Raw genomic sequence first — 55,263 nt, forward strand, 5'->3', positions numbered from 1 at the left:
CGCGCCCCACGCCGCACCGTGACCGACCGACTTGTCGCCGTGCTCCTTCACCTGGACCTTGCCGTCCTTGTCGCGCGTGAGGACGACGGCGCCGATGATCTCGTAGCCGCCGGCATCCTGGCCGCTGCGCAGCGCTTGGTAATCGTCGGATGCCGCCGCCGTGTCGTCGTAGGATCCGACCACCAGTGCGAGGTTCTGGGTGCCCATCGATATCTCCTTCTCGTTGCCGCCGAGGCGCTCGACACGCGTTCGGGGTCCGCGTCGTCGCGGTGCAGCGATCCTATGCCGCCCTCCCCGCCCCTGACGAGACTCTGCGCGACGTCTTCCACGCCGGCCGCGCGACTCCGTCTCACACGGAGTCGAGGTCGATCGCATCGAACGCCGCTGATCGGGCGCCGGCAGCGCGAGAGGATGAGGCTGGTGTCGAAGGAGGAACCCGTGATCGCGATTCTGAACCGCGTCGTCGATCTCGTCGAGCAGAGCCTCGACGAGGACGTCGACATCGCGGCGCTCGCGCGCAGCCTCGGCACCACGGAGTATCACGTCCGGCGGATGTTCTCGTCCCTGGCGGGCATGCCCCTGTCGGAGTACGTCCGGCGGCGTCGCATGACCGTCGCGGCCGCCGACCTGGTCGGCGATGACGACATGCTCCAGATCGCGGTGCGCTACGGCTACGGCTCGACCGAGGCGTTCGGTCGGGCCTTCCGCGCCGTGCACGGCGTCGCTCCCGCGGACGTACGTCGAGCGGGCGGCCCCCTTCGCTCACAACCACAGCTCAGGTTCCGCCTGACCGTCGAAGGGAACTCGCCCATGGACACCCGCATCACCGATCGCCCGGCCTTCCGGCTCGTGGGCCACGCCGCCCGCGTTCCGCTCGTGCACCACGGCGTCAATCCGCACATCCACGCGCACATCGCGGCTCTGCCGGCCGAGGAGCATGTGCGACTCAAGCAGCTGGGCGATGCGGAGCCGGCCGGAATCCTGCAGGTGAGCGCCGACGTCGACCCCGACTATGCCGAGGGCAGCGAGCTCACCTATCTCCACGGCGTGGCGGTGGACGCCGAGACGCCGATTCCCGGCGATCTCGATGCGATCGAGGTCCCGGCCGGGCTGTGGGCGGTGTTCCGCACGTCGGGCGACCATCCCGCCGCCCTGCAGTCGGCATGGGCAGCCACCGCCACCGAGTGGTTCCCGTCGAATCCGTGGCGCCTCAGGCCGGGTCCGTCGATCGTCGCCATCCTCGACCGCTCCCCCGACTTCCGCACCGCGACCTGCGAGCTGTGGCTGCCCATCGAGCGGGCGTGATGCCGGCCACTCACGCGGCTCACGTTCTGGCAGACTTCCGGGATGCCGCACACCGACGCCCTCGCCCGCCTCTGGCCCGCCTCCGCCGTCCGGGTGCGCGCCGGCGACCTCGAGTTGCGCTGGATCGACGACGACATCCTCGTCGAGCTGGCGCAGCTGGCAGGACGCGGCATCCACGATCCGTCTGCCATGCCCTTCGAGCATCCGTGGTCACGCGGCACGGCGGACGAGGTGGCGCGCAGCGTGCTGACGTACCAGTGGGACCACCGCAGTCGGGTGTCACCTGACGCGTTCACGCTGGAGCTGGCGGTGGTGCACCGGGGCGTGCCCGTGGGGATCCAGGGCCTGACCGCGAAGGACTGGCCCGTGCTGCGGCGCGTCACCACCGGCTCGTGGGTGGGTCGTCAGCACCAGGGTCGCGGGATCGGAACCGGCATGCGCATGCTGGCGCTGCACCTCGCCTTCGCGGGGCTCGGCGCCGAAGAGGCGGATTCGGGCGCGTTCGTCGACAACGAGGCCTCCAACGCCGTGTCGCGCCGCGTCGGCTACGCGCACGACGGCGCCTTTCGCGTCGCGCGCGAAGGGGTCCCGGTGGCGCACAACCGCTTCGTCATGTCACGCGAGCGCTGGGAGTCGCTGCGCACCGCGCACGCCGAACGGCTGGGGGCGCCGGTCGAGCTGGCGGGCGTCGAGGCCTTCCGTGCTCAGCTCGAGTCGGCGACGGCCGAGAGCACAGAGCCGAACTCCCTGCAGACATGACTCCGGCCGCGGGCGCCGCAGCGCCCGCGGCCGGAGCGTCCGTCAGAGCCCGGCGGTGTCGTCCGGCGTGCGCGTGGTCCGCCGCGTGACCGACGAGTCGGTCGCGGGGTCCACCGCGGTGTGCGTCACGACGTCCGAACGACGGCGACGCATCATCAGCACGAGGCCGATGAGGAAGATGACGAGTCCGGCACCCATGAGGATGTAGCCGAGCATGTCGAGGTTGACCCAATCGACCTGCACGTTGATCGCGAATGCGATGATCGCTCCGATCGCGAAAAGCACGATTCCTGCGCCGATGCTCATGCGAAGCTCCTTTCGCGGGGCGCTTCCGCCCCTCCCCTCACGCGGGACGGGTTCGTCCCGCTCTACAGGCTGGCCCACCTCCCGCGGCGCGCGCAGGGTCTTGACAGACGAGGGATGCGTGGGCAAGGGCTCGCTCTTCGGCGCGGGTCGCGGCGGCCTTTCGGGGCGCGGCCGCGGGGGCTGAGGCATCCGTCGCCGTGACTATCGTGGAATGGTGCACAGCCTCTCCCGTCCTCGCGCGACGGGACCCGGGGCACGCGCCTGGGCGATCTGGACGGTCGGCGTCGCCGCCTACGTGCTCGCCATCACCAACCGGTCGTCGCTGAGCGCGGTCGGTGTGGACGCGGCCGCACGATTCGATGCGGATGCCGCGACCCTGTCGCTCTTCGCCGTGGTGCAGCTCGCGGTCTATGGCGGGATGCAGATCCCGATCGGCGTGCTGCTCGATCGCTACGGCGCGCGGCCGATCATGACGATCGGCATGCTGCTGATGGCGGTCGGGCAGCTGACCATGGCCCTCTCCCCCAGTGTCGGCGTCGCGATCCTCGCCCGCATGCTGCTGGGCGCGGGCGACGCCGCGGTCTTCCCCGGCGTGCTGCGGCTGATCGCGACGTGGTTCCCCGCCCAGCGCGGGCCGATCATGGTGCAGCTCACCGGCATCGTCGGTCAGGCGGGCCAGCTCGTCGCCCTCATCCCGCTCGCAGCGCTCCTCCACGCCACGTCATGGACCGTCACGTTCGGCAGCATCGCAGGGCTCGGCGTGCTGTTCGCGATCCTCGTGTTCCTGCTCATCCGCAACCACCCGCCCGACCGCGACGAAGACGTGTCGGTCGACACCGACACCGGGGCGATCCGCGTCGTGACTTCATCCGTCGACACCGGCGTCGGCATCCGCGCCGCCTGGGCGCACCCGGGAACCCGGCTGGCGTTCTGGTCGCACTTCACCACGCCGTTCGCCGGCACTGCGTTCGTGCTGCTGTGGGGCATGCCGTTCCTCACCGCCGGCGAAGGGCGAACGACGGCCGAGGCGGCCTCGATCATGTCGCTGTACGTCGTCGTCGGCATGGTGCTCGGTCCTATCGTCGGCGAGCTGTCGCGGCGGATCCCCCACCTGCGCTCGCGTGCGCTGGTGCTGCCGACGATCGCGGTGCAGGCGACGGCCTGGCTCGCCGTCATCGCGTATCCCGGTCCCGCGCCGCTGTGGCTGCTCCTCGCGTTGGCGGTCGCGCTGGCGACCGGAGGCCCGGCGTCGATGATCGCCTTCGACCACGCGCGCACCCACAACCCCTCGCACCGGCTCAGCACGGCTACGGGCGTGACCAATGCCGGCGGCTTCCTCGCCGCGCTCGTCGCGATCCTCCTCATCGGCCTCGCGCTCGACCTGCAGGGGGCCGGCACACCCGAGACCTACAGCCTCGACGCGTTCCGCCTCGCCTTCCTCATGCAGGTGCCGCTGTGGCTGCTGGGCAGCGCGTTCATCGTCATCGAGCGCAAGCGGACCCGGGTCCGCCTCGGCATGGATCCGCCGCGCGCGCCGCGACGACCGCGGCGCTGACGTCACCCGCCGCCCTGGCCGCAGGTCACCGGCGCCCCGAGGGCGTCGCGCCCGGCGTCGCGCGCGGGACGCGGCATCCGCTCGCTACTGTGGAGCTGTCCGGCTCGACGAGGTGCCGGCGCGAAAGGACGCCCGTGCCCGATCCGCTCGCCGTCTCCCCCGAGGTCCGTGATGCGCTCGCCGCGGGCGCGCCGGTGCTCGCGCTGGAGTCCACGATCTTCACGCACGGACTCCCCCGGCCCCGCAACCTCGACGTCGCGATGGAGGCCGAGGCGCGCGTGCGTGCGCTAGGCGTCGTCCCGGCGACCATCGGCATCGTCGAAGGGCGACCCACGGTCGGACTCACCGTCGACGAGATCGCGCGGCTCTCGACGGCGGACGGCGTGGTCAAAGCGAGCCTGCGCGACGTGCCGGTCGCGGCGGTGAAGGGACGCAACGCCGGCACCACCGTCGCCGCCACGGGGCATCTGGCGTCTCAGGCCGGCGTGCGGGTGTTCGCCACGGGCGGTCTCGGCGGCGTGCACCGCGGCGCCGCGCAGACCTTCGACGAGTCGGCGGATCTTCCCACCCTCGCGGGCCTGCCGCTCGTCGTCGTGAGCGCCGGGGTCAAGTCCATCCTCGACATCCCGCTCACCCTCGAGCGACTCGAGACGCTCAACCTGACCGTGGTGGGCTATCGCACGACGGACTACCCCGGCTTCTACGTCGCCGACTCCGGACACGACATCGAGTACCAGGTCGACTCGCCCGCAGAGATCGCAGCGATCGTCCGGACGCGCGACGGCCTCGGCATCGTCTCCACCCTCCTCATCGCCAACCCGCTCCCCTCCGAGCGGCAGCTCGATCCGGCGCTGCACGACGATGTGCTCGAGCGCGCGCTCGCCGCGGCCGACGCGCAGGGCGTCGCCGGCCACGACACGACGCCGTTCCTGCTGGACTTCCTGCAGCGCGAGACCGACGGCCGCAGTCTCGACGTCAACGTCGAGGTCTATCGGGGCAACGTCGAGCTCGGCGCACGCATCGCGATCGCGCTGGCCGGCACCGCGTGACGCTCGTCGTGATCGGCGATCTCGTCGCCGACCTCATCGTCCTGGGCGGGGCGGCTCTCGAGCGCGGCACCGACAATCCCGCGGAGGTGCGCCTCACGCGGGGTGGGAGCGCCGCGAACGTGGCGGTGGCGGCGGCGCCGCGGCATCCCGCCCGCTTCATCGGACGCGTCGGAGACGACACCCTGGCGCGCGCCCTCGTGCTCGAGCTCGAAGCGGCAGGTGTCGACGTGCGCGTGCAGCGCGACGGGCGCACCGGCTCGATCGTGGTGCTGGTGGACGCCGTGGGCGAGCGCACCATGATCACCGACCGCGGGGCCGCCGCCGAGCTCGACGAGATCGATCCGTCGTGGCTGGACGACGCCGGGTGGGTGCACGTGCCGCTGTACGGCCTCGCCGAGGCGCGCTCACGACGGGCGGTGACGGATGCCGCGACCCGCGCTGCGGGCGACGGCGCCCGGGTCAGCCTCGATCTCTCGAGCGTCGCGACGCTGCGGGCGATGGGCGCCGCGGGGCTGCGGTCCGCGCTCGCGGCGCTGCGTCCCGACGTGGTGTTCGCCAACGAGGACGAGGCGCGCGTCGCCGCGGAACTCGGGGTGCGGCCGGCGCCACGCGGGGTGTACGTGGTGAAGCGCGGCGCGGAACCGGTGCTCGTGACGACGGCGGATGCGACGAATGAGGTGCCGGTCGTGCGGGTGGACGACGTCCTCGACTCGACGGGCGCGGGCGACGCCTTCGCCGCCGGGTACATCGTCGCCGCCCTCGCCGGCTCCGACGCGCGCGAGAGCGCCCGGGCGGGCAGCGTGCTCGCGATGGGAGCGCTGCGCCGCCCGGGCGCGCTGTAGGCGTCGGGTGCGCCGCTCAGGCCCGCTGAAGGTCGGCGAGCACGCGCTCGATGTCGTCGATGAAGGAGTTGTAGCCCTCGATCGTCGCGGCCACCTGCTCGTCGGTGAAGTCGGAGCGGTCCTGGCGGATGGTGAGCACGGTGCCGCCGTCGGACTCCTCGAGGTCGAAGAGCACGGGCAGGCCCGCGTCGTCGCCCGGCTGGTCGGTGAGGGTCATCGCCAGGTGCGACGGCGGCTCGACGACGTGGTACTCCCCCGCCCAGTCGATGCGGTTGCCGTCCGGGAGCAGCATGACGGCGCGGAAGGCGCCCCCCGGCCGCACGTCCATGGTGAGGCTCTCCTGCGGGACTTCCACGGCGGCGGTGCCGAACCAGACGGCGAAGTGCTCGGGCTTCGTCAGCGCCTCGAATACCAGTTCGCGCGGCGCGCTCAGCTCGCGGGTGACGGTGAAGTACTCGGTCATGATGGTTCTCCTTCTCGGTGTGAGGCGACGGATTGCGCGTCGCCGTGCGGTCGGCCCAGCTGCTGCAGGGCATTGAGGTACTGGTCGAGGGCGCCCAGGCTGTCTTCCCAGAAGCGGGCGTACCCGCCGATCCAATCGGATGCCGCAGCCAGCGGTCGTGCGTCGAGGCGGGCCGGCCGGTACTGCGCGTTGCGGCCACGCGTCACCAGGCCCGCTCCCTCGAGCACGCGCAGGTGCTTGGACACCGCGGCGAACGTCATGTCGAACGGCTCGGCGAGCTCTCCGACGGTCGCCTCGCCCTCGCTGAGGCGGGCGAGCATGGCCCGGCGCGTCGGGTCGGAGAGGGCCGCGAACGTGCGGCTCAGTGCGTCGGTCATGGGCCACCTCCGGTATTCAACCCATTGGTACAGTACCGGATGGTTGAATGGGCGTCAACGATGTCGGTCGGTGCGTCTAGCGTGGCGTCATGCCTCGCGTCATCTTCTACACCGCCACCACGCTCAATGGATTCATCGCCGACGACCACGACTCGCTCGACTGGCTGTTCGCCGCGCCGGGCGGAGAAGGCGGCGACCAGGACTTCCAGCAGTTCCTCTCCGGGATCGGAGTGCTCGTGCAGGGATCGTCGACCTACCGCTGGGTGGTCGAGCACGAAGACCTCGTCGCCCATCCCGAGAAGTGGCCGGTCTACTACGGCGACCGTCCCACCTGGGTGTTCACGAGCAAGGAGCAGCCGGTCGTCCCCGGGGTCGACGTGCGCTTCGCGTCGGGCGACGTCCGCGAGGTCTGGCCGCAGATCCGCGAGGCCGCCGGAGAGCGGGACGTGTGGATCGTGGGCGGCGGCGATCTGGCGGGACAGTTCGCCGACGCCGGCCTGCTCGATGAGCTCCGCGTCTCGGTCGCGCCGGCGACGCTTCCGTCGGGGAAGCCGCTCCTCCCCCGCAGCCTCGGTGCCGACCGCCTGGAACTGACGGACGTCCGGCATGCCGGGGCCTTCGCCGAGCTCACCTACCGCGTCACGAGCGGCGCCGTCTGAGCAGCCGGCGGCCGCCGGACGTCAGGGCCCGGACGGGGCGAACGCCGTCCACTGCCCGAACTTCGCCGCCCGCCCGTCGCCCGACGACGTGCCGGTGAGGCGGCGCCGCACCCACGGTCCGACGTGCTCGCGGTAGTAGGCAGCGCCGCGGGTGCCCGCAGCGGGCAGCGGCGGCAGCGACCACCAGGTTGCGGGCGGTTCGAGCCCGAGGGCGTCGAGCACCCGCGCGGCGACGCGGTGGTGCCCGCGGGAGTTCATGTGCAGCCGGTCCTCCGACCAGTACGGCGGGCTCGCGAGCTCGGTGTCGAACCAGTTGTACGCCGGCACGATGTCGGGTCGCGACGCGAGGTGCGCCTGCACGGCGTGCGAGAGCAGGTCGCCGCGTCGCTGGATCACGCGTCGCAGCGGCAGTTGGGCCGTGGGGTTGGCGCCCGAGAGCACGATGAGCTGCACCCCCTCCTCGTCGCACCGGCGCAGCACCGTCTCGAACGCCATGACCACCCGCGCGACGCTCGTGCGGGGGCGCAGCATGTCGTTGCCGCCGCCGTTGAACGACAGGTGGGTGGGCTTCAGGGCCAGCGCGGGCTCGAGCTGCTCCTCGACGATCGGCCAGACGAGCTTGCCGCGGATCGCGAGGTTGGCGTACTCCACCGTCTCGCCGGAGGCGTCGGCCCAGCCCTGCGCGACGAGGTCGGCCCAGCCGCGCACGTGCCCATCGGGGAGCTCGTCGCCCACGCCCTCGGTGAAGGAGTCGCCGATCGCGACGTATCGAACGGATGCCACGGGCTCCAGCCTACGACCGCACGCGGCCCTGCGATCACCGGTCGTCCAGGGCGGCTCCCCGCCGGTCGACGAGACCCCACGCGGCCCCGGCGGCGATCGCGAAGAAGACGGCGAAGACGACGAACAGCACCGGCGCGCCGCCCGCGAGCAGCAGCGGCGGCACCGTGAGCGGCGCCACGATCGACGCGATGCGGCCGACGCCGGCCGCCCATCCCGACCCGGTCGCCCGCAGCGACGTGGGGTACATCTCGGGCGTGACGGCGTACAGCGCGCCCCACGCGCCGAGGTTGAAGAACGACAGCGCCATGCCTGCGGCGATGACGGCGCCGGGTGACCCGGCCGTGCCGAAGAAGATGGCGGAGGCGGCCGAGCCGACGAGGAACACCGACAGTGTGGTGCGCCTGCCCCACACCTCGATGAGCCACGCCGCCACGGCGTAGCCCGGCAGCTGGGCGAGGGTGATCAGCAGCGTGAACCCGAACGAGCGCACCAGGTCGTATCCCTGCGCGACGAGGATCGACGGGATCCAGATGAAGGCGCCGTAGTACGAGAAGTTGACGCAGAACCAGACCAGCCAGAGGCACGCGGTCCGCACCCGGAACTCGCGCGACCACAGCGCACCCAGGCGCTGCCCGAGCGACGCGGCCGCTGCCGGAGGGACGGTCGGCCGGCCCGGTGCGGTCACGGGGGCGACCCCCGCGGCGTCCTCGAAACGGCGCACGACGGCGTCGGCCTGCGTGAACCGTCCGCGGCGCTCGAGCCACCGGGCGGACTCTGGCAGCCCCCAGCGCACGACGAGCGCGTACACCGCCGGGATGGCCCCGAGCGCGAACGCCCAGCGCCACCCGTCGGCGGATGCCGGGATCACCAGGTAGCCGATGAGCGCCGCGAGCGTCCACCCCACCGCCCAGAACGCCTCGAGGATCACGATCAGGCGCCCCCGCATGCGGGCGGGAGCGAATTCGCTGACGTACGTGCTCGCGACCGGAAGCTCGGCCCCGAGACCCAGCCCGACGAAGAAGCGCAGCACCAGCAGGGCTGCCAGCCCGCCGACGAGCGCACTCGCCCCCGTCGCGAGGCCGTAGACCAGGAGCGTCAGGGCGAACACGTGCCGCCGTCCGAACCGGTCCGCGAGGAGACCGCCGACACTGGCCCCGATCGCCATCCCGACGAAGCCGATCGACGCGATCCACGCCGTCTCCCCGGGGGCGAGGCTCCACTGCGCCGCGAGCGCGGCGATGATGAACGAGATCAGGCCGACGTCCATCGCGTCCAGCGCCCAGCCGATCCCCGAGCCGGTCAGCACGCGCAGGTGCACCCGCGTGAACGGGAGCCGATCGAGGCGCTCCGAGAGCGTCGGAGCCGCGGCGGGAGCGGCGTCGGAGCCGAAGGCGGGGCGGGACGAGGCATCCGTCATAGCGTCATGGTACGGATGCCGGAGCCCGGCCGGGCGCTACGACAGCATGTCGCGCACGCGCGGGACGACCTCGGTGCCGAAAAGCTCGATGGAGCGCATCATCTTCTCGTGCGACAGCGTGCCCGTCGAGAACTTCATGTCGAAGCGGGACGCGCCGAGCGTGCGGACGGTGTCGGCGATCTTCCGCGCCACCGTCTCGGGCGACCCCACGTACAGCGCGCCCTCGGGGCCGACATCATGCTGGAAGCGCAGGCGGTTGTACGTCGGCCAGCCCCGCTCCCGGCCGATCGAGTTGTTCATGGCCTCGAACCCCTCGTACGCCTCGTCCCAGGCCTGCTGGTCGGTCTCGGCGACGTGTCCGGGCGAGTGGACGCCGACCGGCAGCGGCGGCTGGTCGAAGGTGTCGAGCGAGCGGCGGTAGAGGTCGGCGAAGGGACGGAAGCGTCCGGCAGGGCCGCCGATGATCGCCAGCATCAGTCCGTAGCCGTAGCGGGCGGCGCGCACGGCCGACTCCGGGGTGCCGCCGACTCCGACCCACGCGCGCAGGCCGTTCTCGGTCTTCGGGAAGACGTCCACTGCGTCCAGCGGCGCGCGCAGGTTGCCGCTCCACGTGACGGGCCGCTCCGTGAGCAGCTGCGAGAACAGCTCCAGCTTCTCGTCGAAGAGCGCCTCGTAGTCGCGCAGGTCGTAGCCGAACAGCGGGAACGATTCGATGAACGAGCCGCGGCCGAGGATCACCTCGGCGCGCCCGCGTGAGACCGCGTCCAGCGTCGCGAACCGCTCGAACACACGCACCGGGTCGTCGCTCGACAGCACCGTCACCGCCGTTCCCAGGCGGATCCGCTCGGTGCGGGCCGCGGCCGCGGCGAGCACGATCTCGGGACTCGAGACCGCGAACTCGCGCCGGTGGTGCTCCCCCACGCCGAAGAACGACAGGCCCACACGATCGGCGAGCACCGCCTGCTCGACGACGTTGCGGATGGTCTGGGCGTCGCTGAGCAGGGCGCCGGTGGCGTCACGTGTCACGTCCCCGAAAGTGTCGAGGCCGAGTTCGATGCCGGCGAGGTCGGTCGAGTCCATGGAATCCTCCGTCTATTCATGTGCATGAACCTCGGCGCCGATCATCGCATTCCCGCGACGACGCGACGCGGCGAGCGTAGCGTGGTCGCATGGCTCTCTTCGCCGATCGCCGCGACGCGGGGCGACGGCTCGCCGCGGCGCTGACACCGTGGCGGGGAACGGATGCCGTCGTCCTCGGCATCGCCCGCGGCGGCGTCGTGGTGGCGGCGGTGGTCGCGCACGAGCTCGGGCTGGCGCTCGACGCGGTGGTGGTGCGCAAGCTCGGTGCGGCGGGCCACGAGGAGTTCGCGGTCGGAGCCATCGCCGACGGCGTGCGGATCGTGACGCCGGGAGCCGTCCGCTGGGCCGGCATGACTCCCGACGACGTGGCGCGCGTGGAGACGGCCGAGCGCGAGGAGCTGATGCGGCGAACGGATGCCTACGGCTCTCGCTCGGCCGACCTCACGGGCCGGACGGCGATCGTGGTCGACGACGGGGTCGCGACGGGTGCGAGCGCCCTGGCCGCCTGCCAGGCGGTGCGCACACGGAACCCCGCGCAGGTCGTGCTGGCGGTTCCGGTGGCACCCGACCGATGGGAGGCGCCGGCCGACGCCGTGGACGAATACGTCTGCCCGCATCGCGAGCCGGACTTCTGGGCCGTCGGCCAGTACTACGACGACTTCTCGCAGACCACCGACACGGAGGTCAAGGCGCTGTTGCGGGGAGACCTCGCCGCCGGTCGTTGAGCGAGCAGATCCCCGCCGGTCGTTGAGCGAGCGCATCCAGGCGAAACGCACCGCCGCACGTCGCCCAACGACCGGAACGAGGCTCAGCGCGACAGTGCCATCCGGAGCGTGTCGAGGCCCACGCCGCCCACGTCGAGCGCCCGCTTGTGGAACTCCTTGATGGAGAAGGCATCGCCCTCGCGCTCGGCGACCTCGTCGCGCAGCTGCTCCCAGATGCGCTGGCCCACCTTGTACGAGGGTGCCTGCCCCGGCCATCCGAGGTAGCGGTTGACCTCGAAGCTGACGAACTCGGGGGGCATGTTGACGTTGCGCATCATGAACTCGAGCGCGAAATCGGCGTCCCACGCGCCCTGGCCGTCGGGACGCTCCTTCTCGAGGTGCACCCCGATGTCGAGCACAACGCGAGCGGCGCGCATGCGCTGGCCGTCCAGCATGCCGAGACGGTCGGCGGGATCCGACAGGTAGCCGAGCTGCTCCATCAGCCGCTCGGCGTAGAGCGCCCACCCCTCCGCGTGGCCCGACGTTCCGGCCAGGAGGCGACGGTAGGTGTTGAGCTGGGCGCGGTTGTAGACCGCCTGGGCGATCTGCAGATGGTGGCCGGGTACGCCCTCGTGATAGACCGTCGTGAGCTCGCGCCAGGTGTCGAACTCCTCGACGCCCTCGGGCACCGACCACCACATGCGGCCCGGACGCGAGAAGTCGTCGGTCGGGCCGGTGTAGTAGATGCCGCCTTCCTTCGTGGGCGCGATCATGCACTCGAGCTTGCGGATCGGCTCGGCGATGTCGAAGTGGGTCTTGCCGAGCTCGGCCACCGCGCGGTCGCTGGTCTCCTGCATCCACTTCTGGAGCGCATCGGTGCCGAACAGCTTGCGGCTCGCGTCCTGCTCGAGGAACGCGACCGCCTCCTCGACGCTCGCGCCGGCCTTGATCTCGTGCGCGATCGACTCCTGCTCGGCGACCATGCGCGCGAGCTCTTCGACGCCCCACTCGTAGGTCTCGTCGAGATCGATCGTCGCACCCAGGAACCGCTGCGAGTGCAGCGCGTACAGCTCGCGGCCGACGGCATCCTTCTCGGTCGCGACAGGAGCCAGCTCGTCGGCGAGGAAGGCCGCGAGCTCGTCGTAGGCGACGCGCGCCGCGTTGGCGTTGTCAGCCAGGTCGCGCGCCAGCGAGGCGGGGAGCTGACCCTCTTCGGGAGCCGCCTCGGCGGCGAACGTCGAGAAGAACCCGCCGTCGGCGGTGTAGCGCGCGATCTGCGTCACGACCTCGGTGACCTGGCGACGCGCCGGCACGACGCCCTGCGAGATGCCCTCGCGCAGGGTGGCGATGTAGCCGTCGACGGCACCCGAGACCGCGCCCAGGCGCGTGGCGATGACCGACCAGTCATCGGGGGTCGCCGTCGGCATGAGGTCGAAGGCCGAGCGGATGTTCTGCGCGTGCGACGCGATGACGTTCAGATCGCGCAGGTGCCACTTGGCGTCGTGCAGGTCGAGCGCGAGCTGGATCTCGCGCGAGAGGTCGTCCTTGGTCACGGCGTCGACGTCATCGTCGGCGGTCGCGGCCTCGAGCGCTGCCAGGGTCTTGCGGCCCTCTGCGACCAGCTGCTCCTGGCCGGCGGGGCTGTAATCGCCGAACCGGTCGTTGTACTCGGACCGTCCGATGTAGGTCGCGAGCGTGGGCTCGAGTTCGGCGAGGGTGTCGACCCACGCATCAGCGATCTTGTCGATCTGCGTGGGCGTCCGGGTTTCGTCTGTCATGCTTCCGAGCCTAGAGATGAGACCGGATGCCGACAAACGAGGTCCCGGGTTCCGGCTCCGGACCTGCGGTGAGCGAACTCAGTGACCGGCGATGTCCCAGTTGTCGCCGCGCCCGACCTGTACGTCCAGCGGCACCGACAGCTGCGCCGCATCTCCCATCCGCGTGCGCACGATGCGCTCGGCGGCGTCCCACTCCCCCGGTGCCACCTCGATCACGAGCTCGTCGTGGATCTGCAGCAGCACCCGCGACCCGAGCCCTTCGGCGGCGAAGTCGTCGTGGATGTGGAACAGCGCCACCTTCATGATGTCGGCGGCGCTGCCCTGGATGGGCGCGTTGAGCGCCGCGCGCTCGGCGTTCTCGCGCAGCACGCGGTTGGGGCTCGCCAGGTCGGGGAACGGGCGCCGACGGCCGAAGATCGTCTCGGTGTAGCCGTCGATCCGTGCCTGCTCGACGGAGGACCGCAGGTAGTCGCGCACGGCGCCGAACCGGGCGAAGTACTCCATCATGAGCTGCTTGGCCTCGGCCTGATCGATCCGCAGCTGCTTTGAGAGACCGAACGCCGACAGTCCGTAGACGAGTCCGTACGACATCGCCTTCACCTTGGTGCGCATCGCCGGGGTGACGTCTTCTGGCGCGACCCCGAAGACGCGCGAGCCGACGAACCGGTGCGTGTCCTCGCCCGAGTTGAACGCCTCGATGAGCCCCGGGTCTTCGGACAGGTGCGCCATGATGCGCATCTCGATCTGGGAGTAGTCGGCCGTCAGCAGGGTCTCGTAGCCCTCGCCGACGGTGAACGCCGAGCGGATGCGGCGGCTCTCCTCGGTGCGGATCGGGATGTTCTGGAGGTTGGGGTCGGTGCTGGACAGCCGGCCGGTCTGGCTGCCGGTCTGCACGTAGGTGGTGTGGATGCGGCCGTCGGCGCCGCTCGTGCGGTCGGCGCCGATCGCGCTGTCGAGGGACTCGATGATCTGACGCAGCTTCGTCGCCTCGCGGTGCTGCAGCAGCAGGTCGAGGAACGGGTGCGGATTGGTCTCCTGCAGGTCGGCCAGCACCGCGGCATCCGTCGAGTAGCCGGTCTTGGTCTTGCGCGTCTTCGGCAGCTGCAGCTCTTCGAAGAGCACCTCCTGCAGCTGCTTCGGCGAGCCGAGGTTGACCTCGCGCCCGATCGCGGCGTACGCCTCCTGTGCGAGGGCGTCGGCGCGCGCGCCGAGCTCGCCCGAGAACCGGGTCAGCGTGTCGTGCGAGACCGCGACGCCGGCGAGCTCCATGTCGGCCAGGGTGTGCAGCGTCGGCAGCTCGATGTCGGTCAGGACCGCGCCGACGCTCTCAGGCAGCTCGGCGCGGATGGCACGGACCACGCGCAGCAGGTACCACGAGAGCTGGCCGGTGGTGGCGCCCTCGGTCTCGGGCACGAGCTGCGAGGGGTCGGACTCGGGCAGCTTCTCATCGAGGTAGCGGTCCACCAGGTCGGCGAGCGTCTTGTCGGGAAAGCTCGGCCGGAGCAGCCAGCCGGCGAGGATCACGTCGAAGCCGAGGCCGCCGAGCGTCAGCCCGGCGCGGCGGAGGGCCTTGAGCTGGGGCTTCGCGTCGGCGAAGGCCTTGGGTGCGTCGGAGGCCAGCCAGGGGCCGAGGGCGGCGGCGAGCTCGGGCGTCCAGTTCGCCTCGGCCGCGGCATCCGTCGTCGCCACGCCGAGTCGTGCCGGAAGGCCGCCCTCGACCGTGATCGTGACGCCCGACTCTCCGTCGAGGTCGGCGACCCAGGCGGCGAACTCGGCGGGCGCGAGCTCTTTCGCGACCGGTGCGAGCTCGGCCGCCGCGGAGGTCACCGCGGCCATCTGCTGCTCGATGCCGGCGAGTTCGGCGACGCGCGGGATGAGGGTCTTGAACTCGAGCCGCGAGAAGATGTCGCGCACCGCCTGGGCGTCCATGGGCTGCACCTCGAGGTCGGCCGGGCGCAGCGGCAGCTCGACATCGGTGAGGAGGCGGTTGAGGCGACGGTTGCGCCGCACGTCGTCGAGGTGCTCGCGCAGGTTGCCGCCGACCACGCCCTTGATCGAGTCGGCGCCCTCGAGGAGCGCGTCGAGCGAGCCGAACTGCGTGAGCCACTTCACGGCGGTCTTCTCGCCGACCTTGGGCACGCCCGGCAGGTTGTCGCTGGTCTCGCCCACGAGGGCGGCGATGTCGGGGTACTGCTCGGGCGGGACGCCGTAGCGGTCGATGACGGCCTGCCGGTCGTAGCGCTTGAGCTGCGAGACCCCCTGCACGTTGGGGTACAGCAGGGTGATGTCGTCATTGACCAGCTGGATCGTGTCGCGATCGCCCGAGCATACGAGCACCTGGAAGCCCGCTTCGGCGCCCTGCGTGGCCAGTGTGGCGAGGATGTCGTCGGCCTCGATGTCTTCCTGCTGCAGCACGCGGATGCTCATCGCGGCCAGGCAGTCCTGGAGGAGCGGGATCTGCCCCTTGAATTCGGACGGCGTCTCGGACCGGTTCGCCTTGTACTCGGTGTACTCGCGGGTGCGGAAGGACTGCCGCGACGTGTCGAAGGCGACCGCGAGGTGCGTGGGCTTCTCTGCCTTGATCAGGTTGATCAGCATCGCGAGGAACCCGTAGATCCCGTTCGTGTGCTGCCCGTCCTTCGTCGAGAAGTTGTCGACCGGGAGGGCGTAGAACGCCCGATATGCCAGCGAATGGCCGTCGACGACCAGAAGGGTAGGCTTTGCGGAGTCCGTCACCCTGCAAGCCTAGTCAGGGCCGGGGACAGTCGATTTCCGTCGCCCGGCGCCGCCGTCCGCGGCCTCGATCCGAAGGTGAGCCATGCCCGAGCACTCCCCCGCCGCCGCCGACGGAATCGCCTGGGCGACGGGTCGCGGCATCGGCGCCCTCGCCGAGAAGATGGGGTTCGAGTGGCTCGAGTTCACGCCCGAGCGCGCGGTGGCCCGCATGCCCGTCGAGGGCAACACGCAGCCCGTGGGCCTCTTCCACGGCGGCGCCTACGTCGTGCTGGGCGAGTCGCTCGGATCCATGCACGCGAACTTCCACGCCGGCCCCGGGCGCCTCGCCGTCGGCGTCGACATCAACGCGACGCACACCCGCTCGGCGACGTCGGGTCACGTCACGGGCGTGTGCACGCCGCTCCATCTCGGCCGCAGCCTGACCGTCCACGAGATCGTGGTGAGCGATGACGAGGGGCGCCGCTGCTCGACGGTGCGGATCACGAACCACATCAAGACCGTGCAATGAGAGAAGCGGATGCCTCGGGTCGAGGCATCCGCTTCTCTGGAAGCTGTCGGGGCTCAGCCCTTCTTGGGCGCGAGCTGCTCGATGATGGCCTTGGCGACGTCCTGCATGGTGAGGCGGCGGTCCATCGACGCCTTCTGGATCCAGCGGAACGCCTCGGGCTCGGACAGGCCCATCTTCTCGTTGAGCAGGCCCTTGGCGCGGTCGACGAGCTTGCGGGTCTCGAAGCGCTCGACCATGTCGGCGACCTCGGCCTCGAGCGTGATGATCTGCTCGTAGCGGGCCAGCGCGATCTCGATCGCGGGCAGCAGGTCGTTCGGCGTGAACGGCTTGACGACGTAAGCCAGGGCACCGGCCTCGCTCGCGCGCTCGACGAGCTCCTTCTGGCTGAAGGCGGTGAGGAGGACGACCGGGGCGATGTGGTTCTTGCTGAGCTTCTCGGCGGCCGAGATGCCGTCGAGCTGCGGCATCTTGACGTCCATGATGACGAGGTCGGGGCGCAGCTCGGTGGCCAGGGCCACCGCCGTCTCGCCGTCTCCGGCCTCGCCGACGACGTCGAATCCGTTGTCGCGGAGGATCTCGACGATGTCGAGCCGGATGAGCGACTCGTCCTCGGCGACCACGACGCGGCGGGGGGTGGAAGCCGTCGATGCGGCGGTCTGCTCCTGCTCAGTCACCATTGAATCCTACGGTATGGTCAATCGCGGACGCGCGGCATGACCGCGCGTGCCGGTGTGGCGGAATGGCAGACGCGACCGACTCAAACTCGGTTGCCCGCAAGGGCGTGTGGGTTCGACTCCCACCACCGGCACTCCCCCGACATCTTGCAGAGCGGATGCCTCGAATCGAGGCATCCGCTCTTCGCATTCTCCACCGCGCTCGGATCGAGTTTGGTATTCGGTGTTGCTAAGTACCGGTACCTAGTGTTACTTTCTAGCGGTAGTCAACATCACTGAGTAGCGAAGAGCGAAGGAGGTGCGCCATGGGCAAGCAGGAGACCGAGATGCTCAAGGGCACGCTGGAGGGCATCGTGCTCGCGATCCTCTCCGGCCGGCCGGCGTACGGCTACGAGATCACCTCGTGGCTGCGCGACCAGGGCTTCTCCGACATCGCCGAAGGCACCGTGTACGCCCTGCTCGTCAGGGTCGAGCAGCGGGGACTCGTCGACGTCGAGAAGGTCCCGTCCGAGAAGGGGCCGCCGCGCAAGGTGTACTCCCTCAACGCGCAGGGCCGCGAGCAGCTGGCCGAGTTCTGGAGGACCTGGAGCTTCCTCGCAGAACGCATCGAGACGCTCCACCGCCAGCACGCGCACAACAACCCCACACCCCAGGAAGAGGACTGATCATGGCCGCCAAGTGGTACGAGGTCGTCACCGGCTCGATCGAGCAGAAGAAGCTGTACAAGCAGTACAGGGCCCGCGTCGAGGCTCTCCCCGAGCCGTATCGCGGAGCTGCGAAGGCGCTGGACCGGTACTTCATGACCGTCGGCGGGATGACCGACGGCGAGACGCTGGTCCAGATGCTCAGCGACTCCGCCGACCTGTGGGAGCGCGCGGCGGCCGACGGCACGCCCGTGCGCGACATCGTCGGCGAGGACGCGTCGGCGTTCGCGGAGGAGTTCACCGCCGCGTACTCCGGCAAGCAGTGGATCGACAAGGAGCGCGCACGTCTCAACAAGGCGATCGACGACGCGGAGAGGAACGAGGGATCATGACCGGCACCGCCACCGCGACCGCCGCCATCCAGGTGCGGGGGCTCGAGAAGTCCTACAAGGACCTGCAGGTGCTCCGGGGCGTCGACTTCGAGGTCGAACGGGGCAGCATCTTCGCCCTCCTCGGCTCGAACGGCGCGGGCAAGACGACGGTCGTCCGCATCCTCTCGACTCTGCTGAAGGCGGATGCCGGAGCCGCCGCCATCGCCGGGTTCGACGTCGCCGCGCAGCCGCAGAAGGTGCGCGAGACGATCAGCCTCACCGGGCAGTTCGCCGCGGTCGACGAGGTGCTGAGCGGGCGCGAGAACCTCGTGCTCATCGCGCAGCTGCGCCACCTCCCGGATCCCGGCCGGATCGCCGACGAGCTGCTCGCCCGGTTCTCGCTGACCGACGCCGGCACGCGCAGGGCGGCGACGTACTCCGGCGGCATGCGCCGCCGGCTCGACATCGCCATGAGCCTCATCGGCGACCCGCCGGTCATCTTCCTCGACGAGCCGACCACGGGCCTCGACCCGGCGGCCCGCATCGAGGTGTGGGACGCCGTGCGCGAACTCGCCCGGGGCGGCACCACGGTGCTGCTGACCACGCAGTACCTCGAGGAGGCGGAGCAGCTGGCCGACCGCATCGCGATCCTCCACAAGGGGCGCATCATCGTCGACGGCACACTCTCCGAGCTCAAGCGGCTGCTGCCGCCGGCGCAGGTCGAGTACATCGAGAAGCAGCCCAGCCTCGAGGACGTCTTCTTCGCCCTCACCGGCGAAGAAGACACCGCAGAACCCGGCGACGCCGCGGACGGCACCGCCACGACACGGAAGGAAGGACGATGACCGCCCACACCATCGGCGACACCGCCGTTCTCACGGGCCGGTCGCTGCGCCACATCCTGCGCAGCCCCGACACCATCATCACCACCGCGGTCACGCCGATCGCACTCATGCTGCTGTTCGTCTACGTCTTCGGCGGAGCGATCGACACCGGACTCAGCCAGGGGTCGTACATCGACTACATGCTGCCGGGCATCCTGCTGATCACGATCGCCTCCGGCATCGCCTACACGGCGTACCGGCTGTTCCTCGACATGCAGGGCGGCATCTTCGAGCGGTTCCAGTCGCTGCCGATCTCGCGGTCCGGGGTGCTGTGGGCGCACGTGCTCACGTCGCTCGTCTCGATCCTGGTGTCGCTGGCGATCGTCATCGGCGTCGCGCTGCTGATGGGATTCCGCACCGGGGCGAGCGTCGGCGCCTGGCTGGGCGTGATCGGCATGCTGGTGCTGTTCACGCTGGCGCTCACGTGGCTGGCCGTGATCCCGGGGCTCACCGCCAAGACGGTGGACGGCGCGAGCGCGTTCTCCTATCCGCTCATCTTCCTGCCGTTCATCAGCTCCGCGTTCGTCCCGACCGAGAGCATGCCGGCTCCCGTGCAGTGGTTCGCCGAGAACCAGCCGGTCACCTCCATCGTCGACTCGATGCGGGCGCTGTTCGCCGGCGAGCCGGTCGGCACCGACATCTGGGTCGCGATGGCGTGGCTGGTCGGGATCCTGGTGGTGGCCTACATCGGGTCGATGGCGATCTACCGGAAGAAGATCAGCTGACCGTGCCCCGCATGACAACAGAGAAGAGTGGATGCCTCGGGCCGAGGCATCCACTCTTCTGTGCTGTCGTGAGGGCTTACGCCCCGAAGTACTGGTTGCCCAGCGCCTTGCTCTTGAGGGCGTCGAACTCGCCCTGCGAGATCGTGCCGGCGTCGAGGAGCGCCTTGGCCTTGGCGATGTCTTCGGCGGGGCTCGTCGAGGCGGACGGACGGTAGTCGTCGGACTCGGGCACCACTCCCCCGCGCGCCGCCTGGGCGCGCTCGGCCATGCCCCTGCCGCGGGCGATGATGTAGATCAGCGCGGTGAGGAACGGCACGAACACCAGGGCGATGATCCACAGGGCCTTGAGCCACCCGTTGAGCTTCTCGTCGCGGAACAGGTCCGTGATGATCACGATCACCACGTACAGATACGCGATGAAGTAGAAGCTCCACAGCAGGAACCACCAGAAGTCACCGAAGAACATCGGCGTCACCTTTCTCGAAAGCCGGACGGCTGCGACCACAGTAGTGGCGGGATCGGGCGCGCGGGGGAACGTTTCGATCGTGTCCTCGACCCACGCGAGGTGGGCCGGCGCGCGACGGTGTCAAGCCCGTCGGACGGAACCGCCGGTGGTGCGAGGATTGCCGCTCCACCGAGGGGAGCCTGCATGCCCATGCCTGACGTCACCGCCGCAGCGCGAGAGATCTTCGGCTGGCCGGCGCTGCGGGAAGGGCAGACGGAGGCGATCGAGGCGCTCGTCGAGGGCCGCGATGCCATCGTCGTCCTTCCCACCGGCGCCGGGAAGTCGGCGGTGTATCAGCTCGCAGGCTTCCTGCGCGGTGGCCTGACGGTGGTGGTGTCGCCGCTCATCGCCCTGCAGAACGACCAGGTGGCCCAGCTCGCGGCGACGCCGAGCGCGCCTCGCGGCGCCGTGCTCAACTCGACGCTCGGTGAGCGCGCCACCGAAGAGCTCTGGGAGGACCTCCGTGCCGGAGCGATCCAGTTGCTGCTCCTGGCACCGGAGCAGCTGGCCAAGGACGAGGTCGTCGCCGGCCTCGCGCAGACCGGCGTGGGACTCTTCGCCGTCGACGAAGCGCATTGCGTGGCCAGCTGGGGTCATGACTTCCGTCCGGACTACCTCCGCCTGGCCGGCGTGCGCGCGCGGCTGGGGTCACCGCCGATCGTCGCGCTGACCGCCACGGGGGCCGAGCCCGTGCGCGCCGAGATCGCGGAGCGCCTGCAGCTGCGCGAGCCGGCGGTGGTCGTGCGCGGCGTCGACCGTCCCAACATCGACCTGACGGTGCGGCGGGCGTCCGCCGCCGAGGAGAAGCGCGCCGAGGTCCTCGAGCTCGTCGCGGGCGCCGCCGGATGCGGGCTGCTGTACACCGCGACGCGGCGGGAAGCCGAGGAGTATGCCGCCGAGCTGACAGGGCGCGGGCGGCGCGCCCGGGTGTACCATGCCGGTCTGTCCAAGGCGGACCGTGAGGAGACCCACCGCGCGTTCCTCGAGGACGGGATCGACGTCGTGGTGGCCACCAACGCGTTCGGGATGGGGATCGACAAGCCCGATGTGCGGTTCGTCGTCCACGCGTCCGTGCCGGACTCGCTCGACTCGTACTACCAGGAGATCGGCCGGGCGGGACGGGACGGCGAAGCAGCGTCTGCGACACTCTTCTACCGCCCGGAGGATCTCGGCATCCGCAAGTACTTCGTCGCGCGGTCCGTCGATGAGGGCCGGCTCGCCGCCGCGTACCGTCGCATCTCACGCTCCGACGGAGCGGTGCCGACGAAGGCGCTGGCAGCGGAACTCGCCGTCGCGCCTCGCACCGCCACCCACCTCGTCAATCTCCTCGCGGAGGGCGGTGTGGTCCGTGTCGGCCGGCGCGGGGCGGTGGTGGCGGCATCCGTCTCCGCCTCCGAGGCGGCGGCGCGTGCGGCCGAGGCGTCGGAGCGACGCGAGCGGATCGAGCAGTCGCGTCTGGAGGTGATGCGACGATACGCCGAGACGCGCGATTGCCGGCGACGCGCCGTGCTGCGGTACTTCGGCGAGGAGCTTCGCGAACCGTGCGGCAACTGCGACACCTGCCGCGCCGGCACGGCGGCTGAGGCCGCGCCGAGCGAGGAGGGACTTCCGTTCCCGACGGGGTCGGCGGTCGTCCACGTCGAGTGGGGACCCGGTGCCGTCTCGGCGGTGGAGGGCGACCGTCTCACCGTGTTCTTCGAAGAACAGGGATACAAGACGCTCGCCCTCGACACCGTCATCGAGAACGGTCTGCTCAGCCGCGCGGGCTGACCGGATCAGTCCCGCGTCTTGTAGATGGGCGCCTTGCCGTGCACGGCGTCACCCACCTTGTGGATGCGGATGTCGTTCGTAGAGCCGACGATTCCGGGAGGCGAACCCGAGATCACGACGACCTTGTCGCCGACCTTCGCCAGGTCGTTCGACAGCAGGTAGTCGTCGACCTGGATGAACATGAGGTCGGTGTGCGCGACGTGCTCGACCAGCGAGGACTGCACGCCCCACGTGAGCGCCATGCGACGGCGGATGCCGGGCTCGGGGGTGAAGCCGAGCATCGGGATGCGCGGGCGCAGCCGCGACATGCGGCGGGCGGTGTCGCCGGACTCGGTGAAGATGCAGAGGTACTTGGCCTCGACGAACTCGGCGACCTCCAGCGCGGCGAGCGTGATCGCGCCGCCCTGGGTGCGGGGCTTGGTCGTCAGCGGCTGGATGCGCTCCAGGCCGTGCTCCTCAGTCGAGTCGACGATGCGGGCCATCGTCTCGACGGTGACCACGGGGTACTCGCCGACGCTCGTCTCACCCGAGAGCATCACGGCGTCCGCGCCGTCGAGGACGGCATTGGCGACGTCGGAGGCCTCGGCGCGCGTGGGCACCGGGGAGTTCGTCATCGACTCGAGCATCTGCGTCGCGACGATCACGGGCTTCGCCATGCGCCGGCACAGCTCGACCGCGCGCTTCTGCACGATCGGCACGGCCTCCAGCGGCAGCTCGACGGCGAGGTCGCCACGAGCGACCATGATGCCGTCGAACGCGTCGATGATCTCCTCGAGATTGTCGACTGCCTGGGGCTTCTCGATCTTTGCGATGACCGGGACGTGGCGTCCCTCTTCGGCCATGATCACGTGGACGCGCTGGATGTCCTTCGCATCCCGCACGAACGAGAGCGCGATGATGTCGGCGCCGGCGCGCAGGCCCCAGCGCAGGTCGGCCTCGTCCTTCTCCGACAGGGCCGGGACGTTCACGGCGACGCCGGGGAGGTTGATGCCCTTGTTGTTCGAGACCGGGCCGCCGACGACGACCTCGGTCGTGACGACGGTGCCGTCGGTCTCCAGCACCTTGACGCGGACCTTGCCGTCGTCGATGAGGAGGAAGTCGCCGGGCTTGACGTCCTGCGGGAGACCCTTGAACGTGGTGCCGACGATCTCCTTGGTGCCGAGGATGTCGTCGGTGGTGATCTTGAAGATGTCGCCGGCGGCGAGCTCGTGGGGGCCGTTCTCGAACTTGCCCAGGCGGATCTTCGGACCCTGGAGGTCGACGAGGATGGCGACGGCGCGTCCCGCGTCGTCGGCCGCCTTGCGCACGTTGGCGAAGTTGTTGTCGTGGACCGAGTAGTCCCCGTGGCTCAGGTTGAATCGGGTGACGTCCACACCGGCATCGATGATCGCGCGGACCATCTCATACGTGGATGTGGCCGGACCCAGGGTGGCGACGATCTTCGCGCGTCTCATCCGTGGTTTTCTCCGGGTTGGGGTGAATTGGCGAGTGCCTCGGCCAGCCTACGCGGGCTGCAGGCCGATGGCGACATCGGTCGGACGGACCGGAGCGGGCAGCTCGGTCTCGCCCATGAGGAAGCGGTCGACGCTGGCGGCGACCGCTCGTCCCTCGGCGATCGCCCACACGATGAGCGACTGTCCGCGACCGGCGTCGCCGGCCACGAACACGCCCGGGGCGGTCGTCTGGTAGTCGTCCTCGCGGCGCACGTTGCCCCGCTCGGTGAAGCGCGCGCCGAGCTGATCCTCGAGGAGCGCCTGCTCGGGGCCGGTGAACCCCATGGCGATGAGAACGAGGTCCGCGGGGATCTCGCGCTCGGTGCCGCTCTTGGGGACCCGGCGGCCGTCGACGAACTCGGTCTCGGCGACGCGAAGTGCGCGCACTTCGCCGGCGCCGTTGGCGAGGAACTCGACCGTCGACGCGAGGTAGGAGCGCTCGCCGCCCTCCTCGTGCGCGGACTGCACCTCGAAGAGGGTCGGCGACATCGGCCAGGGCTGGCTCTCCGGGCGCTCGCCCGGAGGCTGCCGGCCGATGGCGAGGTTGGTCACGCTCAGCGCGCCGTGGCGGTGGGCCGTGCCGATGCAGTCGGCGCCGGTGTCACCGCCGCCGATCACGACGACGTGCTTTCCCTCAGCCGTGATCTGGTTGGGCACGGCATCGCCGGCCACGGCCTTGTTCGACTCGACGAGGTACTCCATGGCGAAGTGCACGCCCGCGAGGTCGCGGCCGGGGATCGCCAGGTCGCGCGGGATGGTCGAGCCGGTGGCGATCACGACCGCGTCGTAGCGTGCACGGAGGTCGGCCCACGAGATGTCCTTGCCGATCTCGACCCCGGCGCGGAAGCGCGTGCCCTCGTCCTGCATCTGGCGCAGACGCGTCTCGAGGTGCTTCTTCTCCATCTTGAAGTCGGGGATGCCGTAGCGCAGCAGCCCGCCGATGCGGTCGTCGCGCTCGAACACCGCGACGGTGTGCCCGGCACGCGTGAGCTGCTGGGCGGCCGCGAGGCCGGCGGGGCCGGAGCCGACGACGGCGACCGTCTTACCGGTGAGGCGTCCCGGCGGCTCGGGCTCGATCCAGCCGTGGGCGAACGCCTCCTCGGCGATCGACACCTCGACCTGCTTGATGGTGACGGCCGGCTGGTTGATGCCCAGCACGCACGAGCTCTCGCACGGCGCCGGGCACAGCCGCCCGGTGAACTCCGGGAAGTTGTTGGTCGCGTGCAGTCGCTCGCTCGCGGCACGGCCCTCGCCGCGCCACGTGAGGTCGTTCCACTCCGGGATCAGGTTGCCCAGCGGGCAGCCCTTGTGGCAGAACGGGACGCCGCAGTCCATGCAGCGACCGGCCTGCCGGCGGAGTACGGCCGAGTCGCCCGGCTCGTAGACCTCTTTCCAGTCCATGATGCGCACCGGCACGGGCCGCCGCGGCGGCAGCTCGCGCTCGGTGACCTTGAGAAAGCCCTTCGGGTCAGCCACCCGTCACCTCCAGGATGCGGTTCCAGACGACGTCGCCGTCGGGGTCCAGCCCCTCGGCGACCGCCGCCTGGCGGGTCTGCAGCACAGCGGCGTAGTCGCGCGGCAGCACCCGGACGAAGTTCGCCAGCTCCGCCTCGAAGTCATCGAGGAGGCTCTGGGCGAGAGTCGATTCGGTCTCGGCGACGTGCTGCTCGAGCAGGTCGCGGAGGATCTCGGCGTCGCCGGATCCGAGCTCGCCGAGCTCCAGCTCGCCGGCTGCGAGCGCCTCGCGGTTCACGAGCGCGCTGTCGAGGCGGTACACGTACGCGGTGCCGCCCGACATCCCGGCGCCGAGGTTGCGGCCCGTCGCACCCAGGATGACCGCGAGGCCACCCGTCATGTACTCCAGTGCGTGGTCGCCCACGCCTTCGACGACAGCGGTCGCCCCGGAGTTGCGGACGAAGAACCGCTCGCCCACGACGCCGCGGAGGAACATGGTGCCCTGCGTCGCGCCGTAGCCGATGACGTTGCCCGCGATGACGTTCTGGGACGCGTCGAAGGTGGCGCCGCGCGGCGGCCGCACCACGATCTGCCCCCCCGACAGGCCCTTGCCGACGTAGTCGTTCGAGTCGCCTTCGAGCCGGAGGGTGATGCCCGCCGGCATGAACGCGCCGAACGACTGCCCCGCCGAGCCGGTGAGGTTCACGACGATGCTGCCCGAGGGCAGCCCGTTCTCGCCGTGGGCGCGGGTGACGTGATGCCCGAGCAGGGTGCCCACCGCGCGCTCGGTGTTGCGGATGGGAAGGTCGATCGTGATCTGCCCGCCGTGGGCGACGACGTCCTGCGCGCGCTCTAGGAGCGCGATGTCGAAGTGCTCGTCGAGTTCGTGCAGCTGCGCGGTGGTGTTGCGGCGCGGTTCGTCCTCGGCGAAGAGCGGGCCCTCGAGCACCGGCGCGAGGTCGAGTCCGCTCGCCTTCCAGTGGCGCACGGCGCCGTCGACGTCGAGCAGGTCGCTGCGTCCGATCGCCTCGTCGAGCGTGCGGAAGCCGAGCTCGGCGAGGTACTCGCGCACCTCCTCGGCGATGAACTCCATGAAGTTCACGACGAACTCGGGCTTGCCGTTGAAGCGCTCGCGCAGCACCGGGTTCTGCGTCGCGACGCCGACCGGGCACGTGTCGAGGTGGCAGACGCGCATCATGATGCAGCCCGACACCACGAGCGGCGCGGTGGCGAAGCCGAACTCCTCGGCTCCCAGGAGGGCGCCGATGATGACATCGCGGCCGGTCTTCAGCTGTCCGTCGACCTGCACGACGACGCGGTCGCGCATGCCGTTCAGCATGAGCGTCTGCTGCGTCTCCGCGAGGCCGAGCTCCCACGGCGTGCCGGCGTGCTTGAGCGAGTTGAGCGGGCTCGCACCGGTGCCGCCGTCGTGTCCCGACACCAGGATGACGTCGGCCAGGGCCTTCGCGGTGCCCGCGGCCACCGCGCCGATGCCCGACTGGCTCACGAGCTTGACGTGCACCCGCGCACCCGGGTTGGCGCGCTTGAGGTCGAAGATCAGCTGCTTGAGGTCTTCGATCGAGTAGATGTCGTGGTGCGGCGGCGGCGAGATGAGGCCGACGCCGGCGGTCGCGTGGCGTGTGCGCGCCACCCACGGGTACACCTTGGTCGGCGGCAGCTGCCCGCCCTCGCCGGGCTTGGCGCCCTGCGCGAGCTTGATCTGGATGTCGTCCGACTCGGTGAGGTACAGGCTGGTCACGCCGAAGCGGCCGGAGGCCACCTGCTTGATCGAGCTGCGGCGCTCCGGGTCGAGGAGCCGGTCGACGTCCTCGCCGCCCTCGCCGGTGTTCGACTTGCCGCCGATCCGGTTCATCGCGATCGCGAGGGTCTCGTGCGCCTCGCGCGAGATCGAGCCGTAGCTCATCGCGCCGGTGGAGAACCGCTTGACGATCGACGACACCGGCTCGACCTCGTCGATCGGCACGGGGGTGCGGCCCTGCGTCTTCAGCGCGAACAGGCCCCGGAGCGTCTTCAGCTCCCCCGCCTGGTCGTCGACGAGCTTGGTGTACTCGCGGAAGATGTCGTAGCGGCGGGTGCGCGTCGAGTGCTGCAGCCGGAACACCGTGTCGGGGTTGAACAGGTGTGGCGATCCGTCGCGGCGCCACTGGTACTCGCCGCCCGTCCAGAGCCGCTCGTGCGCGCGGACCGCGGCGTCCTGCGGGTACGCGTAGGCGTGGCGCGCGGCGTTCTCGGCCGCGATGACGTCCAGTCCCACGCCGCCGAGCTTGGACTCCGTGCCGGTGAAGTAGGTGTCGACGAAGTCCTGCGACAGGCCCACGGCCTCGAAGACCTGCGCGCCCGCGTACGACGAGACGGTCGAGATGCCCATCTTCGACATGATCTTCAGCACGCCCTTGCCGAGCGCGTAGATGAGGTTCTTGACGGCCTTCTCGGGGGCGATGCCGGTGATGAAACCGGCCCGCACCAGGTACTCGACGGTCTCCATCGCCAGGTACGGGTTCACCGCGGAGGCGCCGTACCCGATGAGTGTCGCGATGTGATGCACCTCGCGCACGTCGCCGGCCTCGACGACGAGACCGCACTTCATGCGGGTCTCCTTGCGGATGAGGTGGTGGTGCACCGCCGCGAGCATCAGCAGCGACGGGATCGGGGCGAGGTCCTTGTTGGAATCGCGGTCGGACAGCACGATGAACTCCGCGCCGTCCTCGATGGCCTGGTCGACCTCGTGGCACATCTGCTCGAGGCGCTTCTTCATGCCCTTGTGGCCGGCCTCGACGCGGTAGAGGCCGCGGATGGTGACCGACGTGCGTCCGGGCAGCGCCGTGTCGATGTGCTGGATCTTGGCGAGCTCGTCGTTGTCGATGACCGGGAAGTCCAGCGTCACGACACGGGTGTGCTCGCGACCCCACTCCAGCAGGTTGCGCTCGGGCCCGAGCCCGAGCGAGAGCGACGTCACGACCTCTTCGCGAATCGAGTCCAGCGGCGGGTTCGTCACCTGCGCGAACTGCTGCGTGAAGTAGTCGAACAGGAGGCGCGGACGATCGCTCAGCACCGCGACAGGCGTGTCGGATCCCATGGCGCCGAGGGGCTCGGCACCGGTCTGCCCCATCGGGGTCAGCAGGATCTTGACCTCTTCCTCGGTGTACCCGAACGTGCGCTGACGGCGGGTGATGGAGGCGATCGGGTGCACGATGTGCTCGCGCTCGGGAAGATCGGCCAGGCGCACGCGGCCCGCGTCGAGCCACTCCTGCCAGGGCTCGAGGTCGGCAAGGCCGCTCTTGATCTCGTCGTCCTCGATGATGCGGCGCTCCGCCGTGTCGACGAGGAACATGCGGCCGGGACGCAGGCGCCCGCGGCGCTTGATGCGCTCGGGCTCGAAGTCCAGCACACCGGTCTCGCTGCCGATCACGATCAGGCCGTCGGTGGTCTCGGTCCAGCGACCGGGGCGCAGGCCGTTGCGGTCGAGCGTCGCGCCGACGAGCGTGCCGTCGGTGAAGATGAGCGCGGCCGGTCCGTCCCAGGGCTCCATCTGCATCGAGTGGAACTCGTAGAAGGCGCGGAGCTTCGGGTCGATGTCGGCCTGCTTCTCGTAGGCCTCCGGCACCATCATCATGATGGCGTGCGGCAGGCTGCGGCCGGTCAGCGTCAGCAGCTCGAGCACCTCGTCGAACGACGCGGAGTCGCTCGCGCCCTCTGTGCAGATCGGCAGCAGCGGGCGGATGTCGCCGAGGAGCTCGGACTCGAGCTGCGACTGCCGCGCCCGCATCCAGTTGCGGTTGCCGTTGACGGTGTTGATCTCGCCGTTGTGGGCGAGCATGCGCAGGGGCTGCGCGAGCGGCCACGACGGGAAGGTGTTCGTGGAGTAGCGCGAGTGGACGACGGCAAGCTCGGAGGCGAAGCGCTCGTCCTGCAGGTCGGGGTAGAACGGCTCGAGCTGGAGCGTCGTGACCATGCCCTTGTAACCCAGAGTGCGCGCGGACAGCGACACGAAGTAGGCGTCGAGCTCGGTGCGTGCGCGCTTGCGCAGCCGGAAGGTGCGGCGGTCGAGCGCGATGCCCGCGAGCGCAGGCTGGTCGCCCGTCGCCGGACGGGAGACGAACAGCTGCTCGAAGACGGGGCGCGCCTCGAAGGCGAGCTTGCCGAGGTTCTCGTCGGCGGTGGGCACTTCGCGCCAGCCCAGGACGTCGAGGTTCTCGGAGGCGGCGATCCGCTCGATGCCCGCCTTCTGCGCCGCGCGGGACTCGTCGTCGCGGGGCAGGAAGACCATGCCGGCGGCGTACTCTCCCACGGGCGGCAGGTCGAAGTCCACCACGGCGCGCAGGAACGCGTCGGGCATCTGCGTCAGGATGCCCGCACCGTCACCCGTGCCGGCGTCCGACCCGATGGCACCGCGGTGCTCGAGGTTGCGCAGCGCCGTCAGCGCCAGATCGATGATGTCGTGCCCGGCCTCGCCGCGCAGCGTGGCCACCATGGCCAGGCCGCAGGCATCTTTCTCGAAGGCAGGGTTGTACATCCCCTGCTTCTGCGGGAATCCGGCACGGCCGGACGAAGCGGGGGTGTTCGCCTGCGGGGAGGCGACGTGACGGGGGCTCGAAGCCATACCTACCGTCCTCACGTTGATAGTCAAGATGGGACGACGTCGGCCCTGGGCGCGCTCTTCGGGGAGTGAGCAGCGTTACTTGGTGGCAGGAGTGCTTGTGGCGCTGACCTCTTCGACCTCGGACGTCGGGGGTTCGCTGACGTCGACGAAGTCGTCGGTGTCCTGCGATTGTACAGCCTGTCCGGCCTTCCACTCGCGGCCGGACACATAGGGCGACGGCTCGAAGCCCGGGTGCCGGCGCTTCTGCACGAAGAAGATGACGAGACCGAGGACGACTCCGAAGATGGCCGCCCACACGTTGGTGCGGATGCCGAAGAAGATGTCGCTGGGATCGATCCGGATCGACTCCCACACGACGCGGCCCGCGCTGTACCACATCAGATACACCGCGAAGAGGCGTCCCCACTGCAGGCGGAAGCGGCGCCCGACCCACACGATCACCAGCACGCCGAGGACGTTCCAGATGACCTCGTACAGGAAGGTGGGGTGGAACAGCGTCCCCTCGGGCAGGCCGATGGGCCAGGCCGCGTTGGGGTAGTCGATCTCCAGACCCCACGGCACGTCGGTCGGCAGGCCGTACAGCTCCTGGTTGAACCAGTTGCCGAAGCGCCCGATCGCCTGCGCGAGCAGGAGTCCGGGCGCGAGCGCGTCGGCGAACGTCCAGAAACGGATGCCGGTCCAGCGGCAGCCGAGCCACGCACCGACCGCGCCGCCGATGAGGGCGCCGTAGATCGCGATGCCGCCCTCCCAGATGTACAGCGCACTGAGGGGGTTCGCGCCCTCGCCGAAGTAGAAGTTCCAGTGCGTGAGCACGTGGTAGATGCGAGCGGTGATGATCGCCAACGGGACGGCGAGCAGCGCGATGTCGATGACCACCCACGGCTCGGCGCCGCGCTTGGTGAGCCGGGCGTTGGTCCAGAGCACCGCGACGATGATGCCCGTGATGATGCACAGCGCGTAGATGTGGATGCGCAGGGGCCCGAGGTCGAAGTAGCTGATCGACGGGCTCGGGATGCTGGCGACGACGCTCGCGGCGGCGGTGATCATGGGAGAACCGTGTCCTTGCTGGATCCGTGCGGGAGGGTGCCGGCGGCGGCCGCCGACCTGAGAAGTCTAGTTCGCGCTGCGCGCCGTGCCGTGAGCGAGGCTGCGCGCGGTCTCGGCGAGACGGTCCAGGCCGCCCTCGCGCAGCGCGCGCACGAGGGCGGTGCCGACGATCGCGCCGTCGGCGTACTCGAGGACGCCCGCGACCTGCTCCGCGTTGGAGATGCCGATGCCGACGCAGGCGTGCTCGGCCCCGTGATCGCGCAGCCGGGCGACGAGCGTGCGGGCCGCGGCATCCAGCTGCGCCCGTTCACCGGTGATCCCCATCGTCGAGACGGTGTACACGAACCCGGTCGAGTGGCGCACGATCAGCGCGAGCCGCTCGTCGGTCGAGGTCGGCGCCGCGAGGAACACGCGGTCGAGGCCGGTGCGCTCGCTGGCCGCGATCCACTCGGGCGCCGCCTCGGGGGTGATGTCGGGGGTGATGAGACCCGCTCCGCCGGCGGCGGCGAGGTCGTCGGCGTAGCGGTCGACGCCGTACTGCATCACGGGGTTCCAGTACGTCATGACCAGCACCGGCACGTCGACGCGTTCGGTGATGGCGCGCACCGCCGTGAAGGTGTCGCGCAGGCGGAAGCCGCCCGCGAGAGCCTCCTGGGTCGCCTCCTGGATCACCGTGCCGTCCATGACCGGGTCGGAGTAGGGCGGGCCGAGCTCCAGCACGTCGGCGCCGTTCTCGGCGAGCGTCACCGCCGCCTCGATGCTCGTGCGCAGGTCGGGGTAGCCGATCGGCAGGTAGCCGACGAAGGCGCCGCGGCCCTCGGCTTGGGCGGCCTCGATCGCCGCAGCCACACGGGAGGTCACAGCTTCTCCCCCTCGCCCTTGGCAGCATCGTCGTGCGGCGCGGAGGCGGCGGCTGCGGCATCCGTCCCCTCGTCGTACAGGTGGAAGTAGCGCGCAGCGGTGTCCATGTCTTTGTCGCCGCGCCCGGACAGGCACACGGCGAGGATCGCGTCAGGGCCGAGCTCGCGTCCGATGCGCAGTGCGCCGGCGAGGGCGTGCGCGGATTCGATCGCCGGGATGATGCCCTCGGTCTCGGACAGGAGCCGCAGCGCCTGCATGGCCTCGTCGTCGGTGGCGGGGATGTACTCGGCGCGGCCGATCGAGGCGAGCCAGGCGTGCTCGGGGCCGACGCCCGGGTAATCGAGCCCCGCCGAGATCGAGTGCGATTCGATCGTCTGGCCGTCCTCGTCCTGCAGCACGAAGGTCTTGGCGCCGTGGAGCACACCCGGGCGGCCGCGCTCGATGGATGCCGCGTGGCGCGGGGTGTCGACGCCGTCGCCGGCCGCCTCGACGCCGTAGAGCCTGACGCCCTCGTCGTCGAGGAACGCGTCGAACATGCCGATGGCGTTCGACCCTCCGCCGACGCACGCGAGCACGGCGTCGGGCAGGCGGCCGGCCTCTTCGAGGAGCTGTGCGCGCGCCTCCTCCGAGATGACCTTCTGGAAGTCGCGGACCATGGCCGGGAACGGATGCGGGCCTGCGGCCGTCCCGAAGATGTAGTTCGTCGTCTCGACGCTCGCGACCCAGTCGCGGTAGGCGTCGTTGATGGCGTCCTTCAGAGTGCGCGACCCGGTCTTGACGGGGATCACCTCGGCGCCGAGCAGGCGCATGCGGGCGACGTTGAGCGCCTGGCGCTCGGTGTCGACCTCGCCCATGTAGATGGTGCACTCGAAGCCGAACAGCGCCGCCGCCGTCGCGGTGGCGACGCCGTGCTGGCCGGCCCCGGTCTCGGCGATCACACGCGTCTTGCCGAGCCGCTGGGTGAGCAGCGCCTGGCCGAGGACGTTGTTGATCTTGTGCGAGCCGGTGTGGTTGAGGTCCTCGCGCTTGAGGAAGACGCGTGCCCCGCCGGCGTGCTCGGCGAACCGCGCCACCTCCGTGATCGGAGAAGGACGCCCCGCGTACGAGTGCAGGAGGCGCACGAACTCCGCCTGGAACGCCGGGTCGGCCTTGGCTGCCTCGTACTCGGCGGTCAGCTCGTCGATGGCGGCGATGAGCGACTCGGGCATGAACCGCCCGCCGAACTCGCCGAACAGGGGCCCGGGGGCCTCGCGCAGACTCATGCTCCCGCCTCCAGGAACGCGTGCAGGGTGGCCACGGGATCGTTCGTGACGAGCGCCTCGCCGATGAGCACGACGTCCGCGCCGGCGCGGCGGTAGTGGGCGACGTCGTCGGGGGCGAGCACGGCCGACTCGGCGATCTTGACGGCGCCGGCGGGGATGCGCTCGGCCAGGCGGCCGAACAGGTCGCGGTCGAGCTCGAAGGTGGAGAGGTCGCGGGCGTTCACGCCGATCAGCTGCGCCCCCAGGTCGACGGCGCGATCGACCTCGTCGGCGGAGTGGGTCTCGACGAGTGCGGTCATGCCCAGCTGCCGCGTGAAGGCGTACAGCCGCTCGAGCTCGCGCTGCTCGAGCGCGGCGACGATCAGGAGGACGAGGTCTGCGCCGGACGCGCGCGCTTCGAGCACCTGGTACTCGGTGGCGATGAAGTCCTTGCGGAGCACCGGCAGCGCGACCGCGGCCTTGACGGCCTCGAGGTCGGCGAGACTGCCCTTGAACCGTCGTCCCTCGGTGAGGACCGAGATCGCGGAGGCGCCGCCCTCTTCGTAGCGGCGGGCTTGCAGGGCCGGGTCGGGGATCGCGGCGAGGTCGCCGCGCGACGGGCTCGCGCGCTTGACCTCCGCGATGATCTTCACGCGGTCGGCGGGAGCGAGCGCGGCGAGGGCGTCGAGCGCGGGACGCTGCGCCAGCGCGGCGGCTTCGACCGCCGCCAGCGGGCGCTCCGAGGCGCGTGCCTCGGCATCCTCAACCGCGCCGGCCGTCAGGTCGGCGAGCACTCTCAGTGCTCTTTCGCGACGTACTTCGAGCCGCCGACGCCGTAGCCGGCGCGCTTCATCACCCAGCCCACGATGAGGCCGACGACGAGGAGACCCGCCGAGGCCCACACGAGCACCGGCATGTCGAGGAAGTAGAACAGCGTGCCCAGTGCGACGGCCACGAGCATGATCACGACGGCCGTCCAGGCGGCGGGCGAGTGTCCGTGGCCGGGGTCGCCGATGTTGTTGCTCATGGATATCTCCTCGGAAAGCCTGGGAAGCACGGGATGCCGCCAGTCTAGCGGTCAGGCGGTGGGGTCCTGGCCACGCGACAGGTCGTCCCAGTCGTCGATGGCGCGCGATCCGGCGGCGTCGTGCGGGCGGGAGCCCGCGGGCGCGGACGCGCGGCCGGGCGCGTCGGTGCGGTAGCGACGGCCGGTGCGCGACCAGGCGTGCGAGGTCGCGAGGACGAAGATCCCGGCCAGCGCCAGGACGCCCCACACAGCCAGCGTGATCGCCGGCCACGCGGTGGCGTCGATCGAGGCGACGAGCTTCGCGACCGACGACTCGCCGGTGATCCCGGTGGACTCGGTGACCACCGCGGCCACCGCCGAGACGGGGTGCTCGAAGACGACGCGTGCCGTCAGCCACGCCAGCACGGCGGCGATCACGAGCGACAGGCCGCCGAAGACGTACCGCAGGACGATCCCGACGATCGACAGCGCGGCCCCGAGGGCGAGCACGGCGAGGCTCAGCGGCGCCAGCACCGGCACCGCCGAGGCGCCCGGCACCTCGAGCGCGTGGTGCGCGCCGTCCTGGAGGACGACCACGAGCCAGGTCTGCGTCGAGGAGATGACGCCCAGGGCGCCGCACACCACCGTGAGGGCCACGGCGATCAATCGCGCCCTGCGGATCACGCGACCGGCTCCGGACCGCGCACGGCGTCGAGGTCGTCCGCGTCGAAGCACGTGCGCGTGCCGGTGTGGCAGGCCGGGCCCACCTGCTCCACCTCGACCAGCACCGCGTCGCCGTCGCAGTCCAGGCGCGCGCTGCGCACGAGCTGGATGTGCCCGGAGGTGTCGCCCTTGCGCCAGTACTCCTGGCGGGAGCGCGACCAGAAGGTCACGCGGCCTTCGGTGAGCGTGCGACGGAGGGCCTCGGCATCCATCCAACCCAGCATCAGGACTTCGCGGGTGTCCCACTGCTGGATGATGGCGGCGACCAGGCCGTCGGCGGTGAAGGCGACCCGCTCGATGCGGGCGTCGATCGACTCGCTCACGCGGCCACCTCCCGCACCGCGATGCCCTCGTCGCTCATCGCCGCCTTGACGTCGCCGACGGTGAGCTGTCCCGAGTGGAAGACGGATGCCGCGAGCACCGCGTCTGCGCCCGCGGCGATCGCCGGACCGAAGTCGGCGGCGCTGCCCGCGCCGCCCGAGGCGATCACGGGGACGCTCGAGAGCTCGCGCATGAGCGCCACGAGCTCGAGGTCGAAGCCCTGCTTGGTGCCGTCGGCGTCGATGGAGTTGACCAGGAGCTCGCCCGCGCCGCGTTCGATGGCCTCGCGGGCCCACTCCAGCGCGTCCAGTGTCGTCTCGGTGCGCCCGCCGTGCGTCGTGACCACGAACCCCGACGGGATCCGGTCCGCCAGCTCCGCCGACGCGCGCTTGACGTCGAGCGAGAGCACGAGCACCTGCGCGCCGAACCGATCGGCGATCTCGTCGAGGAGGGCCGGGCGCGCGATGGCCGCCGAGTTGACGCCGATCTTGTCGGCGCCGACCGAGAGCAGCCGCGCCACATCGTCGGTGGAGCGCACTCCCCCGCCCACGGTCAGCGGGATGAAGACCTCTTCGGCGGTGCGCCGCACCACGTCGTAGGTGGTCGCTCGCTCGTCCACCGTGGCGGTGACGTCGAGGAAGGTGATCTCGTCGGCGCCCTGGCGGAAGTACTCCCGCGCGAGCTCGACAGGGTCGCCCATGTCACGCAGGTTCTGGAAGTTCACGCCCTTCACGACCCGGCCCGCGGCGACGTCGAGGCACGGGATGACCCGGCAGACCAGACTCATGACGCAGCCCCGCCTCTCACAGTCGTGCGTTGTGGATCGCGGTGACGAGGATGGCGCGGGCGCCGATCGCGTACAGCGCGTCCATCACCTGGTTGACGCCCTTGCGCGCCACCATGACCCGCACCGCCACCCACGCCGGGTCGCGCAGCGGCGAGATCGTGGGCGACTCGATCCCCGGGGCGATCTTCACGGCGTCGTCGACGAGCTCAGCGGGCAGGTCGTAGTCGACCATGACGTAGCGACGCGCGACCATGACGCCCCGCAGGCGCCGGAGGAGCGTCTCGGTGCCGTCGGCCTCGTTCGGAGCGGTGATGAGCACGGCCTCGGACTGCAGCAGCACCGGGCCGAAGATCTCGAGGCCCGCCTGCCGGAGGGTCGTGCCGGTCGAGACGACGTCGGCGACGGCATCCGCCACGCCCAGCCGTACGGCCGACTCGACCGCGCCGTCCAGCGGCACCAGGTCGACGGCCACCCCGTGCTCGTCGAGGAACGCGTCGACGAGGCCCGGGTAGGCGGTCGCGACGCGGTGGCCCTCCAGGTCGGCGACATCGGCGAAGCGCCCGGGAGGGCCCGCGAATCGGAACGTCGAGTCGCCGAATCCGAGCGACTCGATCTCGCGCGCGCCCGGCATGCGGGCGTCGAGCAGCAGGTCGCGCCCGGTGATGCCGACATCGAGCGCGCCGGACCCGACGTAGGTGGCGATGTCCTTGGGGCGGAGGTAGAAGAACTCGACCTCGTTCTGAGGATCGATGACGTGGAGGTCTTTCGGGTCGCGGCGCCCGACGTAGCCCGCCTCGTGGAGCATCTCGGAGGCGGTGTCGGCGAGCGAGCCCTTGTTCGGCACGGCGATTCGCAGCATGGCAGCGTGGCTTTCGGGGTCGAGGACGGATGCGGGCGCGAGCTCAGAGATGTCGGTAGACGTCTTCGAGGCTCAGCCCCTTCGCGAGCATCAGCACCTGCAGGTGGTAGAGCAGCTGCGAGATCTCCTCGGCTGCGGCATCCGTCGACTCGTACTCGGCCGCCATCCAGACCTCGGCGGCTTCTTCGACGATCTTCTTGCCGATCGCGTGGACGCCCGCATCCAGCTGTGCGACGGTGCCCGATCCCTCGGGGCGCTCTGCCGCTTTCGCGGCGAGCTCGGCGAACAGGGCATCGAACGTCTTCACCATGCCAGGGTATCGAACCCGCAGGATGCCGCGGCGCCGCGTGACGCGCCACTCGGTGCGCGTCAGTGCGCGAGGATGCTGAGCCCGATGACCAGCAGCCCCATTACCGTCGTGGCGATCAAGCCCGCGACGCGCCACGGCCACGAGCTGCCGTTGCGGGCGGCGTTGGCGTAGCCGATCAGCGCGAGGAGCAGGATGCCGCTCCCGAGCGCGAGGAAGTACGCGGTGTACTCCTCGACGAGGCCGAGACTGCCCAGGAGCAGGAGCGCGGCCGGGATGAGCATGGCCACGAGCATGCCCGACGCGTGGCGCGCCCCGTCCCGGATGGCCGCAGCCACCGGCTTCGGAGGTCGCGCCGCGCGGCTGGCGACCACGGCGGCGTAGATGTGCGCGATCCAGAAGATGACGACGGTGCCGAAGACGAACAGGAGCACCTCGAAATCGGTGTCGTCCTCCCACCCGACCGCGACGAGCGCGGTGACCAGGACGAGGCCGTACACCGCGTGCTCGCCGCTGTAGGCGTCGAGGATGCGGTGCAGGCGCCGGCGGTGCGCCGGCGGCGGGCCGGACGTCTCGTCGTCGGTGGTCATGCTCCTCCTCGCAGCGCGCCCGGGTGTGCGGACGCGGTGTCAGTGGGCGTGGTCGCGCGCGGACGCGCGCAGTCCCGCGATGGCGTTGGCCGGGTCGTCGGCGCCGAAGACGGCGGAGCCGGCGACGAAGGTGTCGGCGCCCGCCTCGGCCGCCTGGGCGATGGTGCTCTCGCCGATTCCGCCGTCGACCTGGAGCCAGACCGCCGATCCGCGCCGCCGGGCCTCGTCGGCGAGCCGGCGGAGCTTCGGCATGGTCTCGGGCATGAAGGACTGCCCGCCGAACCCGGGCTCGACGGTCATCACCAGGATCTGGTCGAAGTCGTCGAGGAGGTCGAACAGCCCGTCCACGGGCGTCGCCGGCTTGACCGCGACGCCCGCACGCGCACCGATCTCGCGCAGCCTCCGCGCGAGGGCGACCGGCTCGGTGGCCGCCTCGAGGTGGAACGTCACCGAGGCGGCGCCGAGCTCGGCGTACCCGGGCGCCCAGCGGTCGGGGTCGCTGATCATCAGGTGCACGTCCAGCGGCACGGGGCTCGTGGCCTGGATGCGCTCGACCATCTGCGGACCGAAGGTCAGGTTCGGCACGAAGTGGTTGTCCATCACGTCGACGTGGACGAAGTCGGCGGTCGCGATGCGCGCGAGCTCGGACTGCATGTTCACGAAGTCGGCGGCCAGGATGCTGGGGTTGATGCGGATGCCGCTGTCGAGGTGCACGGAACCATTATGTCGGCGGGTGTGGATGACGCCGGGCAGCGGTGAGCCGGTCCCCTAGGCTCGACGGGACCGCTCGAACGACCAGGAGCAGACCCCGTGAGCAGTGACGACTCCCCCTCGCCCTCCGAATCCCCGGCGCCGCCCCAGCCGCCGGTGACGCCGCCGCAGCCGGCGTCGGCGGAGCACCCACCCCCTCCTCCCGGGTACGGTCAGCAGCCGCCGGCACCGCCACAGCAGCCCGCGCCGCCGTACCCGGTTCAGCCGTACCCTGGCCAGCAGTATGCCGGGCAGTATGCCGCGCAGCCGCAGGCGGGGCAGCAGTATGCCGCTCAGCCGCAGGCGGGGCAGCAGTATGCCGGTCAGCCGCAGGCCGGGCAGCCGCAGGCTTACCCGGCAGCTCCGCCCTACGCCGGACAGCCCTACCCCGGTCAGGCGTACCCGGGCCAGGCCCACCCCGGGCAGCAGACGCTCGAGGGCATCCCCTACGCGGGTCAGCCGTACGGCGCGATCGACGGGCAGGAGCCTCCGGCGCGCAAGGGGCTGAGCGTGAGCGCCATCATCGGCATCATCGCCGGCGGGCTCGCCCTCCTCGTCGTCATCGCGATCGTGGTCGGGCTCGTGCTGATGCCTCGGGCCGGCACCCCGGGCGCCGGCGGGGGCCCCGCGCCCGCATCGGGCGATCCCGCCGCGGTGGTCACGGCCTATCTCGAGGCCCTCGCCGACTCCGACGCCGCGGCGGCGCTCGCGCTGCTCGATGACGCCCCGCAGGACGACACCCTGCTGACCGACGAGATGCTCGAGGCGTCGAACGAGCTCGCTCCTCTCGACGACATCGACGTCGAGGCCGTGGACGGAGCGAGCTACTCCGCGAACGTGCCGGCGACGTACTCGCTCGGCGACGTGACGGTCACGACCGACTTCACGGTCTACGAGGACGACGAAGGGGTGTGGAAGCTCAGCGCCGGCACGAACGAGCTCTCGCTCGGCAGCCAGTACGCGGGCCTCGCTCTCACCCTCAACGGCATCGCGGTCGAGGGCGACAACCCCACCGTCTTCCCCGGCACCTACGTGCTCGGCACGTCGACGCCCTACTTCGAGATCACGGGCGAGACCACGTTCACCGTCGAGGACGCCTTCAGCTACCCCGATCTCGAGGCGTCGGCGGGGCTGAACGAGGAGGGGCTGGGAGTCTTCCGCACCGCGATCAACGAGGCGGTCGCGGCATGCGTGGCCTCGAAGAGCCTGACGGCCGACTGCGGCCTCACACTGCCGCCGACCCTCGACGACGGCACGGTGCTCGTCGACGGGACGGTCACGCGCACACCCCGCGCAGAGACGCAGTCGGAGCTGGCCAACCTTCAGCCGGAGCAGTCGTACGGCGAGCCGCTGCAGGTGCGCAGTCAGTACATCGGCGGACTCGACACCACCGCGGAGTGCGAGCAGGGCGGATCGCGCGGCACCTGCACGCTCATCTTCGCCCCGACGCTCGGCTCGGCCCTCGTGGACTTCGCCCAGGACCCTGTGGTCGTGCGCTGGGACTGACCCGCGGATCCTGCCGGCCCGCGCTCGCGCGGGCCGGCAGGATCCCGGATCACACGCGTCGCAGGAGCGACACCGACATCGCGTCGGTGTTGTGACGGTGAGGCCACAGCTGTGCGCGACCGCTGCCGTCAGCCTGCGGTGCGAGGCCGGGGTCGGCATCCGACAGTCCCGTGATGACGTCCCGAGCCGAGAGCTCTTCGAGCGCGGCGCCCCACTCGCGGCGGACGTCGGCGACCACCCCCGATGTCTCGGCGAGGTGCGGCGAGCACGTCACGTATGCCACCACGCCGCCCGGCTTGAGGGCGCTCACGGCGGCTCCGAGCAGCTCCCGCTGCAGGCCGGTCAGCGCAGGGACGTCGCTCGGCGCCTTGCGCCACCGCGCCTCGGGGCGGCGGCGCAGTGCGCCGAGGCCGGTGCACGGCGCGTCGACGAGGATGCGGTCGTAGGTGTCGGGAGCGTTCTGGGCGCGCAGGCGACCGTCCTCCTCCGACACCGGCACGTCCAGCGGCACGCCGGCGATCGCCTGCCGCACCAGCCCGGCACGGGCGGGCGAGATCTCGTTCGCCTCGAGCGTGGCGCCGTGGGCGAGCGCCTCTGCCGCGAGCACGGCGGTCTTGCCGCCGGGGCCGGCACAGAGGTCGAGCCACCGTTCCCCCTCGGCGACCGGGAGGGCGCGGGTGAGCGCCAGCGCCGCGAGCTGGGATCCTTCGTCCTGCACCCGCACGCGTCCGTCCGAACCGCGCACCAGGGAATCCGGGTCGCCCCCGCCGAGTCGGAACCCGATCGGCGAGAACGGCGTGCGGCGGGCGTCCTCGGGCACTTCGGACAGTCCGGGGAGCGCCGCCATCGTCACGCGCGGCGACGCGTTGTCGGCGGTCAGCAGCGCCTCGAGCTCCTCGGCCCGGCCCTCGGCGGCCAGCGCGCGGCGGAAGGCTCGCACCACCCACACGGGGTGTGAGAACAGCAGGCCGAGCTGCTCATCGTCGGACCGCGCGCTCTCGGCGACATGCGTCATCCAGTCCCCGGGCGTGTCGCGCGACACGCGCCGCAGCACGGCGTTGGCGAAGCCCGCCGCTCCCCGGCTGCCGGCGGACCGCGCGAGCTCGACCGACTCGTTGACGGCGGCGTGCGACGCGACGCGGGTCGACAGCAGCTGGTGCACGCCCAGGCGGAGCGCGTCGAGGACGGCGGGGTCGATGTCGGCGGTGGGCCGGTCGGCGGCGATGGCGATGACCGCGTCGTAGGTCCCCTGCCGCCGGAGGGTGCCGTAGGTGAGCTCGGTCGCCAGGGCCGCATCGGCGGTCGAGAGACCGGCGCGCGCGATCGCCGTGGGCAGCAGCAGGTTGGCGTACGCGTCGGACTCGTGGACGGCGCGCAGCGTGTCGTAGGCGACGCGGCGCGCCGCGACGGCCCGGCTCACGACCCCGCCACCGGAGTCGTGTCGCGCAGACCGCGCCACCAGTCGGCCGCGCGCATGGCGCCCTTGCCGGCTGGCTGCACCGTGTCGAGCACGATGGGCGCGGAGCCGGTGCCGGCCATGATCAGGCGGCCGTGCAGCGCGAGGGCACCGGGTGCCAGGGGCGGCGCGTCGTCGGGCGCGGCGGCGACGGCCAGCACCTTCAGCCGGGCGCCGTCCACGGTCGTGTGCGCACCTGGCTCGGGGGTGACGCCGCGGATGCGGCCCAGCACCGCGTCCGCCGGCTCGTCCCAGCGGATGCGGCCGTCCTCGTCACCGAGCTTGGAGGCGTAGGTCGTCTCGCCCTGCTGCGGCACGGCGACCGCCGACCCTCCGGCGATCGCGTCGACCACGTCGGCGAGCAGCTCGGCTCCCTCCTCGGCCAGCGCCGCCAGGAGATCGCCGGCGGTGGCGTCGCGGGGCACGTCGATCGCGAGTTCGCCGAAGACATCGCCCGCGTCGAGCTCGGGCACGAGCTGGAACACGCTGGCGCCGGTGCGCGCGTCACCGGCGATCAGGGCGTGCTGCACCGGCGCCGCCCCGCGCCAGCGCGGCAGCAGCGAGAAGTGCAGGTTGATCCAGCCATGTCTCGGTGTCGAGAGCAGCGGTTCGCGCACCAGCCCGCCGTACGCCACGATCACCCCGAGATCCGGTTCGAGCGCCGCGATCCGGTAGGTGACGTCCGCGTCGAGCCGGTCGGCGCGGATCACCGGGAGGCCGAGATCGTCTGCGGCTGCCGCCACCGGAGACGGTGTGAGCACCCGCTTCCGCCCGAGCGGTGCATCGTTGCGCGTCACGACTGCCGCGAGGTCGTGAGCGGATGCCGCGAGCCGGCGCAGCGACGGCACGGCCGGCGCGGGAGTGCCGGCGAAGACGAGACGCATGACAATCCTGAACGTTGAGGGTCAGAGGTCGAGGTCGGGGACGTCGACCCGAACCTTCAGTGTATGGGCGGCGCCCGGCGTGCGCCCCTTCGCGGCGCGGCGGCCCTTGACCGCGTGGGCCACGACCGAGGCCCGGAGACTCTCGACGACGCGGGCGCCGAGCCCGTAGTCGAACCGCACCAGCGCCCGGACGGTCTCGTCCTGCGCGAGGGGGCCGAGCACCGCTTCCGCGTCGAGCTCGGGGACGGCCGTGCGCAGCGCGGCCAGGGCGGCGTCGACGGCGCGGCGCGGACCCTGCACGGCGGCGACCCGGACGGTCGGCGGCATGCGCAGCGGCGCCCGGTCGGCGAGCTCGGCACGCGCGTAAGCCGCCTGCGTCCAGGTGGCCAGCGCCCGCGCGACGTCGCCCGTCACGCCGACCAGGTGCACGGGTGCCCCGGGCGCGGCCAGCGCCGCCGCGTTCGACCACCACCGCAGGCACGACTCGGCGATGCGCAGGTCGTCGGCCATCAGCATCCGGTCGCCGTCGAGCAGGATGACCGCACGATAGCCGTCGAGGGCGAGCGGTTCGGCGCCGCGGGTCGCGACCACCAGCGCCGGTCGGGCGTCCACCTCCGACACCGGGTGATCGCCGTCGGCGACGATGACGCGGACGCCGGGGAACGCCCGACCGAGCTCATCGGCCGTGCGCTCGCTCCCCGACGAGGCCATCCGCAAGAAGGTCGACGAGCATTCGGAGCATGCCCAGGCGTGCGCGGTCCGGCCGCACCACGAGCAGGTGGGTGCAGCGCCCTGTCGGGCGGCGTGCAGCGGGCCGCCGCAGTGCGCGCAGCGCGCGGGGTGCCGGCATCTCGCGCACACCAGCACCGGCGCGTACCCGGGGCGCGCCACCTGCACGAGCACCGGCCCCTGGGCCAGCGCGTCGCGGGCGGCGGCGAAGGCGGACGAGGGCACGCGGGCGGCGTGCGACTCGCCCTCGCGTGTCGCGCTGAGGACCACGCGCGGGCTCACCCGGCGGGCAGCCGGCAGATCGCGGACCCAGCCGACCGCGACGAGCCGTTCCACATCGGTGGTGCGGGTGTGCCCCGCGAAGACGAGGGCGCCGCCGTCGAGCTCCTGGCGCAGCAGGGCGGCATCGCGGGCGTGCACGCCGGGGCTCAGCGGCTCGCCGAGCAGCGGATCACCGTCGTCCCACAGGGCGACGAGTCCGAGTTCGGAGACCGGCGCGTAGACCGTCGAGCGGTTGCCGATGACCACGCAGGGTGCGCTCGACAGCGTGCGCAGGAACGCCGCGTAGCGCGCGGGCCCGCTCTGCTTCGCGTCGTCGCGGACGAGGGCGTCCTCCGGGATCCGGGCGCTCAGCGCGGCCTCGAGCTGCGCGCGGTCGCGGTGATCGGGAACCGCGATGACGGCGCTCCGGCCGGCCGCGAGAGTCCGCGTGGCGGCGGCGGCGAGAAGGATCGCCCAGGCGCCGACGGCCGTGCCGTCGGCCAGGCGCGCGGGCTGAGGCGGAGCGTCGACGGCGACGCGCTCCCCCTCGTCGAGCGCGGTCGCGAGGCCGGGGTACGCGGAGAGGACCTCGTCCGCCCACGCCGCGTCGGCGGGCTCGACCTCGGGCGCAGGCGGGGAGCCTGCGGCGAGCCAGGCCTTCTCGGCGCGCACCATGCGCTTGGGGATCGCCAGCCGCAGGATGTCGCCCGCGGAGCCCGCGGCGCGGTCGGCGGCCCGCCGCGCCAGCGCGTACAGGCGCGGGGTCAGCACGGGGACGGGCGAGACGACCGTCTCGAGCTGCGAGAGCGGCCGATCCGAGGCATCCGGCTCCCCCAGCTCGACCAGCAGGCCGTCGACCACGCGGCCCGCGCTGCGCAGCGGCACGCGCACCCGCACGCCAGGGCGGGCCTCGGCCGCAAGCTCGGCGGGGATCTCGTAGTCGAACAGCCGGTCCAGCTGGGGCAGCGGCGAGTCGATCAGCACCCGCGCCACGCGACGGGGACGGGCTCGCCCGCCATCGTCCCCTCCGGAGTCGTCCTGCACCGCGGTCACGCGGCCGGCGTCAGAGGCCGGCGGCCGCGCGCAGCGCGTCGGCGCGGTCGGTGCGCTCCCACGTGAAGTCCGGCAGCTCGCGGCCGAAGTGCCCGTACGCCGCGGTCTGCGCGTAGATCGGGCGCAGCAGATCGAGCTGATCGATGATCGCCTTGGGGCGGAGGTCGAAGACGTCGAGGATCGCGCGCGTGATGACCTCGTCGGCCACCCGCCCGGTGCCGAACGTCTCGACGTACAGTCCCACCGGCTTCGCCTTGCCGATGGCGTACGCCACCTGCACTTCGAGACGCTCGGCGAGCCCGGCGGCCACGGCGTTCTTGGCGACCCAGCGCATCGCGTACGCGGCCGAGCGGTCGACCTTCGAGGGGTCCTTGCCGCTGAAGGCGCCGCCGCCGTGACGGGAGGCCCCGCCGTAGGTGTCGATGATGATCTTGCGTCCGGTCAGCCCCGCGTCGCCCTTCGGGCCACCGGTCACGAACGGGCCGGCCGGGTTGATGTAGAACTTGACGTCGGGCAGGTCGAGCCCGGTCGCCTCCAGCACCGGGTCGATGACCTCCGCGCGCACGGCGGCGCGCAGCGCCTTCTGCGAGATGTCGGGGTGGTGCTGCGTGGACAGCACCACCGACTCGACCGTCCTCGGGACGTGGCCGTCGTAGCCGAGCGTCACCTGCGTCTTGCCGTCGGGGCGGAGGAACGGCAGGGCACCCGACCGGCGCACCTCGGCGAGGCGCTCGGCCATGCGATGGGCCGTCCAGGCGGCCATCGGCATGAGCTGCGGCGTCTCGGTCGTCGCGTAGCCGAACATGATGCCCTGGTCGCCGGCGCCCTGGAGGTCGTGGGGGTCCTCGGAGCCGTCCTCGCGGCGCTCGAACGCCTTGTCGACGCCGGCGGCGATGTCGGACGACTGCGCGCCGATCGAGACGCTCACGCCGCACGAGTCGCCGTCGAAGCCGGTGTCGCTCGAGGTGTAGCCGATGCGGTTCACCACGTCGCGCACAATGGCGGGGATCTCGACGTACGCCGAGGTCGAGACCTCGCCGGCGACGTGGACGAGTCCCGTCGTGACGAGCGTCTCGACGGCGACCCGGCCGTCGGGGTCGGCGGTCAGGATCGCGTCGAGGATCGAGTCCGAGATCTGGTCGCAGATCTTGTCGGGGTGCCCCTCGGTGACGGATTCGGACGTGAACAGGCGAAGGTCGCTCATCGATGCTCCAGTTGTCAGGGCCGCGGACGCCGGGTTCGCGTCCGCGTCGAGGGGGCGGACACCAGTATGCCCCCGACGACGGACATCTCCGTCGTCGAGGGCATCGGGTCGTAACAGGTCACTCCGCGCGGCGCAGGCGCAGCTTGTCTTCGTGGATCTCGTGCATCGCGATCGTCAGCGGCTTGTCCTCGACGGTCGAGTCCACGAGCGGACCGACGTTGTCGAAGAGGTTGCCCTCGTGGAGGTCGGAGTAGTAGTCGTTGATCTGGCGCGCGCGCTTGGACGCGTAGATCACGAGCTGGTACTTCGAGTCGACCTTGTCGAGCAGGCTGTCGATGGGCGGGTCGATGATGCCCTGGTTCGTTCCGGCCATGGCGAAACCTCCTGGATCGGCTGTCGGAAAAGAGTCTGCGAGCCTCGGGGTGCCGAGGCATCCCACCATTCTACGTGACGAGCGGTCGTCAGCGCGCGAGGCGGGCGACCTCGTCCGCGGCGCGGGCGACGTCGTCGTTCACGACACGGAAGTCGAACTCGCCCTGGGACGAGAGCTCGGTCTTCGCCGTGCGCAGGCGGCGCGCCCGCTCGGCCGCGTCCTCGGTGCCGCGCCCGACCAGGCGCTGGACGAGCTCGTCCCAGCTGGGCGGCAGCAGGAAGACGAGGGTGGCCGTGGGATCGGCCTCGCGCACCTGCCGGGCCCCCTGCAGGTCGATCTCGAGCAGGACGGTGCGGCCCTCAGCCAGCGCCTTCTCGATGGGACCACGGGGCGTGCCGTAGCGGTGCGCGTTGTGGACGGTCGCGTGCTCGAGCAGCTCGCCGTCGGCGACCATGCGGTCGAACTCCGCGTCGTCGACGAAGAAGTAGTGCTCGCCGTCGACCTCGCCCGGACGCGGCGCCCGGGTCGTCGCCGAGACCGAGAGCAGGATCTCGGGGTGGTGCTCCTTGATGTGCGCGGCCACGGTGCCCTTGCCGACCGCCGTCGGCCCGGCGAGCACCACGAGGCGGCTGCGGCCGCCGCGGGGCTCGGCCTCGGGCCAGCGCGTGTCGAGGAACCGGCGGAGGTCGTCGCGCTGACGCGAGCCCAGGCCCCCCAGTCGTTTGACCGGCGAGATCTCGAGGTCGTGCAGGATGCGGTCGCGCTTGCCCTCGCCGATGGCCGGGATGGCGGTGAGGAACTCCGGCACCCGCATCGCCCCGGCGGGCGACGCCGGGTCTGCCAGGGCGCGGCGCAGCAGTTCCTGCGGCGTGATGACCCGCATCGCGACGTCCTTCTTGAGGGCGGCGCGCTCACGGCGGGCGGCGACCGCACGGCGGGACGCGGCCAGGCGGTCGACCTCGGGCGGCCGGCCTTGCGTGCGGGTCGGAGGGGGCGTCGTCCCATCGGGAACGGTGCGCGAATCGGGCATGTCAATCACCACGGTAGAGAAGGGCGCGCTCGGATATGCGCGCGGCGAGCCGGTCGGGTCCGGCAGCCAGGATGCTGCGGCTCTCCGACGCTACCACCGCATCGGCCAGGTCGCCGTAGCGAGACCGCAGGTCCCGCGGTTCCGCACCCTGGTGACCGAAGCCCGGACCGAGGATCGGTGTCACCGGAGCGAACGGCGCGAGTCCGGCATCCGTCCAGTCCACCGTCGCGCCGATGACGAAACCGAGGCTCGCCCACTCCCCCGCGGGCGTCGTGCGGGCGTTCCGGTCGGAGACCTCCGACACGATCTCCGCCGACACGGTGCCCGTGGATGCCCCGCGTGCGCGCTGCAGCGCCAGCGCCTCGGGATTGCTCGTCGCGGCGAGGACGAAGACGCCCTTGTCATGGCGCTCCGCGAGGTCGAACGCGCCCTCGAGCGCGCCGACGCCGAGGAACGGACTCACGGTGACGGCGTCGGCCTCGAGCGGCGACCCCGGCGTGAGCCAGGCCGCCGCGTACGCGTCCATGGTCGAGCCGATGTCGCCGCGCTTGGCGTCGGCGATCACCACCAGCCCGGCGGCCCGGGCGCTCGCGATGACCTCCTCGAGCGCCGCGAAGCCGGCCGAGCCGTAGCACTCGAAGAACGACACCTGCGGCTTGACGATGCCGACCTCGCCGGCGGCGGCCTCGACCACGCGCAGCCCGAACGACCGCACGCCGGCGGCCGAGGCATCCAGCCCCCACTCCGCCAGCAGCGACGCGTGCGGATCGATGCCGACGCACAGCTGCCCGTGCGTCGCCATCGCGGCGCGGACGCGCTCGCCGAATGAGGTCATCCGCGGCCCAGCCTCTCGGTGGCGTACTCCTGCAGGCTCTTGACGTCGAAGCCCTCGCGCAGCACCGGCAGCGCGCTCACCGCGGCGCCCAGCACGGCCATCGTGGTGAACAGCGCCTTGTCGCCGGCGACCGCCGCGGCGCGGATCTCGTAGCCGTCGGCGCGGGCCGCACCGCCCGAGGGCGTGTTCACGACGATGTCGATGTCGCCGGCGTTGATGAGGTCGACGATGTTGGTGCCGCCCGACTCCTGCGTCTCGGAGTACTTGTTCACGATGCGCACGTCGATGCCGTTGCGGGCGAGGATCTCGGCCGTGCCCTCGGTGGCGACGAGGTCGAAGCCGAGCTCCTGCAGGCGGTGGGCGGGAAGGATGACCGCGCGCTTGTCGCTGTCGGCGACCGAGATGAACACGGTCCCCTGCTGCGGCATGCCGCCGTACGCGGCCTCCTGCGACTTCGCGAATGCCGTCGGGAAGTCGCGGTCGATGCCCATGACCTCGCCGGTGGAACGCATCTCGGGGCCGAGCACCGAGTCGACGGTCTGCCCGTCGGCGGTGCGGAACCGCTTGAACGGCAGCACCGCCTCCTTGACGGCGACCGGCGCGTCCAGGGGCACGCGCGAGCCGTCCTCCTCCGGGAGGAGGCCCTCGGCCTTGAGCTCGGCGACCGTGGCGCCGGCCATGATGCGCGATGCGGCCTTGGCGAGCGGGATTCCGAGCGCCTTCGACACGAACGGGACCGTGCGGCTGGCGCGCGGGTTCGCCTCGATGACGTAGAGCACCCCGGCCGAGATGGCGAACTGCACGTTCAGGAGGCCGCGGACGCCGACGCCCTGCGCGATCGCGTGCGTCGCCTCGCGGACCCGGTCGATGTCGGTGCGGCCAAGGCTCACCGGCGGCAGCGTGCACGACGAGTCGCCGGAGTGGATGCCGGCCTCCTCGAGGTGCTCCATGACGCCGCCGATGTACAGCTCCTCGCCGTCGAACAGCGCGTCGACGTCGATCTCGATCGCGTCGTCGAGGAAGCGGTCGACGAGCAGCGGCAGGCCCGGGCCGATGATGGCCTGGTCGGCGATGCGCAGGAAGTAGTCGCGCAGCGCCTCGGTCGAGTACACGATCTCCATGCCGCGCCCGCCGAGCACGAAGCTCGGGCGCACCAGCACCGGGTAGCCGATCTCCTCCGCCACGGCGACCGCGCCTTCGACGTCGATGGCGGTGCCGTTGCGCGGGGCGACGAGTCCGGCGTCGTCGAGGAGGCGCGAGAACAGCTCGCGCTCCTCGGCGAGATCGATCGCCGCGGGCTTGGTGCCGAGGATCGTGTAGCCCGCCTCCTCGATGCCCTTCGCCAGACCCAGCGGGGTCTGCCCGCCGAGCTGGCAGATGACGCCGAGGATGGTGCCCGACTGCGACTCGGCATGCAGCACCTCGAGGACGTCCTCGAGGGTCAGCGGCTCGAAGTACAGGCGGTCGGACGTGTCGTAGTCGGTCGACACCGTCTCGGGATTGCAGTTGACCATGACGGTCTCGTAGCCGGCGTCGGCGAGGGCGAACGACGCGTGCACGCACGAGTAGTCGAACTCGACGCCCTGGCCGATGCGGTTGGGGCCCGAGCCGATGATGACGACCTTGGTGCGCTCGGACGGCGTGACCTCGGTCTCGAAGTCGTAGCTCGAGTAGTGGTACGGCGTCAGCGCCGGGAACTCCCCCGCGCACGTGTCGACGGTCTTGTAGACCGGGCGCACGCCGAGACCGTGACGGATGTCGCGGACCTCGGTCTCGCTGTCGCCGCGCAGCTGTGCGATCTGGGCGTCGCTGAAGCCGTGCTCCTTCGCGACGCGCAGGGTGGCGGCATCCAGCTCCGCGGCCGTGCGCACGTGCTCGGCGACCTCGTTGATGAGCGCGATCTGGTCGAGGAACCAGGGATCGATCTTGGTCGCCTCGAAGGCCTGCTCGATCGTCGCGCCCTTGCGCATCGCCTGCTGCAGCACGACGATGCGGCCGTCGGTCGGGGTCTGCGCGATCTCGAGCAGCTCGTCGACCGAGCGGTCCTCGTCGCCCCAGTGGAAGCTCGATCCGCGCTTCTCGAGCGAGCGCAGCGCCTTCTGCAGCGCGGTGGCGTAGTTGCGGCCGATCGCCATCGCCTCGCCCACCGACTTCATGGTGGTGGTCAGCGTCGTGTCGGCGGCGGGGAACTTCTCGAAGTTGAAGCGCGGCACCTTGACGACGATGTAGTCGAGCGTCGGCTCGAAGCTCGCGGGCGTCGCCTGCGTGATGTCGTTCGGCACCTCGTCGAGGCGGTAGCCGATCGCGAGCTTGGCGGCGAGCTTGGCGATCGGGAAGCCCGTGGCCTTCGAGGCGAGCGCCGAGGAGCGCGAGACGCGCGGGTTCATCTCGATGACGATGATGCGCCCGTTCTCGGGGTTGACCGCGAACTGGATGTTGCAGCCGCCGGTGTCGACGCCGACCGCCCGGATGATGTCGATGCCGATGTCGCGGAGCTTCTGGTACTCGCGGTCGGTCAGCGTGAGCGCCGGAGCCACCGTGATGGAGTCGCCGGTGTGGACGCCCACGGGGTCGACGTTCTCGATCGAGCAGACGACGACCGTGTTGTCGGCCGTGTCGCGCATGAGCTCGAGCTCGTACTCCTTCCACCCGAGGATCGACTCCTCGAGCAGCACCTCGTTGGTCGGCGAGTCGTGGAGGCCCGCGCCGCCGATGCGGCGCAGATCCTCCTCGTCGTACGCGAAGCCGGAGCCGAGGCCGCCCATGGTGAAGGACGGGCGCACGACCAGCGGGTAGCCGAGCTGCGCGGCGCCGGCGAGGAGATCGTCCATGGAGTGGCAGATGACGGATGCCGCGACATCCGCGCCCGCCTCGATCACGAGCTCCTTGAAGATCTGGCGGTCCTCGCCCTTGCGGATGGCGTCGACCTTGGCGCCGATGAGCTCGACGTCGTACTTCTCGAGGATCCCCTGGTCGTGGAGTGCCATCGCGGCGTTGAGGGCGGTCTGGCCGCCGAGCGTGGGCAGGATCGCGTCGGGCTTCTCCTTCGCGATGATCGTCTCGATCACCGCGGGCGTGATCGGCTCGATGTACGTCGCGTCGGCGAAGTCCGGGTCGGTCATGATCGTCGCCGGGTTCGAGTTCACGAGGATGACGCGCACGCCCTCCTCGCGGAGCACGCGGCAGGCCTGCGTGCCCGAGTAGTCGAACTCGCACGCCTGGCCGATGACGATGGGGCCGGATCCGATGACGAGGACGGAGTTGATGTCGTCGCGCTTGGGCATTACTTCGCGGCCTTCTTCTCGAGGTTCGCGACCACGAGGTCGCGGAAGCGGTCGAACAGGTAGTTGGCGTCGTGGGGGCCGGCGGCCGCCTCGGGGTGGTACTGCACCGAGAACGCCGGGATGTCGAGCGCGCGCAGTCCTTCGACCACCTGATCGTTGAGGCCGACGTGGCTCACCTCGACCTTGCCGTAGCCGTTCGGGCTGTCGAACGAGCCCTCCACGGGGGCGTCGACCGCGAAGCCGTGGTTGTGGGCGGTGATCTCCACGCGGCCGGTCGCCTTGTCGAGCACGGGCTGGTTGATGCCACGGTGGCCGAACGGCAGCTTGTACGTGCCGAGACCGAGGGCGCGCCCGAGCAGCTGGTTGCCGAAGCAGATGCCGAAGAAGGGCAGTCCGTCGTCGAGCACGCCGCGCAGCAGGTCGACGTGGTCGCCCGAGGCGGCGGGGTCGCCGGGGCCGTTCGAGTAGAACACGGCGACGGGCTCGATCGCGCGGATCTGGTCGATCGTGACGTTCTGCGGCAGCACGTGCACCTCGAAGCCGCGCGCGGCGAGGTTGTCGACGGTGGCCTGCTTCACGCCGAGGTCGAGCACGGCCAGGTTGCCGATGCGCTCGCCCCGGGCGGGCGTGACCTCGGCGGCGGCCACCGACACGGCGGCGGAGAGGTTCTGCCCCGCCATCTCGGGCGCCTCGCGCACCAGCCGCAGCTGCTCCTCGGGGTCGATGCCCGCGGCGTCACCGGAGAAGATGCCGCCGCGCATGCTGCCGGCGGAGCGGATGTGGCGGGTCACCGCGCGGGTGTCGATCCCGCTGATCCCCACGACGCCGTCGCTCTCGAGGGCGTCGTCGAGCGACTCGTCGGCGCGCCAGTTCGACACCACGCGGGAAGGGTCGCGCACGATGTAGCCCGACACCCAGATGCGGCGGGACTCGGGGTCTTCGCCGTTCATGCCGGTGTTGCCGATGTGCGGTGCCGTCTGCAGCACGATCTGGCCGGCGTAGGAGGGATCGGTCAGCGTCTCCTGATAGCCGGTCATGCCGGTCGAGAAGACGACTTCGCCGAGGGTCGTCCCCACGGCGCCGTAGGCGCGGCCGGAGTGACGGGTCCCGTCCTCGAGCACGAGGACGGCCGGGTCGGTCTGGAAGAGGGAGGTCATGCGGCGGTTCCCGTCTGGGTCGGCGGAAGGATGGCGGCCACGGCGTCGGCGAGGGCGCGGGCCGAGGCATCCTGGGGTCGGAAGTAGGAGTCGACGGTGGTGTTCGCGTCGGTGCGCCAGGTGAGGCGCGTGAGGCCGCCCGGCTCGACCACGCGGTCGATCGCGACGGTGGACTGGCTGACGTCGACGATCTGCTCGGGGGCGAGCAGGAAGGGCTCCTGCCCCGTCATCGCGACCGCCACGCCCTCGTCCGCGACGGTGACCGTCGCCTTCGAGCGGAACCCCATGCCGGGGGCGGCGATGCGCTCCAGGGGCGCATAGCGGCGGGTGGTGGCGACATAGAGCACGTCGTAGCTGCCGCGGACGTGGGCATCGGCGGGGAGCTCGCCCGGATGGACGAGCGCGACCGCGTCGCGTCGCATGCGACGCCACCAGGCCCAGACGAGCAGTCCGATGAGACCCACCGCCACGGCGACGATGATCGTGAGCGCGCCCTCGCGGGTCATGCGCGCACCCCCGGGGCGGCGAGCAGCGCGCCGTCGGCGACCGTCACCGTTCCCTGGTGCAGCGTCCAGCGCACGTCGCCCGGGAGCTCGCGACCGAGGTAGGGCGAGTTGACGCTGCGGCCGCGGAGGTCGTCGGTGGTGAAGGTGCGACGCGGGGACGGATCGTAGAACGCGAGGGATGCCGGGTGCCCCTCGGTGAGCGGCGTGCCGTGGCCGGCCAGCCGGCCGATGCGGGCGGGCTCCCGCGACATGACGCGGGCGACGTCGCCCCATGTGATGAGGCCGGTGTCGACCATCGACTGCTGCACGACCCGCAGTGCGCTCTCGAGCCCGACCATGCCGTTGGCGGCGGCCTGCCATTCGCAGGCCTTGGCCTCGGCCGGATGCGGCGCGTGGTCGGTGGCGACGATGTCGATGGTCCCGTCGGCGAGTCCTTCGCGCACCGCCAGGACATCCTCCTCCCGGCGGAGCGGCGGGTTCACCTTGAACCGCGCGTCGTAGTCGCGCACGAGCTCGTCGGTCAGCAGCAGGTGGTGCGGAGTGACCTCGGCGGTCACGTCGACGCCGCGCTTCTTCGCCCAGCGGATGATCTCCACCGAGCCGGCGGTGGACAGGTGGCACACGTGCAGGCGCGAGCCCACGTGCTCGGCCAGCAGGACGTCGCGGGCGATGATCGACTCCTCGGCGACGGCCGGCCACCCGGCGAGCCCGAGTTCGGCCGAGACGCGGCCCTCGTTCATCTGGGCGCCCTCGGTGAGGCGGGGATCCTGCGCGTGCTGGGCGATCACGCCGTCGAACGCCTTCACGTACTCCAGCGCTCGCCGCATGATGAGCGGGTCCCACACGCAGAAGCCGTCGTCGCTGAACACGCGCACCCGGGCCCGGGAATCGGCCATCGCGCCGAGTTCGGCGAGTCGCTCGCCCTTCTGCCCGACGGTCACGGCGCCGATCGGCTGGACCGTGACGTAGCCCGCAGCCTCGCCGAGCGCGAGCTCCTGCTCGACGACGCCGGCCGTGTCGGCGACGGGTGAGGTGTTGGGCATCGCGAAGACCGCGGTGTAGCCGCCCGCAGCCGCTGCGCGCGATCCCGTGAGGATCGTCTCGGATGCCTCGTACCCGGGTTCGCGCAGGTGCGTGTGCAGATCGACCAGCCCTGGCAGCAGCACCAGCCCGTCGACGTCCACGACGGTCGCACCCGCCCGGCTCAGCCCGGTGCCGACCTCCGCGATGACGCCGTCGGCGACGACGAGGTCTGCCGCCGTGCTGCCTTCGACCAGTGCCCCGCGGAAGAGAAGGGTCTCGCTCATCTGGTGGTCTCCTTCTCTGTGGCATCTCCGCCGGTGGTGGTGGCGGCATCCGTCGTGCTGTCGCGCTCCGCCCCTGCCAGCAGCAGGTAGAGCGCGGCCATGCGCACCGAGACGCCGTTGGCGACCTGCTCGAGCACCGTCGAGCGGGGCGAGTCAGCGGCTTCCGCGGAGATCTCCAGGCCCCGGTTCATGGGTCCGGGGTGCATGACAATGCTATCGGCTCCCAAGGCGCGCAGGCGGTTCGCGTCCAGCCCCCATCTCCGGGAATACTCCCGTTCAGTGGGGAAATACGCCGCGTTCATGCGTTCCAGCTGGATCCGGAGCATCATCAGGGCGTCGGGCTGCGCGGCGATCGCCTCGTCGAGGTCGTAGACCACCCGTGCCGGCCAGTTCGTCACGTCCTGCGGGACGAGGGTGGGTGGCGCGACGAGGGTGACGTCGGCGCCGAGCGTGTGCAGCAGCCACACGTTCGAGCGGGCGACCCGCGAGTGGAGGACGTCGCCCACGATCGTGACCTTCGCGCCGGTGAGATCGCGGCCGCGGCTGTCGTCGCCGAAGCGGCGCTTGCGGATGGTGAACGCGTCCAGCAGCGCCTGCGTCGGATGCTCGTGCGTGCCGTCGCCGGCGTTGACGACCCCGGCGCTGATCCAGCCGCTCGTGGCCAGCGTGCGCGGCGCGCCGGAGGCGCCGTGCCGGATGACGACGGCGTCCGCCCCCATCGCCTGCAGCGTCTGCGCGGTGTCCTGGAGAGACTCCCCCTTCGACACGCTCGAGCCCGTGGCCGAGAAGTTGATGACGTCGGCCGACAGGCGCTTCGCGGCCGCCTCGAACGAGATGCGGGTGCGGGTGGAGTCCTCGAAGAACAGGTTCACGACGGTCTTGCCCCGCAGCGTCGGGAGCTTCTTGACCTCACGGCGCTGGGTGTCGGCCATGTCCTCGGCGACGTCGAGGATGCGCAGCGCGTCCTCGCGCGCGAGGGTCTGGGTGTCGAGCAGGTGCCTCATGACTCGATCGTCACCTCTTCGGCGCCGTCGGTCTCGGCGAGGCGGACGTTCACGCGCTCGTCGCGGGAGCTGGGCAGGTTCTTGCCGACGAAGTCCGGGCGGATCGGCAGCTCGCGGTGCCCCCGGTCCACGAGGGTGGCCAGGCGCACCACGGCGGGTCGCCCGATGTCTTGCAGGGCGTCGAGAGCGGCGCGGATGCTGCGCCCCGAGAAGAGCACGTCGTCGACGAGGACGACGACCTTGCCGTCGATGCCGCCCGCCGGGATCTGCGTCGGCTGCGGGGCACGCGTCGGGTTGCGGTGGAGATCGTCGCGGTACATCGTGACGTCGAGTGAGCCGACGGGGACGTCGGCGCCGCCGAACTGCGCGACCAGAGCGCCGATGCGATGCGCGAGAGTGACGCCGCGCGTCGGGATCCCGAGGAGGACGAGGCCGTCGGATCCCTTGTTGGACTCGAGGATCTCGTGCGAGATCCGAGTCAGGGCCCGCGCCATGTCGGCTTGTGTCATGACGACGCGAGGCAGCACGGTACGCGTGCTCATCCGCCGCTCCCTTCTCCGCCTCACGGGACGGGGTTAAAGGTTGCTGTGATCGTCGGCCAGTCTACGGCACGGCGCAGGCCGGTCCCCAATCGGGACCGGCCTGCGCCGTGTGGAGCTGCGCGTGCGTCAGGAGCGCGGCGCAGGGCCGCGGAGCACGCGCGAGGCGACGACCAGCGC

Annotated in this window: 54 protein-coding genes and 1 tRNA gene (2 of these 55 only partly in view); 15 read left to right on the forward strand and 40 right to left on the reverse strand. The window is 71.2% G+C overall.

Going from position 1 to position 55,263, the window contains the following annotated elements:
- Window positions 1-207, reverse strand: partial view of a DUF1269 domain-containing protein gene (locus tag R8Z57_RS06650; protein WP_318352994.1) — the start only. The gene continues 321 nt to the left of window position 1, outside the view; only the first 207 of its 528 coding nucleotides appear in the window; its start codon is at window positions 205-207; the stop codon falls past the left edge of the window.
- A gap of 231 nt (window positions 208-438) precedes the next feature.
- Between R8Z57_RS06650 and R8Z57_RS06655 the strand changes: the two genes are divergently transcribed.
- Together R8Z57_RS06655 and R8Z57_RS06660 are read left to right on the forward strand one after the other, a co-directional pair.
- Entirely contained in the window at window positions 439-1,305 is an 867-nt protein-coding gene (locus R8Z57_RS06655) for an AraC family transcriptional regulator (protein ID WP_318352995.1), read from the forward strand.
- A gap of 42 nt (window positions 1,306-1,347) precedes the next feature.
- Window positions 1,348-2,064, forward strand: coding sequence for a GNAT family protein (locus tag R8Z57_RS06660; protein ID WP_318352996.1), 717 nt, complete (start codon window positions 1,348-1,350; stop codon window positions 2,062-2,064).
- Window positions 2,065-2,106: 42 nt separating this feature from the next.
- Here the strand turns inward: R8Z57_RS06660 and R8Z57_RS06665 are convergent, their stop codons facing one another.
- Window positions 2,107-2,370: a DUF6458 family protein gene (locus R8Z57_RS06665; protein WP_318352997.1), complete on the reverse strand. Its 264-nt coding sequence runs from the start codon at window positions 2,368-2,370 to the stop codon at window positions 2,107-2,109.
- A 211-nt stretch (window positions 2,371-2,581) separates the two neighbouring features.
- Between R8Z57_RS06665 and R8Z57_RS06670 the strand changes: the two genes are divergently transcribed.
- From R8Z57_RS06670 to R8Z57_RS06680, 3 genes are all read left to right on the forward strand, one after another.
- Complete coding sequence (locus tag R8Z57_RS06670) at window positions 2,582-3,925, forward strand: MFS transporter (RefSeq protein ID WP_318352998.1); 1,344 nt, start codon at window positions 2,582-2,584, stop codon at window positions 3,923-3,925.
- 134 nt (window positions 3,926-4,059) lie between these two features.
- On the forward strand, window positions 4,060-4,974 hold the full coding sequence (locus R8Z57_RS06675) for a pseudouridine-5'-phosphate glycosidase (protein ID WP_318352999.1): 915 nt from the start codon (window positions 4,060-4,062) through the stop codon (window positions 4,972-4,974).
- Window positions 4,971-5,816: a carbohydrate kinase family protein gene (locus R8Z57_RS06680; protein WP_318353000.1), complete on the forward strand. Its 846-nt coding sequence runs from the start codon at window positions 4,971-4,973 to the stop codon at window positions 5,814-5,816. Before R8Z57_RS06675 ends, R8Z57_RS06680 begins: the two co-directional genes overlap by 4 nt.
- Before the next feature lie 16 nt (window positions 5,817-5,832).
- Here the strand turns inward: R8Z57_RS06680 and R8Z57_RS06685 are convergent, their stop codons facing one another.
- A complete protein-coding gene (locus tag R8Z57_RS06685) occupies window positions 5,833-6,279 on the reverse strand; it encodes an SRPBCC domain-containing protein (protein WP_318353001.1) in 447 nt (148 codons plus the stop codon).
- Window positions 6,276-6,656, reverse strand: a complete 381-nt coding sequence (locus R8Z57_RS06690) for a metalloregulator ArsR/SmtB family transcription factor (RefSeq protein ID WP_318353002.1) — start codon at window positions 6,654-6,656, stop codon at window positions 6,276-6,278. The genes R8Z57_RS06685 and R8Z57_RS06690 overlap by 4 nt, the downstream gene beginning before the upstream one ends.
- 89 nt (window positions 6,657-6,745) lie before the next feature.
- Between R8Z57_RS06690 and R8Z57_RS06695 the strand changes: the two genes are divergently transcribed.
- The gene (locus R8Z57_RS06695; protein WP_318353003.1) at window positions 6,746-7,315 is read left to right on the forward strand and encodes a dihydrofolate reductase family protein; all 570 of its coding nucleotides are present in this window, start codon (window positions 6,746-6,748) and stop codon (window positions 7,313-7,315) included.
- 21 nt (window positions 7,316-7,336) lie between these two features.
- Here R8Z57_RS06695 and R8Z57_RS06700 read toward each other — a convergent pair whose 3' ends face one another.
- From R8Z57_RS06700 to R8Z57_RS06710, 3 genes are read right to left on the reverse strand one after another with little or no spacing between them, the layout of a single operon-like run.
- Window positions 7,337-8,098, reverse strand: coding sequence for an SGNH/GDSL hydrolase family protein (locus R8Z57_RS06700; protein WP_318353004.1), 762 nt, complete (start codon window positions 8,096-8,098; stop codon window positions 7,337-7,339).
- 34 nt (window positions 8,099-8,132) lie between these two features.
- Entirely contained in the window at window positions 8,133-9,515 is a 1,383-nt protein-coding gene (locus R8Z57_RS06705) for an MFS transporter (protein ID WP_318353005.1), read from the reverse strand.
- 36 nt (window positions 9,516-9,551) lie between these two features.
- Window positions 9,552-10,595, reverse strand: coding sequence for an LLM class flavin-dependent oxidoreductase (locus R8Z57_RS06710; protein WP_318353006.1), 1,044 nt, complete (start codon window positions 10,593-10,595; stop codon window positions 9,552-9,554).
- A gap of 89 nt (window positions 10,596-10,684) precedes the next feature.
- Between R8Z57_RS06710 and R8Z57_RS06715 the strand changes: the two genes are divergently transcribed.
- On the forward strand, window positions 10,685-11,320 hold the full coding sequence (locus R8Z57_RS06715; protein ID WP_318353007.1) for a phosphoribosyltransferase: 636 nt from the start codon (window positions 10,685-10,687) through the stop codon (window positions 11,318-11,320).
- 83 nt (window positions 11,321-11,403) lie between these two features.
- Here R8Z57_RS06715 and R8Z57_RS06720 read toward each other — a convergent pair whose 3' ends face one another.
- Window positions 11,404-13,077 (reverse strand): DUF885 domain-containing protein, encoded by a 1,674-nt coding sequence (locus R8Z57_RS06720; RefSeq protein WP_318353008.1) that lies wholly within the window; start codon window positions 13,075-13,077, stop codon window positions 11,404-11,406.
- Window positions 13,078-13,155: 78 nt separating this feature from the next.
- Entirely contained in the window at window positions 13,156-15,813 is a 2,658-nt protein-coding gene (gene polA, locus R8Z57_RS06725; protein ID WP_318353009.1) for a DNA polymerase I, read from the reverse strand.
- Between the two features lie 82 nt (window positions 15,814-15,895).
- On the opposite strand from polA, the gene R8Z57_RS06730 reads away from it, so the two are divergent.
- Complete coding sequence (locus R8Z57_RS06730) at window positions 15,896-16,321, forward strand: hotdog fold thioesterase (RefSeq protein ID WP_318353010.1); 426 nt, start codon at window positions 15,896-15,898, stop codon at window positions 16,319-16,321.
- 53 nt (window positions 16,322-16,374) lie between these two features.
- On the opposite strand, the gene R8Z57_RS06735 is transcribed toward R8Z57_RS06730, so the two are convergent.
- Window positions 16,375-16,998, reverse strand: coding sequence for an ANTAR domain-containing response regulator (locus tag R8Z57_RS06735; protein WP_109209425.1), 624 nt, complete (start codon window positions 16,996-16,998; stop codon window positions 16,375-16,377).
- A 48-nt stretch (window positions 16,999-17,046) separates the two neighbouring features.
- Between R8Z57_RS06735 and R8Z57_RS06740 the strand changes: the two genes are divergently transcribed.
- The 5 genes from R8Z57_RS06740 (at window position 17,047) to R8Z57_RS06760 (ending at window position 19,619) form a co-directional block, all read left to right on the forward strand.
- Window positions 17,047-17,129: transfer RNA gene (locus R8Z57_RS06740), tRNA-Leu, on the forward strand.
- A 171-nt stretch (window positions 17,130-17,300) separates the two neighbouring features.
- Window positions 17,301-17,660, forward strand: coding sequence for a PadR family transcriptional regulator (locus R8Z57_RS06745; protein ID WP_318353011.1), 360 nt, complete (start codon window positions 17,301-17,303; stop codon window positions 17,658-17,660).
- Between the two features lie 2 nt (window positions 17,661-17,662).
- Complete coding sequence (locus R8Z57_RS06750) at window positions 17,663-18,031, forward strand: DUF1048 domain-containing protein (protein ID WP_318353012.1); 369 nt, start codon at window positions 17,663-17,665, stop codon at window positions 18,029-18,031.
- Window positions 18,028-18,855 carry an ABC transporter ATP-binding protein gene (locus tag R8Z57_RS06755; protein WP_318353013.1) on the forward strand — a complete coding sequence of 276 codons (828 nt, stop codon included), beginning with the start codon at window positions 18,028-18,030 and terminating at the stop codon, window positions 18,853-18,855. Before R8Z57_RS06750 ends, R8Z57_RS06755 begins: the two co-directional genes overlap by 4 nt.
- On the forward strand, window positions 18,852-19,619 hold the full coding sequence (locus R8Z57_RS06760; RefSeq protein WP_318353014.1) for an ABC transporter permease: 768 nt from the start codon (window positions 18,852-18,854) through the stop codon (window positions 19,617-19,619). Before R8Z57_RS06755 ends, R8Z57_RS06760 begins: the two co-directional genes overlap by 4 nt.
- A 76-nt stretch (window positions 19,620-19,695) precedes the next feature.
- On the opposite strand, the gene R8Z57_RS06765 is transcribed toward R8Z57_RS06760, so the two are convergent.
- Window positions 19,696-20,085: an SHOCT domain-containing protein gene (locus tag R8Z57_RS06765; protein WP_318353015.1), complete on the reverse strand. Its 390-nt coding sequence runs from the start codon at window positions 20,083-20,085 to the stop codon at window positions 19,696-19,698.
- Window positions 20,086-20,268: 183 nt separating this feature from the next.
- Here R8Z57_RS06765 and R8Z57_RS06770 point away from each other — a divergent pair, with 183 nt between their 5' ends.
- Window positions 20,269-21,894, forward strand: coding sequence for an ATP-dependent DNA helicase RecQ (locus R8Z57_RS06770; RefSeq protein ID WP_318353016.1), 1,626 nt, complete (start codon window positions 20,269-20,271; stop codon window positions 21,892-21,894).
- Window positions 21,895-21,899: 5 nt separating this feature from the next.
- Here the strand turns inward: R8Z57_RS06770 and pyk are convergent, their stop codons facing one another.
- The 15 genes from pyk to rpe all read right to left on the reverse strand — a co-directional run bounded on the left by pyk (window position 21,900) and on the right by rpe (window position 37,919).
- Window positions 21,900-23,348: a pyruvate kinase gene (pyk, locus tag R8Z57_RS06775; protein WP_318353017.1), complete on the reverse strand. Its 1,449-nt coding sequence runs from the start codon at window positions 23,346-23,348 to the stop codon at window positions 21,900-21,902.
- 48 nt (window positions 23,349-23,396) lie between these two features.
- On the reverse strand, window positions 23,397-24,863 hold the full coding sequence (locus R8Z57_RS06780) for a glutamate synthase subunit beta (RefSeq protein WP_318353018.1): 1,467 nt from the start codon (window positions 24,861-24,863) through the stop codon (window positions 23,397-23,399).
- Window positions 24,856-29,463 carry a glutamate synthase large subunit gene (gltB, locus tag R8Z57_RS06785; protein ID WP_378722180.1) on the reverse strand — a complete coding sequence of 1,536 codons (4,608 nt, stop codon included), beginning with the start codon at window positions 29,461-29,463 and terminating at the stop codon, window positions 24,856-24,858. Before gltB ends, R8Z57_RS06780 begins: the two co-directional genes overlap by 8 nt.
- Before the next feature lie 75 nt (window positions 29,464-29,538).
- The gene (gene lgt / locus R8Z57_RS06790; RefSeq protein WP_318353019.1) at window positions 29,539-30,510 is read right to left on the reverse strand and encodes a prolipoprotein diacylglyceryl transferase; all 972 of its coding nucleotides are present in this window, start codon (window positions 30,508-30,510) and stop codon (window positions 29,539-29,541) included.
- A gap of 66 nt (window positions 30,511-30,576) precedes the next feature.
- Window positions 30,577-31,371: a tryptophan synthase subunit alpha gene (trpA, locus tag R8Z57_RS06795; RefSeq protein WP_318353020.1), complete on the reverse strand. Its 795-nt coding sequence runs from the start codon at window positions 31,369-31,371 to the stop codon at window positions 30,577-30,579.
- Window positions 31,368-32,633: a tryptophan synthase subunit beta gene (trpB, locus tag R8Z57_RS06800; RefSeq protein ID WP_318353021.1), complete on the reverse strand. Its 1,266-nt coding sequence runs from the start codon at window positions 32,631-32,633 to the stop codon at window positions 31,368-31,370. The genes trpA and trpB overlap by 4 nt, the downstream gene beginning before the upstream one ends.
- Window positions 32,630-33,406, reverse strand: a complete 777-nt coding sequence (gene trpC, locus R8Z57_RS06805; RefSeq protein ID WP_318353022.1) for an indole-3-glycerol phosphate synthase TrpC — start codon at window positions 33,404-33,406, stop codon at window positions 32,630-32,632. Before trpC ends, trpB begins: the two co-directional genes overlap by 4 nt.
- A 2-nt stretch (window positions 33,407-33,408) precedes the next feature.
- Window positions 33,409-33,639 carry a DUF6704 family protein gene (locus R8Z57_RS06810; RefSeq protein WP_318353023.1) on the reverse strand — a complete coding sequence of 77 codons (231 nt, stop codon included), beginning with the start codon at window positions 33,637-33,639 and terminating at the stop codon, window positions 33,409-33,411.
- 51 nt (window positions 33,640-33,690) lie between these two features.
- Window positions 33,691-34,302 (reverse strand): Trp biosynthesis-associated membrane protein, encoded by a 612-nt coding sequence (locus R8Z57_RS06815; protein ID WP_318353024.1) that lies wholly within the window; start codon window positions 34,300-34,302, stop codon window positions 33,691-33,693.
- Entirely contained in the window at window positions 34,299-34,664 is a 366-nt protein-coding gene (hisI, locus tag R8Z57_RS06820) for a phosphoribosyl-AMP cyclohydrolase (RefSeq protein ID WP_318353025.1), read from the reverse strand. The genes R8Z57_RS06815 and hisI overlap by 4 nt, the downstream gene beginning before the upstream one ends.
- Window positions 34,661-35,449, reverse strand: coding sequence for an imidazole glycerol phosphate synthase subunit HisF (gene hisF, locus R8Z57_RS06825; RefSeq protein WP_318353026.1), 789 nt, complete (start codon window positions 35,447-35,449; stop codon window positions 34,661-34,663). The genes hisI and hisF overlap by 4 nt, the downstream gene beginning before the upstream one ends.
- Window positions 35,450-35,465: 16 nt before the next feature.
- Window positions 35,466-36,308 (reverse strand): ATP phosphoribosyltransferase, encoded by an 843-nt coding sequence (hisG, locus tag R8Z57_RS06830; protein WP_318353027.1) that lies wholly within the window; start codon window positions 36,306-36,308, stop codon window positions 35,466-35,468.
- 43 nt (window positions 36,309-36,351) lie between these two features.
- Window positions 36,352-36,615: a phosphoribosyl-ATP diphosphatase gene (locus tag R8Z57_RS06835; protein ID WP_194411800.1), complete on the reverse strand. Its 264-nt coding sequence runs from the start codon at window positions 36,613-36,615 to the stop codon at window positions 36,352-36,354.
- Between the two features lie 62 nt (window positions 36,616-36,677).
- Entirely contained in the window at window positions 36,678-37,205 is a 528-nt protein-coding gene (locus R8Z57_RS06840; RefSeq protein WP_318353028.1) for a hypothetical protein, read from the reverse strand.
- 39 nt (window positions 37,206-37,244) lie between these two features.
- Window positions 37,245-37,919: a ribulose-phosphate 3-epimerase gene (gene rpe, locus R8Z57_RS06845; RefSeq protein WP_318353029.1), complete on the reverse strand. Its 675-nt coding sequence runs from the start codon at window positions 37,917-37,919 to the stop codon at window positions 37,245-37,247.
- Between the two features lie 96 nt (window positions 37,920-38,015).
- Here rpe and R8Z57_RS06850 point away from each other — a divergent pair, with 96 nt between their 5' ends.
- Window positions 38,016-39,461: a hypothetical protein gene (locus R8Z57_RS06850; RefSeq protein ID WP_318353030.1), complete on the forward strand. Its 1,446-nt coding sequence runs from the start codon at window positions 38,016-38,018 to the stop codon at window positions 39,459-39,461.
- A 49-nt stretch (window positions 39,462-39,510) separates the two neighbouring features.
- On the opposite strand, the gene R8Z57_RS06855 is transcribed toward R8Z57_RS06850, so the two are convergent.
- From R8Z57_RS06855 to R8Z57_RS06920, 14 genes are all read right to left on the reverse strand, one after another.
- The gene (locus R8Z57_RS06855; protein WP_318353031.1) at window positions 39,511-40,881 is read right to left on the reverse strand and encodes an RsmB/NOP family class I SAM-dependent RNA methyltransferase; all 1,371 of its coding nucleotides are present in this window, start codon (window positions 40,879-40,881) and stop codon (window positions 39,511-39,513) included.
- On the reverse strand, window positions 40,878-41,801 hold the full coding sequence (fmt, locus tag R8Z57_RS06860; RefSeq protein ID WP_318353032.1) for a methionyl-tRNA formyltransferase: 924 nt from the start codon (window positions 41,799-41,801) through the stop codon (window positions 40,878-40,880). The genes R8Z57_RS06855 and fmt overlap by 4 nt, the downstream gene beginning before the upstream one ends.
- A gap of 21 nt (window positions 41,802-41,822) precedes the next feature.
- Window positions 41,823-43,784 (reverse strand): primosomal protein N', encoded by a 1,962-nt coding sequence (locus R8Z57_RS06865; protein ID WP_318353565.1) that lies wholly within the window; start codon window positions 43,782-43,784, stop codon window positions 41,823-41,825.
- A 70-nt stretch (window positions 43,785-43,854) separates the two neighbouring features.
- Complete coding sequence (metK, locus tag R8Z57_RS06870; RefSeq protein WP_318353033.1) at window positions 43,855-45,048, reverse strand: methionine adenosyltransferase; 1,194 nt, start codon at window positions 45,046-45,048, stop codon at window positions 43,855-43,857.
- Between the two features lie 118 nt (window positions 45,049-45,166).
- Window positions 45,167-45,421 (reverse strand): DNA-directed RNA polymerase subunit omega, encoded by a 255-nt coding sequence (gene rpoZ, locus R8Z57_RS06875; RefSeq protein ID WP_318353034.1) that lies wholly within the window; start codon window positions 45,419-45,421, stop codon window positions 45,167-45,169.
- Between the two features lie 88 nt (window positions 45,422-45,509).
- Window positions 45,510-46,451: a guanylate kinase gene (gene gmk, locus R8Z57_RS06880; RefSeq protein WP_318353035.1), complete on the reverse strand. Its 942-nt coding sequence runs from the start codon at window positions 46,449-46,451 to the stop codon at window positions 45,510-45,512.
- A 1-nt stretch (window position 46,452) separates the two neighbouring features.
- Entirely contained in the window at window positions 46,453-47,286 is an 834-nt protein-coding gene (gene pyrF, locus R8Z57_RS06885; protein ID WP_318353036.1) for an orotidine-5'-phosphate decarboxylase, read from the reverse strand.
- Window positions 47,283-50,570 (reverse strand): carbamoyl-phosphate synthase large subunit, encoded by a 3,288-nt coding sequence (gene carB / locus R8Z57_RS06890; protein ID WP_318353037.1) that lies wholly within the window; start codon window positions 50,568-50,570, stop codon window positions 47,283-47,285. Before carB ends, pyrF begins: the two co-directional genes overlap by 4 nt.
- Window positions 50,570-51,727: a glutamine-hydrolyzing carbamoyl-phosphate synthase small subunit gene (gene carA, locus R8Z57_RS06895; RefSeq protein ID WP_318353038.1), complete on the reverse strand. Its 1,158-nt coding sequence runs from the start codon at window positions 51,725-51,727 to the stop codon at window positions 50,570-50,572. Before carA ends, carB begins: the two co-directional genes overlap by 1 nt.
- Window positions 51,724-52,233, reverse strand: a complete 510-nt coding sequence (locus R8Z57_RS06900; RefSeq protein ID WP_318353039.1) for a hypothetical protein — start codon at window positions 52,231-52,233, stop codon at window positions 51,724-51,726. The genes carA and R8Z57_RS06900 overlap by 4 nt, the downstream gene beginning before the upstream one ends.
- A complete protein-coding gene (locus R8Z57_RS06905; protein WP_318353040.1) occupies window positions 52,230-53,540 on the reverse strand; it encodes a dihydroorotase in 1,311 nt (436 codons plus the stop codon). Before R8Z57_RS06905 ends, R8Z57_RS06900 begins: the two co-directional genes overlap by 4 nt.
- Window positions 53,537-54,544: an aspartate carbamoyltransferase catalytic subunit gene (locus R8Z57_RS06910; protein ID WP_318353041.1), complete on the reverse strand. Its 1,008-nt coding sequence runs from the start codon at window positions 54,542-54,544 to the stop codon at window positions 53,537-53,539. The genes R8Z57_RS06905 and R8Z57_RS06910 overlap by 4 nt, the downstream gene beginning before the upstream one ends.
- Window positions 54,541-55,086 carry a bifunctional pyr operon transcriptional regulator/uracil phosphoribosyltransferase PyrR gene (gene pyrR / locus R8Z57_RS06915; RefSeq protein WP_318353042.1) on the reverse strand — a complete coding sequence of 182 codons (546 nt, stop codon included), beginning with the start codon at window positions 55,084-55,086 and terminating at the stop codon, window positions 54,541-54,543. The genes R8Z57_RS06910 and pyrR overlap by 4 nt, the downstream gene beginning before the upstream one ends.
- Before the next feature lie 126 nt (window positions 55,087-55,212).
- Window positions 55,213-55,263, reverse strand: the end of a protein-coding gene (locus R8Z57_RS06920; protein WP_318353043.1) for a DoxX family membrane protein. 486 nt of this gene lie beyond the right edge of the window; the window shows 51 of its 537 coding nt (coding positions 487-537); the start codon falls outside the window, past its right edge — the gene reads right to left on this strand; its stop codon occupies window positions 55,213-55,215.

The organism is Microbacterium sp. M3, from assembly GCF_033548675.1.
Taxonomy (GTDB): Bacteria; Actinomycetota; Actinomycetes; order Actinomycetales; family Microbacteriaceae; genus Microbacterium; species Microbacterium arthrosphaerae.

Excerpts from the sequence above, each read along its gene's own strand:
- R8Z57_RS06660 (WP_318352996.1), top strand. The coding sequence starts at position 1,348 with ATGCCGCACACCGACGCCCTCGCCCGCCTCTGGCCCGCCTCCGCCGTC.
- R8Z57_RS06665 (WP_318352997.1), bottom strand. The coding sequence starts at position 2,370 with ATGAGCATCGGCGCAGGAATCGTGCTTTTCGCGATCGGAGCGATCATC.
- R8Z57_RS06670 (WP_318352998.1), top strand. The coding sequence starts at position 2,582 with ATGGTGCACAGCCTCTCCCGTCCTCGCGCGACGGGACCCGGGGCACGC.
- R8Z57_RS06685 (WP_318353001.1), bottom strand. The coding sequence starts at position 6,279 with ATGACCGAGTACTTCACCGTCACCCGCGAGCTGAGCGCGCCGCGCGAA.
- R8Z57_RS06690 (WP_318353002.1), bottom strand. The coding sequence starts at position 6,656 with ATGACCGACGCACTGAGCCGCACGTTCGCGGCCCTCTCCGACCCGACG.
- R8Z57_RS06695 (WP_318353003.1), top strand. The coding sequence starts at position 6,746 with ATGCCTCGCGTCATCTTCTACACCGCCACCACGCTCAATGGATTCATC.
- R8Z57_RS06705 (WP_318353005.1), bottom strand. The coding sequence starts at position 9,515 with ATGACGGATGCCTCGTCCCGCCCCGCCTTCGGCTCCGACGCCGCTCCC.
- R8Z57_RS06710 (WP_318353006.1), bottom strand. The coding sequence starts at position 10,595 with ATGGACTCGACCGACCTCGCCGGCATCGAACTCGGCCTCGACACTTTC.
- R8Z57_RS06715 (WP_318353007.1), top strand. The coding sequence starts at position 10,685 with ATGGCTCTCTTCGCCGATCGCCGCGACGCGGGGCGACGGCTCGCCGCG.
- R8Z57_RS06720 (WP_318353008.1), bottom strand. The coding sequence starts at position 13,077 with ATGACAGACGAAACCCGGACGCCCACGCAGATCGACAAGATCGCTGAT.
- R8Z57_RS06730 (WP_318353010.1), top strand. The coding sequence starts at position 15,896 with ATGCCCGAGCACTCCCCCGCCGCCGCCGACGGAATCGCCTGGGCGACG.
- R8Z57_RS06735 (WP_109209425.1), bottom strand. The coding sequence starts at position 16,998 with ATGGTGACTGAGCAGGAGCAGACCGCCGCATCGACGGCTTCCACCCCC.
- R8Z57_RS06745 (WP_318353011.1), top strand. The coding sequence starts at position 17,301 with ATGGGCAAGCAGGAGACCGAGATGCTCAAGGGCACGCTGGAGGGCATC.
- R8Z57_RS06750 (WP_318353012.1), top strand. The coding sequence starts at position 17,663 with ATGGCCGCCAAGTGGTACGAGGTCGTCACCGGCTCGATCGAGCAGAAG.
- R8Z57_RS06755 (WP_318353013.1), top strand. The coding sequence starts at position 18,028 with ATGACCGGCACCGCCACCGCGACCGCCGCCATCCAGGTGCGGGGGCTC.
- R8Z57_RS06760 (WP_318353014.1), top strand. The coding sequence starts at position 18,852 with ATGACCGCCCACACCATCGGCGACACCGCCGTTCTCACGGGCCGGTCG.
- R8Z57_RS06765 (WP_318353015.1), bottom strand. The coding sequence starts at position 20,085 with ATGTTCTTCGGTGACTTCTGGTGGTTCCTGCTGTGGAGCTTCTACTTC.
- R8Z57_RS06770 (WP_318353016.1), top strand. The coding sequence starts at position 20,269 with ATGCCCATGCCTGACGTCACCGCCGCAGCGCGAGAGATCTTCGGCTGG.
- pyk (WP_318353017.1), bottom strand. The coding sequence starts at position 23,348 with ATGAGACGCGCGAAGATCGTCGCCACCCTGGGTCCGGCCACATCCACG.
- gltB (WP_378722180.1), bottom strand. The coding sequence starts at position 29,463 with ATGGCTTCGAGCCCCCGTCACGTCGCCTCCCCGCAGGCGAACACCCCC.
- lgt (WP_318353019.1), bottom strand. The coding sequence starts at position 30,510 with ATGATCACCGCCGCCGCGAGCGTCGTCGCCAGCATCCCGAGCCCGTCG.
- trpB (WP_318353021.1), bottom strand. The coding sequence starts at position 32,633 with ATGAGTCTGCGCGAGGCCCCCGGGCCCCTGTTCGGCGAGTTCGGCGGG.
- R8Z57_RS06810 (WP_318353023.1), bottom strand. The coding sequence starts at position 33,639 with ATGAGCAACAACATCGGCGACCCCGGCCACGGACACTCGCCCGCCGCC.
- hisF (WP_318353026.1), bottom strand. The coding sequence starts at position 35,449 with ATGAGTCTGGTCTGCCGGGTCATCCCGTGCCTCGACGTCGCCGCGGGC.
- hisG (WP_318353027.1), bottom strand. The coding sequence starts at position 36,308 with ATGCTGCGAATCGCCGTGCCGAACAAGGGCTCGCTCGCCGACACCGCC.
- R8Z57_RS06840 (WP_318353028.1), bottom strand. The coding sequence starts at position 37,205 with ATGACCACCGACGACGAGACGTCCGGCCCGCCGCCGGCGCACCGCCGG.
- fmt (WP_318353032.1), bottom strand. The coding sequence starts at position 41,801 with ATGCGTCTCGTCTTCGCCGGCACTCCCGCGCCGGCCGTGCCGTCGCTG.
- metK (WP_318353033.1), bottom strand. The coding sequence starts at position 45,048 with ATGAGCGACCTTCGCCTGTTCACGTCCGAATCCGTCACCGAGGGGCAC.
- rpoZ (WP_318353034.1), bottom strand. The coding sequence starts at position 45,421 with ATGGCCGGAACGAACCAGGGCATCATCGACCCGCCCATCGACAGCCTG.
- gmk (WP_318353035.1), bottom strand. The coding sequence starts at position 46,451 with ATGCCCGATTCGCGCACCGTTCCCGATGGGACGACGCCCCCTCCGACC.
- pyrF (WP_318353036.1), bottom strand. The coding sequence starts at position 47,286 with ATGACCTCATTCGGCGAGCGCGTCCGCGCCGCGATGGCGACGCACGGG.
- carB (WP_318353037.1), bottom strand. The coding sequence starts at position 50,570 with ATGCCCAAGCGCGACGACATCAACTCCGTCCTCGTCATCGGATCCGGC.
- carA (WP_318353038.1), bottom strand. The coding sequence starts at position 51,727 with ATGACCTCCCTCTTCCAGACCGACCCGGCCGTCCTCGTGCTCGAGGAC.
- R8Z57_RS06900 (WP_318353039.1), bottom strand. The coding sequence starts at position 52,233 with ATGACCCGCGAGGGCGCGCTCACGATCATCGTCGCCGTGGCGGTGGGT.
- R8Z57_RS06905 (WP_318353040.1), bottom strand. The coding sequence starts at position 53,540 with ATGAGCGAGACCCTTCTCTTCCGCGGGGCACTGGTCGAAGGCAGCACG.
- R8Z57_RS06910 (WP_318353041.1), bottom strand. The coding sequence starts at position 54,544 with ATGAGGCACCTGCTCGACACCCAGACCCTCGCGCGCGAGGACGCGCTG.
- pyrR (WP_318353042.1), bottom strand. The coding sequence starts at position 55,086 with ATGAGCACGCGTACCGTGCTGCCTCGCGTCGTCATGACACAAGCCGAC.